Annotated in this window: 49 protein-coding genes (1 of these 49 running past the window's edge); 35 read left to right on the top strand and 14 right to left on the bottom strand. The window is 74.1% G+C overall.

The window, feature by feature from the left end; translation table 11 throughout:
- The 14 genes from ACZ4SV_RS08590 to ACZ4SV_RS08525 form a co-directional block, all read left to right on the top strand.
- Nucleotides 1-1079, top strand: partial view of a mannitol dehydrogenase family protein gene (locus ACZ4SV_RS08590; RefSeq protein WP_468002583.1) — the 3' portion only. Its footprint begins 457 nt before the window's first position; the window shows 1079 of its 1536 coding nt (coding positions 458-1536); its start codon lies off the left edge, out of view; it ends in the stop codon at nt 1077-1079.
- A complete protein-coding gene (locus ACZ4SV_RS08585; RefSeq protein ID WP_468002581.1) occupies nt 1036-1785 on the top strand; it encodes an HAD family hydrolase in 750 nt (249 codons plus the stop codon). The genes ACZ4SV_RS08590 and ACZ4SV_RS08585 overlap by 44 nt, the downstream gene beginning before the upstream one ends.
- Entirely contained in the window at nt 1782-3125 is a 1344-nt protein-coding gene (locus ACZ4SV_RS08580) for a hypothetical protein (RefSeq protein WP_468002579.1), read from the top strand. The genes ACZ4SV_RS08585 and ACZ4SV_RS08580 overlap by 4 nt, the downstream gene beginning before the upstream one ends.
- On the top strand, nt 3122-3961 hold the full coding sequence (locus tag ACZ4SV_RS08575; RefSeq protein ID WP_468002577.1) for an inositol monophosphatase family protein: 840 nt from the start codon (nt 3122-3124) through the stop codon (nt 3959-3961). Before ACZ4SV_RS08580 ends, ACZ4SV_RS08575 begins: the two co-directional genes overlap by 4 nt.
- Before the next feature lie 250 nt (nt 3962-4211).
- Entirely contained in the window at nt 4212-4403 is a 192-nt protein-coding gene (locus ACZ4SV_RS08570; protein ID WP_365876849.1) for a hypothetical protein, read from the top strand.
- A gap of 444 nt (nt 4404-4847) precedes the next feature.
- Nucleotides 4848-5705 (top strand): SDR family NAD(P)-dependent oxidoreductase, encoded by an 858-nt coding sequence (locus ACZ4SV_RS08565; protein ID WP_468002574.1) that lies wholly within the window; start codon nt 4848-4850, stop codon nt 5703-5705.
- 262 nt (nt 5706-5967) lie between these two features.
- On the top strand, nt 5968-6105 hold the full coding sequence (locus ACZ4SV_RS08560) for a hypothetical protein (RefSeq protein WP_468002572.1): 138 nt from the start codon (nt 5968-5970) through the stop codon (nt 6103-6105).
- Nucleotides 6102-7289: a methyltransferase domain-containing protein gene (locus ACZ4SV_RS08555; RefSeq protein WP_468002570.1), complete on the top strand. Its 1188-nt coding sequence runs from the start codon at nt 6102-6104 to the stop codon at nt 7287-7289. Before ACZ4SV_RS08560 ends, ACZ4SV_RS08555 begins: the two co-directional genes overlap by 4 nt.
- Nucleotides 7290-7375: 86 nt before the next feature.
- Complete coding sequence (locus ACZ4SV_RS08550; protein ID WP_468002568.1) at nt 7376-8326, top strand: MDR/zinc-dependent alcohol dehydrogenase-like family protein; 951 nt, start codon at nt 7376-7378, stop codon at nt 8324-8326.
- Nucleotides 8327-8412: 86 nt separating this feature from the next.
- A complete protein-coding gene (locus ACZ4SV_RS08545) occupies nt 8413-8841 on the top strand; it encodes a VOC family protein (RefSeq protein WP_468002566.1) in 429 nt (142 codons plus the stop codon).
- Nucleotides 8842-9063: 222 nt separating this feature from the next.
- Nucleotides 9064-9624, top strand: coding sequence for a hypothetical protein (locus ACZ4SV_RS08540; protein WP_468002564.1), 561 nt, complete (start codon nt 9064-9066; stop codon nt 9622-9624).
- 364 nt (nt 9625-9988) lie between these two features.
- Entirely contained in the window at nt 9989-17215 is a 7227-nt protein-coding gene (locus tag ACZ4SV_RS08535; RefSeq protein ID WP_468002562.1) for an amino acid adenylation domain-containing protein, read from the top strand.
- A 28-nt stretch (nt 17216-17243) separates the two neighbouring features.
- Nucleotides 17244-18443: an FAD-dependent monooxygenase gene (locus tag ACZ4SV_RS08530; RefSeq protein ID WP_468002560.1), complete on the top strand. Its 1200-nt coding sequence runs from the start codon at nt 17244-17246 to the stop codon at nt 18441-18443.
- A complete protein-coding gene (locus tag ACZ4SV_RS08525; protein ID WP_397981784.1) occupies nt 18440-19366 on the top strand; it encodes an SDR family NAD(P)-dependent oxidoreductase in 927 nt (308 codons plus the stop codon). Before ACZ4SV_RS08530 ends, ACZ4SV_RS08525 begins: the two co-directional genes overlap by 4 nt.
- Nucleotides 19367-19527: 161 nt before the next feature.
- Here the strand turns inward: ACZ4SV_RS08525 and ACZ4SV_RS08520 are convergent, their stop codons facing one another.
- The 5 genes from ACZ4SV_RS08520 to ACZ4SV_RS08500 form a co-directional block, all read right to left on the bottom strand.
- Entirely contained in the window at nt 19528-20367 is an 840-nt protein-coding gene (locus ACZ4SV_RS08520; protein ID WP_468002557.1) for an alpha/beta fold hydrolase, read from the bottom strand.
- Nucleotides 20368-20489: 122 nt separating this feature from the next.
- On the bottom strand, nt 20490-21929 hold the full coding sequence (locus tag ACZ4SV_RS08515; RefSeq protein WP_397947140.1) for an NAD(P)/FAD-dependent oxidoreductase: 1440 nt from the start codon (nt 21927-21929) through the stop codon (nt 20490-20492).
- 28 nt (nt 21930-21957) lie between these two features.
- Nucleotides 21958-24120, bottom strand: a complete 2163-nt coding sequence (locus ACZ4SV_RS08510) for a helix-turn-helix domain-containing protein (protein WP_468002555.1) — start codon at nt 24118-24120, stop codon at nt 21958-21960.
- A 290-nt stretch (nt 24121-24410) separates the two neighbouring features.
- The gene (gene paaN, locus ACZ4SV_RS08505; RefSeq protein WP_468003368.1) at nt 24411-26117 is read right to left on the bottom strand and encodes a phenylacetic acid degradation protein PaaN; all 1707 of its coding nucleotides are present in this window, start codon (nt 26115-26117) and stop codon (nt 24411-24413) included.
- 420 nt (nt 26118-26537) lie between these two features.
- Entirely contained in the window at nt 26538-27686 is a 1149-nt protein-coding gene (locus tag ACZ4SV_RS08500) for an MFS transporter (RefSeq protein WP_397941503.1), read from the bottom strand.
- A gap of 203 nt (nt 27687-27889) precedes the next feature.
- On the opposite strand from ACZ4SV_RS08500, the gene ACZ4SV_RS08495 reads away from it, so the two are divergent.
- Together ACZ4SV_RS08495 and ACZ4SV_RS08490 are read left to right on the top strand one after the other, a co-directional pair.
- Nucleotides 27890-28834 (top strand): LysR family transcriptional regulator, encoded by a 945-nt coding sequence (locus ACZ4SV_RS08495; RefSeq protein WP_397941523.1) that lies wholly within the window; start codon nt 27890-27892, stop codon nt 28832-28834.
- A 159-nt stretch (nt 28835-28993) separates the two neighbouring features.
- Nucleotides 28994-29677: a DedA family protein gene (locus ACZ4SV_RS08490; RefSeq protein ID WP_468002552.1), complete on the top strand. Its 684-nt coding sequence runs from the start codon at nt 28994-28996 to the stop codon at nt 29675-29677.
- A gap of 74 nt (nt 29678-29751) precedes the next feature.
- Here the strand turns inward: ACZ4SV_RS08490 and ACZ4SV_RS08485 are convergent, their stop codons facing one another.
- Together ACZ4SV_RS08485 and ACZ4SV_RS08480 are read right to left on the bottom strand one after the other, a co-directional pair.
- Nucleotides 29752-31395, bottom strand: coding sequence for an amidohydrolase (locus ACZ4SV_RS08485; RefSeq protein WP_468002550.1), 1644 nt, complete (start codon nt 31393-31395; stop codon nt 29752-29754).
- A gap of 209 nt (nt 31396-31604) precedes the next feature.
- Nucleotides 31605-32240, bottom strand: a complete 636-nt coding sequence (locus ACZ4SV_RS08480) for a TetR/AcrR family transcriptional regulator (RefSeq protein ID WP_468002548.1) — start codon at nt 32238-32240, stop codon at nt 31605-31607.
- 91 nt (nt 32241-32331) lie between these two features.
- Here ACZ4SV_RS08480 and ACZ4SV_RS08475 point away from each other — a divergent pair, with 91 nt between their 5' ends.
- The 3 genes from ACZ4SV_RS08475 to ACZ4SV_RS08465 all read left to right on the top strand — a co-directional run bounded on the left by ACZ4SV_RS08475 (nt 32332) and on the right by ACZ4SV_RS08465 (nt 35603).
- Entirely contained in the window at nt 32332-33783 is a 1452-nt protein-coding gene (locus ACZ4SV_RS08475) for a purine-cytosine permease family protein (RefSeq protein WP_468002546.1), read from the top strand.
- A 143-nt stretch (nt 33784-33926) separates the two neighbouring features.
- Complete coding sequence (locus tag ACZ4SV_RS08470) at nt 33927-34295, top strand: DUF779 domain-containing protein (protein WP_468002544.1); 369 nt, start codon at nt 33927-33929, stop codon at nt 34293-34295.
- Nucleotides 34296-34430: 135 nt separating this feature from the next.
- Nucleotides 34431-35603, top strand: coding sequence for a phosphodiester glycosidase family protein (locus ACZ4SV_RS08465; protein WP_468003366.1), 1173 nt, complete (start codon nt 34431-34433; stop codon nt 35601-35603).
- Nucleotides 35604-35614: 11 nt separating this feature from the next.
- Here ACZ4SV_RS08465 and ACZ4SV_RS08460 read toward each other — a convergent pair whose 3' ends face one another.
- The 5 genes from ACZ4SV_RS08460 to ACZ4SV_RS08440 all read right to left on the bottom strand — a co-directional run bounded on the left by ACZ4SV_RS08460 (nt 35615) and on the right by ACZ4SV_RS08440 (nt 40007).
- A complete protein-coding gene (locus ACZ4SV_RS08460) occupies nt 35615-35809 on the bottom strand; it encodes a hypothetical protein (protein WP_365871561.1) in 195 nt (64 codons plus the stop codon).
- Between the two features lie 185 nt (nt 35810-35994).
- Nucleotides 35995-37068 (bottom strand): acyl-CoA dehydrogenase family protein, encoded by a 1074-nt coding sequence (locus ACZ4SV_RS08455; RefSeq protein WP_397971410.1) that lies wholly within the window; start codon nt 37066-37068, stop codon nt 35995-35997.
- On the bottom strand, nt 37065-38246 hold the full coding sequence (locus ACZ4SV_RS08450) for an acyl-CoA dehydrogenase family protein (RefSeq protein WP_365871565.1): 1182 nt from the start codon (nt 38244-38246) through the stop codon (nt 37065-37067). Before ACZ4SV_RS08450 ends, ACZ4SV_RS08455 begins: the two co-directional genes overlap by 4 nt.
- Nucleotides 38243-39214: an NADPH:quinone oxidoreductase family protein gene (locus ACZ4SV_RS08445; protein WP_365871567.1), complete on the bottom strand. Its 972-nt coding sequence runs from the start codon at nt 39212-39214 to the stop codon at nt 38243-38245. The genes ACZ4SV_RS08450 and ACZ4SV_RS08445 overlap by 4 nt, the downstream gene beginning before the upstream one ends.
- Before the next feature lie 202 nt (nt 39215-39416).
- Nucleotides 39417-40007 carry a helix-turn-helix domain-containing protein gene (locus ACZ4SV_RS08440; protein ID WP_365871569.1) on the bottom strand — a complete coding sequence of 197 codons (591 nt, stop codon included), beginning with the start codon at nt 40005-40007 and terminating at the stop codon, nt 39417-39419.
- A gap of 201 nt (nt 40008-40208) precedes the next feature.
- Between ACZ4SV_RS08440 and ACZ4SV_RS08435 the strand changes: the two genes are divergently transcribed.
- The 7 genes from ACZ4SV_RS08435 (at nt 40209) to ACZ4SV_RS08405 (ending at nt 47329) form a co-directional block, all read left to right on the top strand.
- Entirely contained in the window at nt 40209-41747 is a 1539-nt protein-coding gene (locus tag ACZ4SV_RS08435; RefSeq protein WP_468002541.1) for an ATP-dependent DNA ligase, read from the top strand.
- Nucleotides 41744-42217 carry an NUDIX hydrolase gene (locus ACZ4SV_RS08430; protein WP_468002539.1) on the top strand — a complete coding sequence of 158 codons (474 nt, stop codon included), beginning with the start codon at nt 41744-41746 and terminating at the stop codon, nt 42215-42217. Before ACZ4SV_RS08435 ends, ACZ4SV_RS08430 begins: the two co-directional genes overlap by 4 nt.
- 75 nt (nt 42218-42292) lie before the next feature.
- Nucleotides 42293-43678 (top strand): NADP-dependent succinic semialdehyde dehydrogenase, encoded by a 1386-nt coding sequence (locus tag ACZ4SV_RS08425; protein ID WP_468002537.1) that lies wholly within the window; start codon nt 42293-42295, stop codon nt 43676-43678.
- A gap of 26 nt (nt 43679-43704) precedes the next feature.
- Nucleotides 43705-43938, top strand: a complete 234-nt coding sequence (locus ACZ4SV_RS08420; protein ID WP_184962473.1) for a DUF6213 family protein — start codon at nt 43705-43707, stop codon at nt 43936-43938.
- Between the two features lie 579 nt (nt 43939-44517).
- The gene (locus ACZ4SV_RS08415; protein ID WP_365871577.1) at nt 44518-45582 is read left to right on the top strand and encodes a type III polyketide synthase; all 1065 of its coding nucleotides are present in this window, start codon (nt 44518-44520) and stop codon (nt 45580-45582) included.
- Nucleotides 45579-46799: a cytochrome P450 gene (locus tag ACZ4SV_RS08410; RefSeq protein ID WP_468002534.1), complete on the top strand. Its 1221-nt coding sequence runs from the start codon at nt 45579-45581 to the stop codon at nt 46797-46799. The genes ACZ4SV_RS08415 and ACZ4SV_RS08410 overlap by 4 nt, the downstream gene beginning before the upstream one ends.
- Before the next feature lie 8 nt (nt 46800-46807).
- Entirely contained in the window at nt 46808-47329 is a 522-nt protein-coding gene (locus ACZ4SV_RS08405) for a cupin domain-containing protein (protein ID WP_365871581.1), read from the top strand.
- Between the two features lie 78 nt (nt 47330-47407).
- On the opposite strand, the gene ACZ4SV_RS08400 is transcribed toward ACZ4SV_RS08405, so the two are convergent.
- A complete protein-coding gene (locus ACZ4SV_RS08400; RefSeq protein WP_365871583.1) occupies nt 47408-48637 on the bottom strand; it encodes an acyl-CoA dehydrogenase family protein in 1230 nt (409 codons plus the stop codon).
- 170 nt (nt 48638-48807) lie between these two features.
- On the opposite strand from ACZ4SV_RS08400, the gene ACZ4SV_RS08395 reads away from it, so the two are divergent.
- Nucleotides 48808-49452, top strand: coding sequence for a TetR/AcrR family transcriptional regulator (locus ACZ4SV_RS08395; protein ID WP_397941485.1), 645 nt, complete (start codon nt 48808-48810; stop codon nt 49450-49452).
- 52 nt (nt 49453-49504) lie between these two features.
- On the opposite strand, the gene def is transcribed toward ACZ4SV_RS08395, so the two are convergent.
- Entirely contained in the window at nt 49505-50044 is a 540-nt protein-coding gene (gene def, locus ACZ4SV_RS08390; protein ID WP_365871587.1) for a peptide deformylase, read from the bottom strand.
- Between the two features lie 154 nt (nt 50045-50198).
- Between def and ACZ4SV_RS08385 the strand changes: the two genes are divergently transcribed.
- The 8 genes from ACZ4SV_RS08385 to rocD all read left to right on the top strand — a co-directional run bounded on the left by ACZ4SV_RS08385 (nt 50199) and on the right by rocD (nt 57522).
- Nucleotides 50199-51437 (top strand): MurT ligase domain-containing protein, encoded by a 1239-nt coding sequence (locus ACZ4SV_RS08385; protein ID WP_365871589.1) that lies wholly within the window; start codon nt 50199-50201, stop codon nt 51435-51437.
- Nucleotides 51438-51458: 21 nt separating this feature from the next.
- A complete protein-coding gene (locus ACZ4SV_RS08380) occupies nt 51459-52187 on the top strand; it encodes a type 1 glutamine amidotransferase (RefSeq protein WP_365871591.1) in 729 nt (242 codons plus the stop codon).
- Between the two features lie 250 nt (nt 52188-52437).
- The gene (locus tag ACZ4SV_RS08375) at nt 52438-53463 is read left to right on the top strand and encodes a 6-phosphofructokinase (protein WP_365871593.1); all 1026 of its coding nucleotides are present in this window, start codon (nt 52438-52440) and stop codon (nt 53461-53463) included.
- A 126-nt stretch (nt 53464-53589) separates the two neighbouring features.
- Nucleotides 53590-54540 (top strand): cytochrome c oxidase assembly protein, encoded by a 951-nt coding sequence (locus tag ACZ4SV_RS08370; protein ID WP_468002529.1) that lies wholly within the window; start codon nt 53590-53592, stop codon nt 54538-54540.
- A gap of 111 nt (nt 54541-54651) precedes the next feature.
- On the top strand, nt 54652-54831 hold the full coding sequence (locus ACZ4SV_RS08365; RefSeq protein WP_365875030.1) for a hypothetical protein: 180 nt from the start codon (nt 54652-54654) through the stop codon (nt 54829-54831).
- A 26-nt stretch (nt 54832-54857) separates the two neighbouring features.
- Nucleotides 54858-55343, top strand: coding sequence for an Lrp/AsnC family transcriptional regulator (locus ACZ4SV_RS08360; RefSeq protein ID WP_468002527.1), 486 nt, complete (start codon nt 54858-54860; stop codon nt 55341-55343).
- Nucleotides 55344-55495: 152 nt separating this feature from the next.
- Entirely contained in the window at nt 55496-56305 is an 810-nt protein-coding gene (gene ddaH, locus ACZ4SV_RS08355) for a dimethylargininase (RefSeq protein ID WP_365875034.1), read from the top strand.
- Nucleotides 56305-57522 carry an ornithine--oxo-acid transaminase gene (rocD, locus tag ACZ4SV_RS08350; protein ID WP_468002524.1) on the top strand — a complete coding sequence of 406 codons (1218 nt, stop codon included), beginning with the start codon at nt 56305-56307 and terminating at the stop codon, nt 57520-57522. The genes ddaH and rocD overlap by 1 nt, the downstream gene beginning before the upstream one ends.
- The last annotated feature ends 149 nt before the right edge of the window (nt 57523-57671 follow it).

The following is a 57671-nucleotide window of genomic DNA, read 5'->3' as shown; positions in this document are numbered from 1 at the left end:
CGGTGTTCGGTCTGATCGTCGATGCCCTGGACCGGCGCCGCCGCGCCCGCCACGCCCCCTTCACGGTGCTGTCGTGCGACAACCTGCCCGACAGCGCCGCCGTCACGCGCGAAGCGGTCATGACCCTGGTCGGACGGAAGGATCCCGCACTGGCCCGGTGGATAGCGGAACGGGTCTCGTTCCCCGACAGCATGGTCGACCGCATCACCCCCGTGACGAGCCCGGGAGACCGGGACGGGGTCGAGGAGGACTTCCGGGTGGGCGACCGCTGGCCGGTGATCACCGAACCGTTCACCCAGTGGGTGATCCAGGACGACTTCTGCAACGACCGGCCCCCGTTGGACCGCGTCGGAGCGCTCTTCGTGGACGATGTGGCACCGTACAAACTGATCAAGAGCCGGATCCTCAACGGCACCCACTGCGCACTGGGCTACGTCGGGTACCTGGCCGGTCACCGCAGGACCGACCAGGCCCTGGCCGACCCGGCCGTGGCCGACTTCGTCCGGCGCCTGATGCGCGAGGAGATCGCGCCGCTGCTGCCCGCCGGCGTCCCGGGCATGGATCCGTACGCCTACTGCGACACCGTGCTGGAACGCCTGCGCAACCCCGGCATCGGGGACCAGCTGGCCCGGCTGTGCCGCCGTGGCTCGACCAAGATGCCCGACTACCTGCTGCCCTCCCTGCACGCCGCGCACGCCCAGGGCCGGCCCCGCGCCCGGCTCGCCTTCGCCGTCGCCGCGTGGATGCGCTACCTGCGCGGGACGGAGCTCGACGGCGCCCCGATCGACGTACAGGACGCACACGCCGGCGAACTGCGGGCGGCGGCCCTCCAGGGCGGCGACGACCCGGCGCCCCTGCTGGTCGTCACGGACGTCTTCGGCGGCCTCGCCGGTGACACCGACGGCGTCGCCGTCATCCGCGCGGCCCTGGCCAGCGCGTTCACCGACGGCAAGAGTCTGCGCGCCGCACTCTCCTCGCCGGCCCGGCCGGTCCGGTCCGCGGTGCGTTCCGCCACCCCCCGACCGCAGGAGTCCCATGAGCATCCCCGATCTCGCCGGCGTCACGACACTGCTGCTTGACGCCGACGGCACCCTGTTCCCCTCCGAGGAGCCCGCGTTCGTCGCCTCCGCGGCGGTGACGCAGGACTTCGCGCGCCGCTTCGGCCTGACGGGGGACTTCTCCCCCGGGCACCTGCGGCGCACCACCACGGGCAGGAACTTCCGCACCACGGCCCAGGACCTCGCCGGACAGCAAGGCGTCCGCCTGACGGCCGCCGAGCTGGCGGAGTGGGTGGAGCGCGAGAAGACCGAGGTGACGGCCTACCTGAGGCGGGTCCTCAGACCCCGGCCGGATGTGGTGGCGGCCGTAGCGGCGCTGGACCGCCGTTACCGGCTCGCCGTGGTGAGCTCCAGCGCGCTGACGCGGCTCGCCGCCTGCTTCACCGCGAGCGGCCTGGACGGTCTGCTGCCGCGGGACCGCCGGTTCAGCGCGGAGGACAGCCTGCCGGTGCCCACCAGCAAGCCCGACCCGGCCGTCTACCGCTTCGCCCTGACCCGGCTCGGTGTCGCCCCCGCCCAGGCGCTCGCCCTGGAGGACTCCGCCACCGGGGTGGCGTCCGCGGTCGCGGCGGGCGTCACCACCGCCGGCCTGGTGCAGTTCGTACCGGCGGACGAACGACCCGGCCGGACCGAGGAGTTGTACGGCGCCGGGGCCGGCTGGGTGCGGTCCGGCTGGGGCGAGCTGGCCACGGACCTCACCGGCGACGCGGTACCGGTGGCCACATGACCGGCGTGGAGCGCACGGACGGCTTCACGGTGCCCGCCTCCCCCTTCCGGGCACCGCCCGGAAGGGCCCTGCCCGCACCCGCGCCCGGAGGCGGGCGCGGCCCCGGCGCCGGGCGGCCGGGCGCGTCCCGGCCCCGCTCGCTGCCCGGATACCTGCTGATGCCGCGGCCCAAGGACGCCGTCAAAGGGCTGCTCATGCCGTTCACCTTCGTCCTGGCCGTGGCCGCGGGCGCGGACGCGACGGGACGGACGGTGGTACGCGCCCTGGTCGTCTGGGGAGCCCTGGAACTGCTCGTCTATCCCGCCCGCTACCAGTGGAACGACATCCGCGGGTTCGTCGCCGACCAGCGCCACCCCGCCGAACGGGACCGCGGGCGGCTGCCGGGACCGGTCGAGCGCGTCCGGGACCGTGTCACCGCCAGCAGCGCGGTCGCGGTGGTGCGTCTCGCGGCCGTCGCGGGCCTGGCCCTGGCGCTGCCGGGGCTGCGCCTGTCCGGGATGCTCGCGGCGGTGACCGCGGCGGTGTTCGGCGTGGCCGTCGTCTACGAGGCCCTGCGCGCCAGGGGCACCGGCCGGACCGCGTCGGTCCCGCCCCCCGCCCGCCCGGCCGTCGTCGCCTTGTGGATCGTGGTGGGCGCGGGTTACGTGGTCCGCGGCATGATCGGGCTGGCCCTCGCGGTCGACCTGGGCCGCCGCCCGGCGCTCGCGGTGTCCGCGGCCGTGGCCCTGTGGGCGTTCGGGATCGCCTTCGTCACCAGCAGGTGGGTCCTGGAGAGCCTGGCGTTCGCCGCCGTCGACCACGGCAGGCTGACATGGACGGCGCGGGCCGACCAGGCCCGTGAGCACCTGCTGGCGCTGGTGCGCTGGCTGCCTTCGCATGCCGACGCCGCCCCGGCCGACTGGACGCCGCTGTGCCGGCGCACCTCGTGGGCCGCCCCGTGGAACCTGGCGCTGCTGGTCGCGGGCACGGCGTCCGCCGTGACGGGATCCCTGCTCGTCACGCCCGCCTCGCCGGGACACGCCCTCGTCGCCGCCGCCCTGGGCGCGGTCACGACCGCGGTGGTGGTCCTCCTGCCGGGGCGGCGTCTTCCGGTGGTGGCCGCGGGTGCCGTCCTGCAACTCCTGACGCTGGTCCTCACCGGGCAGCCGCGCCCGGCGGCGGCCCTGCTGCCCTGGCTCGCCGTCATGGCCGCCCACCTCGTCTTCGGCAGCCGCTCCCTCCACACGATCGGGGCGCCGTCCGCCCGTCTGCGGTCCCTGGCGGCGGTTCCCTTCGCCCCGCTCGCCCGGGCGGTGTGCGGGCAGGCCACCTGGGACGCCCTCCGGAAGGAACACCGGTGAACCTCGACGACCTGCTGAGTCTCGCCCGTGACGCCGCTCGGGCCGGTGCCCGTACCGCCGCCTCCTGGCGCGGTCGCGCCCACCGGCTGCTCGTCGAGGAGAAGGCGGGCCCCGACGACCTGGTCAGCCAGGCCGACCGGGACACCGAGCACGCGATACGCGCCGTGCTGGCCGAGCACCGGCCGTACGACACGGTCCTGGGCGAGGAAGGCGGGACCACCGAGGGCCGCAGCGGAGTGCGGTGGATCATCGACCCGATCGACGGAACCACCAACTACCTCTACGGACGGCCCGACTGGGCGGTCAGCGTGGCCGCGGCCGAGGCGGACAGCGGCCGGCCGCTCGTCGGCGTGGTCGTCGAGCCCGCCCTCGGCCTGCTGACCGAGGCCCGGACCGGCACCCGCACGAGCGCCGACGGTACGCCGGTCACTCCCCTGCGCCAGCACGACCTCTCCCGCGCGCTGGTGGAACTCAACTTCGGCCGCCCCGGACAGCGCCCCCTGGCCGGCCCCGCGGTCAGCGCCCTGTTGCCCCGGGTACGCGACCTGCGCCGCGGGGGCAGCGCGGCGGCGGCCCTCGCCCAGGTCGCCACCGGTCGCGCGGACGGCCTGTGGGCACCCGGGCTGCAACCGTGGGACTGCGCCGCGGGAGTCCTCCTGGTCCAGCAGGCCGGCGGAACGGTCGGCGACCTGACCGGCCCCACCCCCGGAGCCCTGCCCCGCACCGGTGACGTACTGGCCGCTCCGCCGACCCTGTGGAACTCCCTCCAGGCCCTTCTGGCCCCGGTCTACTCGGCGGCCGGAGCCATCCCGGAACCGTCGGCCGGACCACGATGACGCCGCGCACCGCGACCCCTCGTACAGGAGTTTGCGAATCCGCACACCGGGCTACTCGACGGCCGTTGCATCGACGGGCGGTGGCGCCAGCAGCCGCAGTATGGCCGAAGGAGTGACGCGCGCCCAGGCGTGAAGCCCGCGACTTGTGGGACGTGTGTGCGTTACCCACGCCTGTCTGGGAACCCGGCAATCGCCCGGAGCAAGCACCATCGGATCGCCCGGGCAAGCACATCAGGAGGAGGTCGGACGCATGCCCAACCCGCAGCAACCCGAGATACGGCGCAACGACAAGGGCGCGGCCACCCCCGAGGACAGCCGCCAGTTGAAGGCGGGCCAGGGGGGCGGCGGCGTCAGCGGTCACCCGCACGGTACGGACAAGGGCGACAAGGGCGGAGGAGAGGGCGGAGGCGTGCCTCCGGCACAGCAGCCCGATCACCCCTGAGCCTTCTACGACACCCGGTCGGACGGCCCCCGCGAGGGGCCGTCCGGTGTGTCCGGGGCCGGCGGCGCTCGCGTGGAAGCGGCCAGCCAGGCGGTGGTTGCTCCTACGAGGTGTCCTGTCGGGCCGGTTCCGTCAGCGATCGGCGTCGTGCCTGACGGTCTTCCGAATCCAGTCCGAGTAGGCGGGAACGCTGCTGTAGAGCCCCGGCCCGGCCGAGCAGGCGACGCCCGGCGCGCCGGGTCCCGAGGTGACCCCGACCAGCTCCGTTGCCATTCCGGGCAGCCGGATGTCACCGGGCCGGACCGCCGCCGAGTGCCGGAGACCGCCGCCAGGTGCGTAAGGCCATCGCCAGGTGCGTAAGGCCGTCGCCGGAGTTTCGCCAGGAGCACGCTGGGACACCCGGCCGTTCCCGGGCGGCGCACCAACCGAGCGAAGGGGGTCGTCATGGCGTACGACGAGAGAGCCGGACGAGCCATGGTGACCGGGGCGTCGTCGGGGATCGGTGCCGAGTACGCCGCCCGGCTGGCCGGTCGGCACTGGGACCTCGTGCTGGTCGCCCGGCGTGCCGAGCGACTCGGCGTCCTGGCGGAACGGCTGCGTGCGGAGACCGGGGCCGAGGTGGAGCCGATGGTGGCCGACCTGGCCGATTCCACGGACCTGAGGCGGGTCGCGGAGCGGGTCGCCGCCGAGGACGTGTCCTTGCTGGTGAACAACGCCGGGATCAACGGTTACGGGCCCTTCACCGAGGCCGATCCCGCCCTGCTCACCAAGGTGATCGACGTGAACGTCACGGCGCCGACGGTGCTGACCCGTGCCGTCCTCCCCGGCATGCTGGCACGCGGCCGTGGCGCGGTCGTCAACGTCGCCTCGCTGCTCGCGTTCGCCGGCGCCCTGCCGCCCGGCCCTCTCCCCCACCGCGCCGTGTACGGGGGCACCAAGGGGTATCTGGCGACGTTCACCAGGACACTCGCCGCGGAACTGGCCGGCACGCCGGTGCGGGTCCAAGTGGTGTGCCCCGGACTCACCGCGACCGAGTTCCACCTCGGCACGGGTGAGGCTCCCGTACCCGGGGAGGCGCGGGTGCACGACGAGGGCGGGATGCCCGCGGCCGACGTCGTCACCGCGTCCCTCGCCGCCCTGGAGTCCGGTGAGGTGGTGTGCGTCCCCGGCCTGCCCGACCCCACGGCGGTGGCCCGGCTGGCCGACGCGGAACTCGCCCTGCGTGACGGATCCGGTACCGGTCTGGCCCCCCGCTACCGCGCGGGAGAGCAGGGTCTCGCCGGCCGGGAGCGCCCGCGGTGAGCGGGGCGTACGCCGACCGGGAGCGCCCGCGGTGAGCGGGGCGCACGTACCGGGGAGCACTGCGGTGGAGGCGTGGAGCGCTGGTGTGCTCAGGTCGGGGCGGATGCGGTCGGACGGCACGGACCAGGAGACGCGGTGATGGGCGCCGCGCGCCCGCGGGAACACACAGCGTGACGTTGGCCGGAAAGCGGCTGGCTCCCACCCGTCGACAGCTTCCACAATCCGGAAGTTACGACTTACCGGCACCATGGGAGGAAAAGCGATGAGCCTACGCATTTCCCCGCGCACCCAGGCGGGCGACGAGGGAGACGGCAACCCCGGCACCCCGTGGACGCCGCCGGAGGAGCCTCCGAGCCCCGACGGTTCCAGCCCGGAGGGTGACGGAAAGCATCGCAAGTGACAGCCGCCGCTCCGCGTGCGGACCGCCCCGGCCGCACCGAGCTGGGGCGGGCCCTCATGGCGTCGGGTGCGCTGTCGTCGGACTGGGCGCCGTCGTTCTCGGCCGTCGACCGCGCCGCGTTCCTCCCGGAGCTGATGTGGCCCTACGACCTGTCGCGTCGCGCGAGTGTCCGCGTCGACAAGCGGACCGACCCGGACGCCTGGTACGCGGCGGCCGACAGCGACGTCCCCATCGTCACCCAGTGGGACGACGGCGCGCACCCGGGCCCCGGGCCGGGGAAGCTGGCCACCAGTTCCTCGTCCATGCCCTCGACCGTCTTCTCCCTGCTGCGGGACCTGGACGTGGAAGCCGGCATGCGGGTGCTGGACGTGGGCACGGGCACGGGTGAGACGGCGGCCCTGCTGAGTCACCGGCTCGGGGCGTCGAACGTGACGACCATCGAAGTGGACGCAGCGGTGGCCGCACTGGCGCGCGACCGTCTGCTCAAGCTGGGGTGTCACCCCGGGACGGTGGTGGGCGACGGGTTCGGCGGCCACCCCGACGCGGCCCCCTACGACCGGATCCTGGCCACCGCCGGCATCCGCCGCCTGCCCGGGGAATGGATCCGGCAGACCCGGCACGGCGGCGTGATCCTCGCCCCCTGGGGCACGGCCTACGGCAACGCCGACGCCATGGCCCGCCTGCGGGTGGAGGGCGACACGGCCACGGGGCCCTTCACCAGGCTGGTGGAGTTCATGAAGCTGCGCGCGCAACGCAGCCCCGCGCTCCGCCCCGCCGACTACCTGACCGCGGGTCCTCTTGAGCACGCCGACCAGACCACGGTGCCCCTCACCGAGGAGGAGTTCCTCACGGGCCAGTTCACGGACCTGCCGTTCGTCCTCGGTCTCCGGGTGCCTCGGTGCCGCCAGGCAGCGGCGGACAAGCGGGACGGCGCCCGGCCCGTCTGGTTCTACAGCCTCCACGACACCTCCTGGGCCTGCGTGATGTTCCGCGACGGCCGGCACCGCGCCTCCGTGTGGCAGTCCGGGTCCCGGCGCCTGTGGGACGAAGTCCGTGCCGCCTACGACTGGTGGACTGAGCGCGGATGCCCGGGAGTCACACGGTTCGGTCTCACCGTCGACGCATCCGGCCAGCGCGCCTGGCTGGACGATCCCGCGAACGAGTCCTGGCCCGTTCCCGAATAGGCGGAACAGGCCGACGCGGTCCGGTCCCCGGTGTCAGTGCCGTATGCCAACGTGGAGCGAAAGCGTGCGACATGGCGGAGGGGAACGTGTCAGCAGCGAGTGACGCCTGGGCCGGTATGGGCTGGGACTGGACGGACGCCGACGACGTGCGACGGCGCCTCGGCATAGGTGCCGATCCAGAGAAGTGGAGCGGGGGCCGGCCTCTGCACCGCGCAGCCGCGTTCGGATCCTGCGAGGTGGTCGCCGAGTTGGCCGGTCGAGTCGTGGATGTGGACGCGGTGGAGAACGGCGTGACGGCGCTTTGGGAGGCCGTCGTGTCCAGGAAGCCGGAGAACGCACGGGCCCTCGTCGCTGCCGGGGCCGACCCCTGGCGGCTGTCGCTCGGCGGCTGGTCGCCCGGGCGGCTGAGTCTGGCCGGACCGACGCCCGGCCTGTTCCCGGTGCCGGAAGGGGTGCGGCTGACCGACAGGGAGCGTGCGGCAGCGCAAGAGGCCGGTCGGCTCACCACGGCGCTGGGCACCTTCCCCTACGACGGTACGGGGCTGGCCTGCGTGGCCGGCATCGACGCGGCCGAGGCGGTGCGCCGGCTGGAGGCGGCGCCGGTGAAGGGCGAAGTCATCGAGGAACTGCTGGAAGATCCGTACGAGTTCGACATGGACGAGAGCTTGCAGATCATCGGCGTGACCTCCGTGCCGGGCGGCTGCGTCGTGACGCAGCCCTGGGGATACGCGCCGCAGATGCCGGGCGTGCTCACCCGGCTGTCCGCCGGCACGTTCTGCTACGGCCTGTACGCCAATCCCAAGAGCGGCAACCAAGGCAGCATCGCCCGCGAGGGAACCATCGAGGGCTGGGACCTGCACCCGGGCGGGGGACCGTACGAGAACGACACCTCCGAGGAAGTGCTGGCTTCGTACCTCTACCAGCACAACGCCGTGGCCTACTCCTGTGCCTTCGCAGGACTGCGCCCGACCGACAGACGTGCCGTGACCGGGCCTCCGGATGTCTGGGGGGAACTGCCCCGACGCGACTACTGGTGAGGACGGGGCGGTCGGGGGTGCGAGGGGACGGGGCCGCCTCGGAAAAGGAGCGGCAGGGTCGTGGCGGTGGGCGGTACGGTGCACCGATGTCAGCGATCAGGGAGTTCCAGGTCACCTTCGACTGCGCGGAACCCGAGCGCCTCGCCCGCTTCTGGTGCGAGGTGCTGGGGTACGTCGTACCGCCGCCGCCGGGGGGCTTCGCCACGTGGGATGACTACCGGCGTGCGCAGCCTCCCGAGCAGCGGGACGCATGGTTCGCCTGCGTCGACCCCTCGGGTGTGGGCCCGCGGCTGTACTTCCAGCGCGTCCCCGAAGGGAAGGTCGTCAAGAACCGCGTGCACCTCGACGTCCGGGTCGGCACCGGACTCGTGGGCGAAGAGCGCCTCGCCGCACTCGAGGCCGAATGCGCACGGCTGATCCCGCTCGGCGCGGTACACGTGCAGACGCTGTACGACGGCAACGACGCGTGCATCCCGATGCTGGACATCGAGGGCAACGAGTTCTGCATCGACTGAGGGCGTGACCAGCCGGAGGAACGGGCGGGCGGCGGCGGGGCAGGGGCCGCGCACGGGGTGTGGGCCCTGGCGCGCCGGTGCGCCGGAGCGGGCCAGAGTGAAGCCCGGTCCGGCCGGGCCATTGCCGCGGGGAGTGCCCGCCGCCACCCTGGGGCTCTCGGGTCACCCGCCGGTCACGGCGGGTGACCACCCCGGAGAAAGCCGGAGAAAGGGAGCACCTTCATGCGCAGTCTCCTGGGCGCGCTCGTAACGCGCCGCGCGTCAGCCGCCTCGGCGGCCGTGTTCACCCTGGTCGCGGGAGGTGTCCTGGTGGCGCCGGCCGCTCACGCCGCCGGAGTGGACATCGTCTGCGCGGTCGGTTCGGAGCACGCCTCCTACGACCCGCCCCTGACCAACACGCTGCGGTCCACGGACATCACGGTCACCGAGAACTTCGGCTGTACCTCGCTGACCACCGGGGTCAGCAGCGGCACGGCCGCCTTCTCCCGGACCCGCGACGTCAGTTGCCTCCTGGCCCTGACGCCGCCCAACACCGTCACGTCCGAGACGTACGCCTGGAACACCGGCCAGAGCAGCACCGTGACCTATGTCAGCACCACGGCGGCGCGGGCGGCCGACGGCTCGACCGTGGTCACCGCCCTGGGGTCGGTCACCTCCGGTTTCGGCCAGGGCAGCGCCGTCACCAAAGTCGTCGTGGAGCCCCAGCTGAGCCTGACCGCCTGCGCCACGACCGGCCTTCAGAGCACCAACGGAACCGCCAGCCTGGTCGTCGCCCCGGTCTAAGCGGGCCGCGCACATACAGCGGTTCGCACAGAATTCTTTCCGCGGCCGGCTCCGTGGGGTGGCGAGCCTCACGGTAATCGGCCCTCCGTCGGCACAAAGCGACCCGTCTTCACATTTCGTGGAGGCGGGTCGTTTGCGTGTGGCCGGGACTGGGGTCAGGAAAGTGCTGTTCAGGGCGGCTCACCACTCGTTGACGACTCAAGTGAGTAGGGGCGGCTACCCACGCACGCAGTAGTCGCGCCACGGTATCCACACCTATCGTGATCACGTCATTACGTTTTGGGCTACCGGTGTCCGGAATTCATTTCCCGTGGATCTTCTCATTCGCTCGGGAAAGAGACTCAGGAAAGAGAAAGGAATCGTTGTGGCTGCATGCCGCGATTTTCCGCTCACGTCGTACCAGCATGATATCTGGGCGGCAGAATCCCAGACACCGAACAGTCCTCAGTTCAATGTCGTGATCGAGGAGAGGATCACCGGGCCGGCGGACGCGGCGGCGCTGCGTACGGCGCTCGCCCGGACGCTGGCCCGGCACGACGCCTTCCGGCTGCGGTTCGGCGAGCGCGACGGTGTCCCCTACCAGTGGCCGGCGGACAGCCCGAGCCCCTCCGACGCCCCCGAGGCGCTCGTGGACTGGGTGGACCTGTCCGGGGAGGCGGAGCCGGAGCGCGCCTGGGAGTCCTGGCGGGAGCGTGCCTTCGTCCGGCCGTTCCCGCTGCGGGACGCCCCCCTGTTCCGCGCGACGGTGGTACGGGAGAGCGCCGAGGTGCTGCACCTGCACCTCGGCGCACACCACCTGGTCGTCGACGCCTGGACGCTCAGCCAGGTCAGCCGCGAGACCTGGGCCGAGTACACCCGGCTGACCTCGGACACGGCGGACGGCGCCGGTCCCGGGGACGCGCCCTCGTACCGGGACTTCGTCGCCGTCGACGCGGCCTACCGGCAGTCACCGGAGCGGGAGGCGGCACGGGCGTTCCACCGGACCGCGCTCGAGGGTGTGGCCCCGGTGCTCTTCCAGCGTGTCCCCGACCGCCCGGCCGACGGCGCGCGGCGCGGGCACCACACGTTCACGCTCGGCGGTGATCTGGTCGCCCGCATCAGGGCGGGCGGCTCGTCCCCGTTCGCGTACCTCACCGCCGTGTTCGCGGCCTATCTGTCCCGGGTGCACCGCTCGGAGGAGATCGTCCTCGGGGTGCCGTTCCTCAACCGGCTCACCGACGACGAGCGCGCTACCGCCGGGCAGTTCGCCAACAACCTGCCGCTGCGCGTGCCGGTGGGCGACAAGGTCACGCTGCGGGAGCTGGCCGGCCTGGTGCGGGAGCGGGCGAACGCGGTGCGGGAGCACGAGCGGCTGGCCCTCGGCGACGTACTGCGCGACCTGCCGGCGGACGCGGCGGGTTCCCGGCAGCTGTTCGACGTGGTGGTGTCCTACCTGCGCGGACCGCGCCCCGAGACGCCGGCGGACGTGGCGCGGGACGCGGTGATCACGGCTCCGGTCCATGAGCAGGACGCGCTCTCCGTGCTGATCCAGGCGTTCGACGACGACGCCGACCTGCGGATCGAACTCGACTACGCGACGGACGTGTTCGACGCCGACTTCCCGATCGAGGCGGTCGCCGGCCACCTGACGACCCTGGCCCTGGCCGGGCTGGACGAACCCGGGCTGCCGGCGGCGGCGCTGCCGGTGCTCACCGCGGCCGAACGGGACCGGCTGGCCGGGTTGCAGCAGGGCCCCGAGGTCGCGTACCGCTCCGACGCCACGGTGCACGGGCTGTTCGAGGAGCAGGCCGCGCGCACCCCGGACCGGGTGGCCGTGACCGCGGCCGACGGCGGCGAGCTGACCTTCGCCGAGCTGGAGGCCCGCGCCAACCGCGTCGCGCACGCGCTGCGGGCCGAGGGCGTCACCGTCGGTGACCGGGTCGCCGTACTGCTGGAGCGCGGGCCGCTCACCGTGCCGGCGCTGCTCGGCGTGCTGAAGTCGGGTGCCGCCTACGTGCCCGTCGACCCCGCCTACCCGGCCGAGCGGATCGCCTTCCTGCTCCAGGACAGCCGGGCCCGGGCGGTGCTCACCGGCCCCGGAGCGCCCGAGCCGGACGTCCCGGCCGGGGTGCCCGTGCTCGATGCGCGCCGGGCGGTCGGCGAGGGGCCGACCGGCCGGCCGGAACCGGTGGCCGGGCCGCGGGACCTGGCGTACGTCATCTACACCTCCGGCTCCACCGGGCGGCCCAAGGGCGTCATGGTCGAGCACCACTCGGTGGTCAACCGGCTGGCGTGGATGCAGGCCCGGTACCCGGTCGGCGCCGGTGACACCCTGCTGCAGAAGACGCCGGTCTCCTTCGACGTGTCGGTGTGGGAGCTGTTCTGGTGGGCGGTGGAGGGCGCGGGGCTGGCGCTGCTGCCGGTGGGCGGCGAACGCGACCCCCGGGTGCTGCTGCGCACCATCGCGGACCGCGGGGTCAGCGTGCTGCACTTCGTGCCGTCCATGCTGGGTCCCTTCCTGGACCTGCTGGAGGCGGAACCCGCGCTGGTCGCGCAGGCGGCGAGCCTGCGGCAGGTGTTCTGCAGCGGCGAGGCGCTGCCCGCCGCCCGGGTCGAGCAGTTCGCCCGGGTGCTGGGCGCCCGGCCCGGCGGCCCGGCGCTGACCAACCTGTACGGGCCCACCGAGGCCACCGTGGACGTCTCCTACCACGACTGCCCCACCGTCCCCGGACAGCCGGTGCGGCGGGTGCCGATCGGCCGCCCGGTCGCCAACACCGCGCTGCGGGTGCTCGATCCGTACGGCGCGCCGCAGCCCGTCGGGGTGCCCGGCGAACTGTGCATCGGCGGTGTCCAGGTGGCCCGCGGCTACCTGGAGCGGCCGGAGCTGACCGCCGAGAAGTTCACCGAGGACCCGTTCGCGCCGGGCGGCCGGCTGTACCGCACGGGTGACCTCGCCCGGCTGCTGGCGAACGGCGAGATCGAGTACCTGGGCCGGATCGACGGCCAGGTGAAGGTCCGGGGCAACCGGGTGGAGCTGGGCGAGGTGCAGAACGCCCTGGCGTCGCTGCCCGGCATCCGCGACGCCGTGGTGGTGGACCACCACAGTCCCGCGCTCGGCACCCGGCTGGTCGGCTACTACGTCGCGGACGAGGAGCGCGACCCGGTGGCGCTGCGGCACGAACTCGCGCACAGCCTGCCGGAGTTCATGATCCCGGCGGTGTTCGTGCGGATCGCCGCCGTACCGCTGACGCCCAACGGCAAGGCGGACCGGCGGGCCCTGCCCGCCCCCTCCGCGACGCACGACCGGCCCGCGCACACCGAGCCCCGCAACGCCGCCGAGACCGCCTTGGCCGAGGTGTGGGCCGAGGTCCTCGGGGCGGAGCGGGTCGGCGTGTACGACGACTACTTCGCGCTCGGCGGCGACTCGATCCTGATGCTGCGGGTGCGGGCCCTGGCCGAGCGCCGCGGCTACCCCTTCGACCTCAGCGACCTCGTCCGCAACCCCACCGTGGCCGCGCTGGCGCCGCTGACCACGGCCGGCGGCCCGGCCGAGCAGCCGGTCCTGGAGCCGTTCGCGCTGGTCTCCGGGGTGGACCGGGCCGGGCTGGAGGAGCACGAGGACGCCTGGCCGGCCAACCGGCTCCAGCTCGGCATGCTCTTCCACAGCCGGGTCGAGCCGGACTCGGGGATGTACCGGGACGTCTTCCGCTACAGCTTCGCCTTCGCCGCCTGGGACCCGGAGGCGTTCGCCACCGCCCACCGGCTGCTGCTGGCCCGGCACCCGGCGCTGCGCTCCTCCTTCGACCTCGGCGGCCGCGCCGAGCCGCTGCAGATCGTGGACGCCACGGTGGAGGGCGCGCTGGAGATCGCGGACCTGCGGGACGTTCCGGCCGAGGAGGCGGAGAAGGTCATCGAGGCGCACATCGAGGAGCGCCGCCGCCATCCGTACGACGTCGAGCGCGCCCCGCTGCACCATCTGCGCGTCCATGTGCTGCCGGCCAGTGCGGAGCTGGTGCTCAGCTTCCACCACGCCATCCTGGACGGCGGCAGCGTCGCCACGCTGATGCGGGAACTCCTCCAGGACTACGCCCATCTGCTGGGCGAGCCGATCAAGGCCGTCCCGGACGCCCCGGAGGCGATGGCCGCCCATCATCTGCTGGCCGAGCGGCGGGCGTTGGGCTCGGCCGAGGCCCGGGAGCACTGGGCCGGTTACCTCGCCGGGGCGCCGCAGCTCCAACTGGCCGGGTTCCGGCCGCACGAGGCGCCCGGCAGCGGGGAGCAGATCACCCGCCGGCTGGACCTGCCCGCCTCGCTCACCGAGGCCGTGCGGGAGTTCTCCCGCACCCACACCGTGCCGGTGAAGTCCGTGCTGCTGGCCGTGCACCTGCTGACGCTGCGGCTGTTCTCCGGTCAGGACGACCTGGTCACCGGTCTGGTCTCGCACGGCCGGCCGGAGCTTGCGGACGCCGAGCGGGCCACCGGGCTCTTCCTGAACACCGTGCCGGTCCGGGTGACCGGCACCCCGGACAACTGGCTCGGCGCCGTACGGGAGGCGTTCCGGCAGGAGCAGACCGGTCACCCGTACCGCCGCTATCCGCTCAGCGCGATCCAGGAGGACCTGGGACACGGCGTCCTGGACACGGCGTTCAACTACATCCACTTCCACCAGCTCGCCGAGGTGTTCGCGCTGCCCGGCATCCGCTCGCTGGACTTCCGGACCTGGGAGGAGACCAACTTCGCGCTGCTGGTCAACGCCGTCACCGAACCCGACGGCGGCGGGATCTGGCTGCGCATGGACTACCAGGGCCGGCTGTTCACCGAGAGCCAGGCCGAGCTGCACGGGCGGGCCTTCACCGGCATCCTGGAGCGGGTCGTCGGGCACGGCGAGGAGCCGGTGGACTTCGGTTTCCTCGCCGAGCCCCTGGGACCGGTCCCGGCGGCCCGGCCCGTGCCCGACGTGGTGCGCGCCTTCGAGGAGCGGGCCGCCGGCTCCCCCGACGCGATCGCGCTGGTCCACGGCGACCGGCGCTGGACCTACGCCGAGCTGGCGGACGCGGCCGACCGGGCCGCCCGGCGGCTGACCGCGCTGGGCGCGCGGCCCGGCGCCCGGGTGGCCGTCGCCATGGAGCGCTCACCGGAGACGGTCGCCGTCCTGCTCGGTGTGCTGAAGGCGGGCGCCGCCACCGTGCCGCTGGACACCGCCTATCCGCGCGAGCGGATCGCGGCCATGCTGGAGCAGGCCGACCCGGTGGCCGTGGTCACCCACGCCACCACCGAGACCGACGCCGCCCACCTCACCCAGCGGCTCGGCAGCGGCCGGGGCAAGCCGGTCGTCCGGGCCACCGCGCTGCTGGACGCGGCGGACGGCGCGGCCGCCGAGGGCCGGCCGCCGGCCGCCCTGGACCCGGCGTCCGTGGCGTACCTGCTGTTCACCTCCGGCTCCACCGGCACGCCCAAGGGCGTGGAGATGCCGCACCGGGCGCTGGCCAACCTGGTCGCCTGGCAGAACGCCGAACCCAGCGGTGTCGCGGGCGGGGTGACGGCGCAGTACGCGCCGCTGAGCTTCGACGTCTCGTTCCAGGAGGTCTTCTCCACGCTGTGCGGCGGCGGCACGCTGCTGCTGCTGTCCGAGGAGCAACGCCGTGATCTGCCCGCCCTGCTGCGGCTGCTCGACCAGGAGCGGGTGGAACGGCTCTACCTGCCCTACGTCGCCCTCCAGCAGCTCGCCGAGGCGGCGCACGCCCTGGGCACCGTGCCCGGCTCGCTCAAGGCGATCCTCTCCTCCGGTGAGCAGCTGAGGGTCACCGAGGAGATCCGCGCGCTGTGCGCCGCGCTGCCCGGGGTGATCCTGGAGAACCAGTACGGGCCCACCGAGTCCCATGTGGTGACGCGGCACACGATGACCGGGGACCCGGCGGCCTTCCCGCCGCTGCCGCCGATCGGCACGCCGGTCGACGGGGCCGAGGTGCTGGTGCTGGACGCGCGGATGCGTCCGGTGCCGCCCGGCGTCACCGGCGAGATCCATCTCGGCGGGGTCTGCCTGGCCCTCGGCTACGCGGGCCGCCCGGACCTGACCGACGAGCGGTTCGTGCCCCGGCCCGGCGCTCCGGGCGAGCGGCTGTACCGCACCGGCGACCTCGGCTACCTGCTGCCGGACGGCTCGGTGGTGTGCACCGGACGGTCCGACTCCCAGGTGAAGGTGCGCGGTTACCGGGTGGAGCCGGCCGAGGTGGAGCTGGCCATCACCCGGTTCGCCGGTGACCACCCGGGGCTGACGGAGGCGGCGGTGGTCGCCCGGCGCCGGGACGGCAACGACTCGTTCCTCGCCGCCTTCCTGGTCGGCGACCCGGACGGGACCGACCTGCCGGGCCTGGTCAAGCAGTTGCGCTCGGCGCTCCCCGACTATCTGGTGCCCTCGCACTTCCAGTGGCTGGACGCGCTGCCGCTCACCCCGAGCGGCAAGCGCGACGACAAGACCCTGCGCGAGATACCCCTGACCGCCACGGGCGGTTCCCGGGACGTCACCGCGCCCCGCGACGCGTACGAGACGGTCCTGGTCGAGATCCTGCGCGAACTGCTGGGCGTGGACCGGCTCGGCGTGCACGACGACATCTTCGCCCTCGGCGCCACCTCCCTGACCGCGATGCGGCTGGTGGTGCTGATCGAGCAGCGCTACGGAACGGCCGTGCCGCTGTCGGAGTTCGTCGCCGCGCCCACGGTCGCCGAGCTGGCGGCCCGGCTGCGGGCCGGCGGCACCGTGGCCGGGTTCGACCCGCTGGTGCCGATCCGGAAGGAGGGAGACGCACGCCCGCTGTTCTTCGTCCACCCGATGGGCGGCAACGTGCTGTGCTACATCCGGTTCGCCTCCCACCTGCCGGCCGGCCGGCCGTTCTACGCCCTCCAGGCGGCGGGCGTCGACGCGGGCACCGAACCGCTGCACGGCGTCCCGGAGATCGCCGCGAGCTATGTGGCGCGTATCCGCGAGGTCCAGCCCGAGGGGCCGTACCTGATCGGCGGCTGGTCCTTCGGCGGCTTCGTGGCCTTCGAGATGGCCCGGCAACTGCGCGCCCAGGGACAGGAGGTGGGCCGTCTGGTGCTGCTGGACACCACCGCCCTGAACCCGGGCCGGCGGCTGCGCACCAGCGACGACGCGCTGCTGAGCTGGTTCTTCTGGGAACTGCTGTGGCTGCGGCGCGGCGGTGACTCGCCGGAGGAGGTGATCCCCGCGGAACTGACCACGCTGGAGGAGAAGTTCGACTTCATCGCCCAGCTCGCCGTGGACGAGGGCGTGCTGCCGCCCGGGGCCACCGGGGCGGTCGTCCACCGGCTGTTCCAGGTGTACGAGGCGAACTGGCGGGCGGCGTTCGCCTACCGGCCCGAGGTGGTGGACCAGGACATGGTCCTCATCCACGCCAGCGAGCCGCTGCCCGAGGTGCTGGACACCATGCACACCGCGATCCAGTCCATGCACCGTGACCCCACCAACGGCTGGCGCGAACGGACCAGCGGCGAGCTGACGGTGATCGACGTGCCCGGCGACCACCTGACCATCATGGAAGAGCCGCACATCGCGCACGTCGCCCGAGTGGTCGACGAACTGATCGGGGAGTGAGATGACAGCGGAAACCGGAGGAAGCGCAATGAGCAGGCGCAAGGCCCTCGTCATCGGAGCGGGGATCGGCGGCCTGACCGCCGCCGCCGCACTGCGGAACGCCGGCTGGGAAGTCGAGGTCTACGAGCGGGCCGCGGAGCTGCGGGCGGCCGGGTCCGGGCTGTCGGTGATGAGCAACGCCATCGGAGCGCTGCGCTCCATCGGGCTCGACCTCAATCTGGAAAAGCGCGGCCAGGTCCTGGAGTCCTACCATGTGCGCACCCCGCGCGGCCGGCTGATCAGGGAGTTCCCGTTCCCGTCGATCATCCGCCGGCTGGGCGTGCCGAGCGTGCTGATCACCCGCTCCGCGCTCCAGCAGGCGCTGCTGGAGGCCACCGACGGCGTGTCCCTCAACCTGGGCGTCACCGCCCGGGAGTTCGTCACCGATCCCGTCTCCGGCGCGGTCACCGTCCGCTTCACCGACGGCCGGGAGGCCCACGGTGACGTGCTGATCGGCGCCGACGGCTTCCAGTCCGCGATCCGGCGGCAACTGGTCGGACCCGAGAAGTCCCGGGACAGCGGCTACATCGTCTGGCTGGCCCTGACACCGTTCAGCCATCCGCGCTTCACGCCGGGCTCGGTCACCCACTACTGGGGCAGCGGCCAGCGGTTCGGCCTGGTCGACATGGGCGGCGGGACCCTGTACTGGTGGGGCACGAAGAACATGCCCACCGCGCGCTCGCACAACTGGCGCGGCGGCAAGGAGGAGGTGGCGCGGGCGTTCGCCGGCTGGGCGGACGAGGTCGAGCAGGCCATCGCCGTCACCCCCGAGGCCGACATCCTGGCCGTACCCTCGCGCGACCGGGTGTTCCTGGAGCGCTGGGGCCAGGGCCCGGTCACCCTGCTCGGTGACGCGGCGCACCCCATGCTGACCAGTCTGGGCCAGGGTTCGGGCATGGCGATCGAGGACGCGGCGGTCCTCTCCCACCGGCTGCGCGACGCCACGGACATACCGGCGGCGCTGCGGGCGTACGAGGACGACCGCCGCGAGCGCACCCGGGCCATGGTGGCGGCCTCCCGCTCGGTCAGCGACTTCGAGCAGTCGGAGAACCCGGTGCGCCGGCCGGTCCGGGACGCCTACTTCCGGTTCATGCCGGACCGGAAACTGACCGCCACCCTCGAACAGGCGCTCACGTTCTCGCTGGAGCAGCCCGCGCTCACGGCCGCGGTGCCCGAAGGCAGCCGATGACCGCGGCGAGCACACCGGTCGCCCGGGGTCCGCGGACGGACCCCGGGCCCGGGCCCGCCCCGGTGGTGCCGCTCGGCCGCGCGGTCCTGGTCACCGGGGCGTCCAGCGGGCTCGGCCGGGCCACCGCGCTCCATCTGGAGCGGCTGGGCTACCGGGTGTTCGCGGGGGTACGCCGGGACACCGACGGCGACGAACTGGTGCGGGCGTCCGGGCACGGCCGGGTCGAGGCGGTGCGGATCGACGTCACCGACGCGGAGTCGGTCCGCTCGGCGGCGGGGCACGTCGCCGAGCGGCTGGGCGACGGCGGGAACCTGTGGGGCCTGGTCAACAACGCGGGCGTCTGCGTCTCGGCCCCGCTGGAGTGCGTACCGGCGGACCGGCTGCGCTGGCAGCTGGAGACCAACGTGGTGGGCCAGCTCGCCGTCACCCAGGAGTTCCTGCCGCAGCTGCGCCGCTCCCGGGGCCGGATCGTCAACGTCACCTCGGGTCTGGGCACGGTGGCGCTGCCGTACCTCGGGGCGTACGCCGCCGCCCAGTACGCCAAGGAGGCGCTGAGCGACGTGCTGCGCCGCGAGCTGAGCGGCTTCGGCGTGTCGGTGAGCGTCGTGCAGCCCGGCGCGATCAGCACGCCGATCTGGGGCAAGGTGGGCGAGGTGGCCCAGGAGGCGCTGCGCCACACCAGCCCCGAGGTGGCCGCGCTGTACCAGGACCGGTTCACGCGGTTCCTCCTCGGCAACGAGCGGGGCGCCGAGGAGAGCCGGACCACTCCGGAGGACATGGCGCGCGCGGTCGCCCGCGCGCTCGCCGCGCCCCGGCCCCGGACCCGCTACCGGGTCGGCCCGGACGTCCGCAAACTGGCGGTGCTGGCCCGGCTGCTGCCGGACCGGCTCCTGGACCGCTACCTGCGTCCGCTGACCGGCTGAGGTTCTCCTCCGCCCCTGCGGAGCTTCCCCTCGCCCCCTGTGCCGAGAGCGCCGGTGATCCCGGCGCTCTCGGTGTTTCCCGGACCCGCAGGCAGGCGGCCGGGCGCCGACCGGCCGGTGCGCGAAACCGGGGTCCGGCCGGCCAGGTGGCGGAGGACGGGTCAGGCGCGGCCGGGCCCGGGGGTCCCGGTGACCGGCGCCGTGTGGGAGTCCGGGGCGGTGGTGCGGGACAGGAAGCCGGTGATCAGCGCGGCCCACTCGGCCGGCTGCTCCGCGGCGATGGCGTGGCCGCAGTCCAGCCTGGCCAGTTCGGCGCCGGGGATGCCGTCGGCCAGCTCGCGGGAGTGCGCCGGGGTGGTGAGGACGTCCTCCACCGGCGAGACGACCAGCGTGGGCACCCGGACCGCGGGCAGGTCCGCCGACACGTCGATGGTCTCGAACAGTTCGAGCTGCCGGTCCGTCCCCGGCGGGAGGCCGGCCGCGAACGCGGCGAGCTGCTCCTCCAGTTCCTCCGGGGTGCGCTCGTCCAGCCAGCTCGCGCCGCCGACCACCAGGGACAGATAGGCCGCGAGGGTACGGCTGTCCGACGTCCGGCCGAGCGCCCGCCAGACGTCGACGACCAGGCGCAGCCGGGCGTTGGGCCGGGCGAACCCGGAGGACAGGACGAGCGCGGTCACCCGCCCGGGATGCCGTACCGCCGCCCGCACGGCGACGGTCGTGCCCATCGAGAAGCCCGCCACGGCGAACGTCTCCGCGCCCGCCCGGACTCCGGCCGCCACCACGTGGTCGGCGAGGGCGTCGAGGGACAGGGGGCCGTCCGGGAGCGGGGTGTCGCCCGAGCCGGGATAGTCCGGGCCGATGACCGTGTGCCGCCGGGCGAGCGCGTCGAGGACGGGGCCGTAGCTGTCCCGTACGTCGCTGCCGGCGCCGTGTGCCAGGACCACGGCCGGTCCCGAACCCAGGACCAGGGGGGCGGGCGCGGAGTACTGAGAGGTCGTCATCCGCGCACGGTAGCGGGGGCACCGGCGGGCCGGGCGGGCGGTTTGCCCGCTTCGGCAGGATCTTCCCGGCCGTACCACTCGAACTGGTAGTCCCGGCCCGCCCGGACGGGCCGGGGACCTCCTCAGCGCCGGAAGGCGGACGGGTCGACCGACAGCAGCCGCTTGACCGGACCCGGGACGGACGCGCCCCGGTCCTCGCGTCCCTCCAGCGCCCGCTGGGCGGCGAGGGCCAGCCGGGAGCCGGCGTACCGGACGGGCTCGCCGGGTATCGCACCGCGCGGGGTGCGGGCCAGGGCCGACCCGGACCACTCGTCGTCGGTGTCCAGCACCAGCGAGGCCAGGACCTTGGACATCAGGCGGGAGGGGCCCACCCCGTCGCCCGAGTAGCCGGTGGCGTAGTACACGCCCGGCAGGGAGCGCAGCCGGCCGGCGAACGGGACGGACGTGACCGAGTACTCGACCGGCGCCGTCCACATCATGTCCACCGGTACGTCCCGCAGGTCCGGGAAGAGCCTGAGGAACTGGCGCCGTACCTCGCCGGGCCGCAAGGGGCCGCCCCACATGGTGTCCGCGCCCGAGTTGCCGGGGGCCAGGCCCACTCCGCCCTTGCCGATGAGCAGCCGGCCGTCGGCGGTGGTGCGGTAGTAGTTCAGGCGCTTGCGGGCGTCGCACACCGAGGTGGCGTCCCGCCAGCCGATCGCGTCGAGCCGGTCCGGCACGGGCACGGTCAGGACCGTGTCACTGGCCACGGTGACCATCAGACCGGCCAGTTCCTTGAGCTGTCCGGCCCAGGCGTTGATCGCCAGCACCACCTTGTCCGCGCGGATCTCGGCGTGCCGGGTCACCGCGACCGTGCTGCCGTGTTCCTGCCGGAGCCCGGTCAGCGGGGTGTGCTCGTGGATCCGTACGCCCTGGTCGAGCGCCACACGCCGCATGCCGCGCACCAGTTTGGCCGGCTGGAGCGTGGCGCAGTGCGGGTCGATCACGGCGCCGTAGTGGGACGGGGTGCCGACCGCCCGGCGGGCCTGGTCGGGGCTCAGCTCGCGCAGCGGTTCCACCCCGGCCCGGGCCAGGTTCTCCAGGGTCGAGTTCCAGGCGCCGCGCTGCGCCTCGGACGAGGCCGCCCACATCCACGGGCCGCGCCGGTACTCGGCGTCGATGCCGTGCTCGTCGACGAAGTCCAGGATCTCGTCCACGGCCCGCTCGGACGCCTCGCCCAGCCGGCGGGCCTCGGCGTGGTCGCTGATGGCGACCAGGCTGTCGAACCGGGCCCACATGGGCATCAGGTAACCGGCGTTGGCACCGCTGGCACCGCCGCCGCAGACGTCGGCGTCGATGAGCACGATGTCGGTGCCGGGGGCGCGGCGCAGGATCTCCAGGGCGGTCCACAGGCCGGTGTAGCCGCCGCCGACCACGCACACGTCGCAGCGGACGTCACCGGCCAGCGCCGGGGACTTGCCGTCGTCGGGTCCGGCGGCGAAGGCGTCGCGCAGCCAGGCGGTCCGCCGGGCCGGGGCCGGCGCGTGGGCGGGCCAGGAAGCCGGAAGGGTCAGGGAGTTCATCAACTGTCTCCAGAGGTGGACGAACGGATCACGGGCGGGACCACCGGGCGGGAACCTCGGGACCGGACGAGCCGGCCTCCTCGACCGGACCGGCACCGGCGGCCGGACCGGTACCGGTGAACGGGTCGGTAGCGGTGGCCCTATCGGTGGCAGTGGCCGGACCGGCGGCGGTGAACGGGTCGGTAGCGGTGGTCGGGCCGGTGGGGTGGAACTGTCGGGGAGCGGCGGCCGGATCGGTGGCGATCCGCTCGGTGCGGGCGGACGAACCAGCGGAGGCGAACGGACCGGCAGAGGCAGACGAACCGGCCGAGGCGGACGTACTCGCAGAGCCAGGCGAACCGGCAGAGGCGAACGGACCGGCCGCAGCAGGAGAACCGGCAGACGCGTACGGTCCGGCGGACGCGGACGAACCGGCGGACCCGAACGGACCGGCCGACGCGTACGGACCGGCCGACGCGTACGGTCCGGCCGACCCGGTGCGGTCGTCCGCGAAGGGCGGCCGGGCGGTGCGCGGGACGGGCAGGTACGGCGCCGGCTCCGTCACGGGCCGGGTCGGGAGCGGCGCCAGCAGCATGGGCGCGAGCGGGGCGTCGGCCGGACCGGCGCCGGGCGCGGTGGCGGGACCGGCGGGTGGGCGGTGGTGTTCCGCGACCGCCCGCAGCAGGTCGATGCGGGAGTTCACGCCGTAGCTCTTGAACAGCCGCCGCAGGTGGTAGTTGACGGTGTGGGGCGAGAGCCCGAGCCGGGTCGCGGCCTGCCGGTTGGTCAAACCCTCCGACACCAGTTGCACCAGCTCCCGCTGCCGCCTGCTGAGCCACGGCCCCAGGTTCTGCACGGCGGCCTGAGCGGCGTACGGCTGCTGGGCCGCGTACCCCGCACCCGCCGGGCCCCCGGAACCGGTCGGACCCACCGGACCCGCACCGCCCACCGGACCCGCGGAACCGGTCGAAGCCACGGGCCCCGCCCAGCCCGCCGGACCCGGACCCGGGGAGCCCGGCGGTCCCGCCGGGCCTTCCCGCCCGATCCACTCCCCCGGGCTCGGCTGCCGCGCCGCCCGGTCGGTGCCGGAATGGAGCCGGCCGCCGGCGCGGTGGGCGCCGGGCCCGCGTCCGTGTGCCGCGCCGGCCCGGGCGGCGGCCCCGCCGTCGGGCTCCCGGACGCCCGCCGCGGCGGCCGGGCCGGGCCGGGCGCCGCCGGCCGCCCGCAGCAGCGCCGCCTCCTGGTACAGCACCCGCTTGAGCGCGTCCGGCATCGCGTCCTGGACGGCCTGCCGCATCAGCCCGCTCTGGAAGGCGAGCCGGACGGCCGCGTGCCGCACCATGCCGGTGGCGCACGCCTCCTCCATGACCGGCAGCAGGGCCGACAGTTGCCGGCCGAGCATGGCCGACAGTTCGGTGTACTCCACCTCCGTGCCGAGGACGGCCGCCACGCTCAGGAACTGCCGGCACTCCCGGGAGTACTGGGCGAGGGTGGTGCGCAGCCGGACCCGGACCCGGTCCGGCAGCCGTACTCCGGCCAGCTCGGCCTCGCCGGCGTCGACGCGGATGGTGCCCTCCTCCCGCATGCCGGTCAGCAGTTCGGTGAGCAGCCGGGGATGGCCGCCGGCCTGTTCCACCAGCCGGGCCACCGCCGGGCCGGGCGGCACGCCCAGCAGGTCCGCCGCCAGGCGCAGCGCGGCGGCGTCGTCGAGCGCGCCGAGGACCAGGCGCTCGTAGTGGCGGCGCGGGTCCGAGAGCAGGGCGCCGCGCCGGTCGTGGCCGGTGCCGGTACGGAGCGCGGCCAGCCAGACGACCCGGTCCTGCGGGACGCCGGGCCCGGTGAGGACCGCCCCCGCGGGGCCGGCCGCCGCGTCCAGGTCCTGGAGTTCGTCCACGACGACCAGCACCGGCGCACCGGGCACGGGCGGGGCCGGGTCGTGGCGGCCGGGGAGGGTGTCCGCCGTCCGGGTGCCGGCGGCGCCCGGGACCGGCTGGAGGGCACCGCCCGGCCCCGTCACCCTGTAGCCCAGTCGTTCGGCCAGGTCCATGGCGGCGCGCAGTAACCGGGTCTTGCCGTAGCCGGGCGGCGCCTCGACGAGGATCAGGGCCGTGCCGCCCCGGCGGGTGGCTTCCAGCACGGCGGCGATCCGGGCGAGTTCGCGGTCGCGGCCGCGCAGCGGGGGGTCGAGGAGAGGTGCGGGTGCCGAGAGCATGCGGGGTACTCCCTGGAAGGTCGGTGCGATGACGGGGGAAGCGGGACACGGTCGGGCCCGCGCCCGGCCCGGGGGCCGGTGCCGCCGGTCCGGTACGGCTCCGGCCCGGTCCGGGCGCGGGCGGGTACGGGACCGGCCTGGTACCGGGCGGTCCCGTACGGGTGACGTCTGCTCCGTGTCCTGCGTGGTGCGGGTCCGGTCCGGGAAGCGCGTCGGCCGGGTGCCCGGTGCGGTGCGGGTGCGGGCGCCGGTGTCCGGGGGCCGTCTGCCGGCGCGGCGGTGACGGGGGCTCAGCCCGTGGGGCCGTGGCGGCGGACCCCCACCGCGTGGAAGCGGCCGGCGACGAAGGCGGCGTCACAGTACACCGCGTCGGCCGCCGGGTTCAGGCCCGTGCCGTGCAGGTCGGAGTAGACGGCGGACTGGGTGATGTACCAGTTGCCCTTCAGGTTGAGCGACAGCATGACGCCGGCCTCGGCACAGGCGTCTTCGAGCGCCGCCTCGACCTCCGGGGAGACGGTCCAGGCGCCGGCGGAGAGCGAGCCGTGCTCCCGGGCGGTACGGGCCAGCAGCGCGATGCCGGCGGCGGGCGAGTCGACGGCGACCGCGAAGTACACGGGGCCCAGCCATTCGGCGGACGCGGTGGCCAGGTCGCCGGGGCGGGCCGCGTCCAGCGCGATGACGGCCGGGGTCCGGACGACGGCGTCGGGGTGGTCGGGGTGGACGACCGGGCGGGGGGCGACGGCCACCTCGCCGAGCGCGCCCGACGCGGCCTTGTCCACCCGGGCCAGCACCTCGGGCGAGATCAGGGCACCGAGGACGGAGACGGCGGCGGCCGGTTCCGCGAGCAGGTCGGCCAGCGCTCCGCCGAGGTCCGCCACCACGCGGTCGAAGGACTTGTGGCCCTCGTCGGTGGTGATGCCTTCGCGGGGGATCAGCAGGTTCTGCGGGCTGGTGCAGAGCTGTCCGCTGTAGAGGGCGAGTCCGAAGGCCAGGTTGGCCAGCATGCCCCGGTAGTCGTCGGTGGATTCGAGGAGCAGGCTGTTGACGGCCGAGGTGCTGGTGAAGACGCGTGCCTGGGTGGCGTTGCGGCGCAGCCAGTCGCCGAAGCCGGTGCTGCCCGCGTAGTCCACGATCCGTACGTCGGGGTGGACGGCGAGGCGGCGGGCGAGCCCCTCGCCGGGCCGCTCGGGGGCCAGGCACACCAGGTTGGGATCGAAACCGGTCTCGCTCAGCACCTCGCGGGCGGTCCGCACGGTCAGCGCGAGCGGCAGCACGGCCCGCGGGTGGGGTTTGACCAGGACGGGGTTGCCGGTGGCGAGCGAGGCGAAGAGGCCGGGGTAGCCGTTCCACGCCGGGAAGACGCTGTTGGCGATCAGCAGCGAGACACCGCGGGGCCGGAGGGTGAACGTCTTGTCCAGGACGAACTCCGTGCCGTCCGGCATCGGTTTGCGCCAGGCGAAGGAGCCCGGCAGCCGGGTCTGCTGCTCCACGGCCTCGGCGACGGCCTCCAGTCCCCGGTCCTGGGCGTGTACGGCGCCGGCGTGGAAGGCCATCACGGGGTTGTGGCCGCTGGTGTGCTCGGCGGCCAGAGCCAGTTCGTGCGAGGCGGCGTTGAGCCGGGCCAGGATCTCGGCGCAGACGGCGGCACGTGCCGTCACGCCCGCCTCCCGCCAGCGCGGCAGGGCGCGCCGCATCGCGTCGATAAGGACGTCGGGGTCGTGGTGCGGGTAGGCGATGGCCAGTTCGGGCCCGTACGGCGAGCGTTCGCCGCCGTCGGCGGGCGCCGGTCCGACCAGGCCGTCCCGCCCCGGCTGGCCGAGGTCGAAGACCTGCCCGCGCAGGGCCGCGAGGGCGGTCCGGGCGGCGGCCGCGGCGTCCGGGCCGTAGTGGCCGGTGTCCTCCGGGTAGGGCGACCAGTGGGCCCGGGTGCGCAGGGTCTGCCGGGCTCGGTCGAGCGTCGGCCCGTGGCGGTGTGCCAGCGTCCGCAGCAGGGCCACCGGGTGCTGCCGGTCCCCGGCCGGGGCCGGTAAGCCTCTTCCCACTCTTGCTCCTCCCGCTGTACGAGACACGGGCGGAGCTGCGCCGGGCGCGCGTCCGCCGGCCGGGCCGGTGCGGTCGTACGCGCGGGGTGCCCCTCGTCGCCGTGGTCGTGTCTCGTCCCGATGAAACGAACGGGGCTCATCCCATCACAACAAGCGGAGCATTGGGCAAGACTTCACCAAAAGTAGTAATGCAATGGCAATGTTCAAGCCATAATATGACATATGTATCCAACGGACCGGAGCCGGGACCGAACCGGTTCCGGCAGGTGGGGAGCGCACTCCCCGAGGAGGAGGTACGGCCCGGTGGCCGACGGGGGATGAACAACCACCGGACCGTGCCGGACGCGCCCCGGATGGGCCGTCCGGCAGCTCTTCTCAGTCCCCGGCCGCCGCCGGCGCGGCCGGCGCCGGGACCCGCCCGAGGGCGGTCACCGCGAGGGCGCCGAGGGCCAGCGCGCCGCCCAGCCACAGCACCGACCGGGTGCCGAGGCCGTCGACCACCTGGCCGCCCACGAACGCGCCCAGCGCGATGGCGCCGTTGAACACGCCCACGAACAGGGAGGTCACGCCCTCGCGGGCCTCGGGAGCGGCGAGCGCCAGCCAGGTCTGGGTGCTCACCGACACACCGCCGTAGGCCAGACCCCACGTCACCAGCAGGATCGCGGCGCCGGCCACGGACAGTCCGAGCAGCGGGACCAGCAGCACCGAGGCCGCCAGGACCGCGCTGATCACCAGCAGGACGCCCCGCACGGACCGCCCGACCCGGGCGCCGACCAGGAAGTTGCCCGCGATGCCGGCGATCCCGTACACCAGCAGCAGCGCGCCGATCAGCGAGTCCTGGACGCCGGAAACGTTCTCCAGGACCGGCCGGACGTAGGTGTAGGCGGCGAAGTGGCCGGTCACCAGCAGGGCGACCACGGCCAGCCCGGTGGCCACCCGGGGATTGCCGGCCAGCCGCATCACGCCGCCCAGCGCGACCGCCTGCTCGGCCGGCAGCCGGGGCAGCAGCACCGCCATGGCGACCGTCACCAGCAGCGCCAGTCCGGCGACGGCGAGGAACGCCTCGCGCCAGCCGGCCAGTTCGCCGATGTACGCGCCGGCCGGCACGCCCACCACCGAGGCGATGGCGATACCGCTGAAGATCATGGAGGTCGCCGGTCCCACGGACTTGGCCGGAACCAGCCGGACCCCGAGGCCGCCGGCGAGTGACCAGACGCCGCCCATGCCTATGCCGATCAGCACCCGGGCCGCCATCATCACCGCGAAGTTCGGCGACCAGGCGGCCAGTACGTTGGCCGCCGCCAGCAGCAGCATCAGGGAGCAGAGCACCACGCGCCGGTCGATCCGGCCGACCGCCGAGGTGACCAGGGGCGCGGACAGCGCGCCGACCACGCCGGTGACGGTGAGCGTCAGTCCGGCCGTGCCCTCGCTCACGCCGAGCGCGCCGCTCATCGGGGTCAGCAGGCCGACCGGCAGCATCTCCGACGTGACCACGGTGAACGTTCCGGCCGCCACGGCCGCCACCGCGGGCCACCCGCCTTGTGCGGATCTCCCTGGTGCGGGCGCCTGAACGGAGGGATCGTCAACTTTTGCCATGGCCCCAGCCAACTCTGGCGCGGAAGCCGGAACAAGCGCGAAGTTCTCATGCTTCTATGAGGCAGGTTAATCGAACGACGCGCGGACAGTGCCTACGACCAGCGCGGACCGTACCACTGGAGGGCATGACCATGACTGCCATCGAGCCGGAAGCCGGCGGTGCGAAGCAGGCGGCGGGCACCGTGGAGATCCGCGAGCTGGAGTGTTTCCTGATCCTGGCGGAAGAACTGCACTTCGGGCGGACGGGCGAGCGGCTGTACGTCTCGCAGGGCCGGGTCAGCCAGCTGATCCGGGCCCTGGAGCAGCGCATCGGCGGGCGCCTGGTGGACCGGACGAGCCGGCGGGTGCGGCTGACCCCGCTCGGCGAGGAGTTCCTCGGCGCCCTGCGCCCCGCCTACGCGGCCCTGCGCGCCACCGTCGACAACGCCCGGGCGGCGGCGCTCGGCGGCAGCGGCCCGCTGCGCATCGGCTTCCAGGGCGTGGCCGGGTACGGGTTCATGGACGTGGTGCGGGAGTTCGAGGACCGCTATCCCGGCTCCGAGATCCGGATCACCGAGGTGCCGCTCTCCGACCCCTTCGGGCCGTTGCACCGGGACGAGGTGGACACCGCCGTCGTGCTGCTGCCGGTCCGGGAGCCGGGGCTCGTGCTCGGGCCGGTCTTCTCCCGCCAGCAGCAGTACCTGGCCGTCTCCCGGCGGCACCCCTTCGCCGAACGGGCCGCGCTGGACGCCGAGGAACTGGCCCACTCACCGCTCGTCGGGGTGGCCGCCCCGGCGCCGGACTACTGGCGCGAGGTCCAGGCGCCCACCCGCACCCCGGCCGGCGCGACGGTGCCGCGGGGACCGGCGGTCGGCACGCTCCAGGAGGGGCTGTCCCTGGTGGCGGCGAACCGGGGCGTGATGCTGCTGTGCCACCCGACCACCGAGTACCACCACCGCCGGGACGTGGCGTACGTCCCGGTGACCGGCCTGCCCGAGTCCGCGCTCGGCCTGGTCTGGCACGGTGAGCGCGAGAACATCCGGGTCCGCGCCTTCGCCGACGCGATGGCCTGCGACCTGTCCCGGCTCGGCCTCTGAGCCGGGCGCCCGGCCTTTCCCGGTCCGCGCGGGTGGTGCTGCGGGGTTCCGGCCGCCGGTGTCGCGGGACGCGCCGGGAGGCCGCCGTGGCGTGCGGGCCGCCCCGCGGGTGATGCTGGGAGCGGGCAGCATCCCCGAGGAGGCCAGGAGGGCCGGCCGGTGACAGCCGTCAACCCGATGGACAGCGCCTCGGTGCTGGCCGCCTTCGGCGCGCTGGGCGTCCTGGCGGTGGTCTTCGCCGAGTCGGGCCTGCTGGTCGTCGGCTTCTTCCTGCCCGGTGACACCCTGCTGTTCCCGGCCGGGGTGCTGTGCGCGGGCAGCGCCCAGCAGCCGCCGCGCCTCGCGCTGTGGCAGGTGCTGGTGTGCGCGGCGGTCGGGGCGGTGGCGGGCGGCCAGACCGGGTACCTCGTCGGCCGCCACGGCGGACGGGCGCTGCTGGCGCGTACGTCGGGCAGCCGGGTGCGGGACGCCGCGGCGCGGGCCGAACGGCTGCTGGCCCGCTACGGCCACGGCAAGGCACTGGTGATCGGCCGCTTCGTACCGCTGCTGCGGACGGTCCTGCACCCGGTGGCCGGGGCCCTGGGCGTGCCGGCGCGGACCTTCACGCTGTGGCAGGCGGTGGGCGGGGTGCTGTGGACGCAGACGCTGGTGCTGGCCGGATACACGCTGGGCGCCTCCGTCCCGCGGATCGACGAGTACCTGCTGCCGCTGGTGGCCCTGGTCGTCGTCCTCTCGCTGCTGCCGCTCGTCCCGGAGGCCCGCCGCGCCCACCGCGCCCGCCGGGAGCGGCAGGAACGGCAGGAACAGCGGGAACGCCCGGAGGACCGCGACTCCGCGCGCTGAACCGGCCCGACCCGCGCCCGTGGACCCGGCCCGCACCCCACCCGCGGGTACGGTCCGGACCCCGCCCGCCCCCGTTACAGCGCCGCCGCCCGGTGCGTGACCCGGCCCGCCACCGCCGTCAGCACCACCGGCACCCCGGCCAGCTCCGTGTCGGGCACCCGCAGCGGGTCGTCGGCCAGCGCCGTGAGGTCGGCGCGGTGGCCCACGGCGAGCCGGCCGGCGTGGTCCTCCTCCCCCGCGGCCCAGGCGGCGGACACGGTGATGCCCTGGAGCGCCTGGAGCGGGGTGAGGGCCTGCTCGGGGCCGTGCGGCGGCAGGGAGAGGTCGGCGGGCCGCCGGTGCCGGGCGCCGGCCATGACCTGGAGCGGCGGGTACGGCGCGACGGGCCAGTCGGAGCCGAGGACGACCCGGGCCCCGGCCTCCCACAGGTCACGGCAGCGGAACGCGCGGCCGGCCCGCTCCTCGCCGAGCCGGCGCGACCAGTTGTCGGTGTGGTCGGCCCGCGTGAACTCGCAGCAGTGGGTGGGCTGCATGGACGCGACGACACCGAGCGGCGCGAACCGGCGGACGGTGTCGTCCGGGACGGTCTCGATGTGCTCGACCCGGTGGCGCACGGCACCCGTAGCGCCGGCGCCGTCACCGCCGCCCGCCCGGGCCTGGGCCTGCTCGACCGAGTCCAGGACATGGCGGACCGCCGCGTCGCCGATGGCGTGGGTGGCCGTCGGCACGCCGGCGCGGTGGAGGTCGGCGACGACCCGGCTGTAGCGCTGCGGATCGGGCCAGTAGGCGTGCCGGGACGCGCCGTGGCAGTCGGGGGTCTCCAGCCAGGCGGTGCCGTTGTCGATGGTGCCGTCCATGAACAGCTTCACGCCCGCCACCCGCCACAGGGCGCCGCCGGTGCCCTGGAGCGCGATCAGCCCGGCGACCGCGGCGTCGTCCGTCTCCGGCCGGCACCAGGGGGCGATCCTGAGCCGCAGGGGCAGGGCGCCGTCGGCCTCCAGGGCGGCGTAGACGGCGAGGCTGTCGCCGTTCGCGTCCATGGCGTGCCCGCCGGTGAGCCCGGACGCGGCCATGGCGGCCAGCACCTCGGCGGCGCGGGCGCGGATCTCGGCCTCGGCGGGCCGCGGGGCGACCGCCTCGACGAGTTCGCAGGCGGCGTCCTCCAGCAGCAGTCCGGTGGGCCGGCCGCCGGCGTCGCAGACGATCTCCGAGCCCTGTGCGAAGGCGCGCGGTCCGTCGACGCCGGCCAGTTCCAGCGCCCGCTCGCTGGCCAGCGCCGAGTGCGCGTCGAACAAGTCGATGAGGGCGGGCACCGCGTCGAGCACGGGACCGAGGGCGGCGTAGGACACGGGAGCCGTGCCGAAGGCGTTCGGGTCCAGTCCCCAGCCGCGCAGCCAGGCGCCGGGCCGCAGCTCGCGCACCGCCGTGGCCAGCGCGGCCCGCACGGCGTCCAGGTCGTGGCAGGCGGACAGGTCGACGCCGAGGGTGCGTTCGGCGCCGGAGACCGGGTGCAGATGCCCGTCGGTGAACCCCGCGGTGACCACGGCCCCGCGCAGGTCGATCACCGTGGTGCCGGGCCCGGCGAGGGCGCGGGCGTCCCGGTCGTCGCCGAGGAAGCTGATCCGCCCCCGCTCCGCGGCGAGCGCGGTGTGCGGGAGGAAGCCGCCCGTGCCGGGGTCGAGCAGCCGGGCGGAGAGCAGGACGAGATCGGCGGGCACGGTGGCTCCTTCGCTCACGGGGCACAGAGGGCATAGCGGGGCATAGAGGGGCACGGCAGGTACAGCGGGCACCCGGTCCGGGCAGGCGCCGAGGCCGCTGGGGGCGCGGCGGCCGGTGGCCGCGCAGGGCGGGCGCGCCCTGGCGCCGCAGGGGACACACAGCGGGCCGCGGGGACACACAGCGGGCCGCGGGGGCAGCGGGCCGCGGGTCAGCCGGCGGTGTCGTCCAGCGTGCCGGGCGACAGGCCGAGTTCCCGTTCGGCGGTGGTGACGGGCATGCGGAGCACCGCGGGCGGGCGCCGGGGCACCGCGGTGTTGGCGTGGACGCCCAGGCCGTCGAGGACGACGAGGAGCTGGACGGTGACGGCCGCCGGGTCGTCCGTGGCGAACTCGCCGGCGGCCACGCCGTCCCGGACCAGGCCCTCCAGCCGGCCGCGCCAGTCGGCCTCCTGCCGTGCGACCCGGTCGCGCAGCACGGGCCGGTAGCGGCTGAGGTGGCGGGCGTTGATCCACAGGCGGCTGATCGCGTCGTACGCCTCTCCGGAGGTGCGGGCGAGGAAGCGGGCCAGGTGCCGGGTGGGCGTTCCGATCGGACGCGCGGCCGGCAGGAGACGGTCGAGCTCCCCGGCCGCCGCGCTGCCGAACGCCTCGGCGACGAGTTCCTCGGCGGACGGGAAGTAGTGGCTGATCAGGCCGGGGCGGACGGCGAGTTCCTCGGCGATCCGGCGGAGGGTGACGCACTCGAGGCCCTCTGCCAGGGCGACGGCCGCGGCGGCGTCGACGATCTCCGCACGGCGGGCGGCCGGGTCCTTGCGGATCCGCTTGCGCTGAACGCTTGACGACATGACCACGATGCTATTGAGTGTGCGACCAATAAGCAACTGGTCACGCGCCCAACAAGCGGCCGGGCCGGTCCCACCGCTCCCGGAGGGCCCCATGGCGTCCACGCTCCCCGACCCGCACCCCGGCGCACGGCCCACGGCCGCGGAGGGCGGCACCACCGCGTCCGGGGCCCCGGGGCACACCGCCGGTGTCGAGACGCACGGCATCGACCCCGTCCCGGACTCCGAGCGCCGGGGCCGGCCGCGCGAGCTGTTCTCCGTGTGGGCCGCAGCCAACGTCAACTACCTGAGCCTGGTGGTGGGCGGCGCGCTGGTGCTGACGGGCCTGAACCTGTGGCAGGCGCTGGCGGTGATCGTCGTCGGCAATCTGTTCTGGCTGCTCACCGGTCTGCTGGCGGTCCCGGGCCCGGCGGCGGGCGCACCGAGCGAGGTGGTGACCCGGGCGCTGTACGGGGTGCGCGGGAACCGGGTGAACAACGCGGTGACCGGCTGGCTGATCTCCGTGTGCTACTTCGCGCTGAACCTGGCCGCGGCGGCGACCGCGGCCTTCTCCCTGGCGGCCCGGACCGGCCTGCCGCTGAACACCGGCGTAAAGGCGGCCGTCGTGATGGGCATCGCCGCCGTGACGCTCGCCATCAGCGTCTACGGCCATGCCGCGATCGTCCGGCTCTATCCGCCGATCACGCTCGTGCTGACGGCGGTGTTCGCGGTGCTGGGCGTGGCGGTGCTGCGGCACACCGACTTCGGCCACGTCCCGGGACAACACCCGGCCGGCGCCGCCCCGTGGGCGACCGCGCTGTCCGGTGTCGCCCTCATCGCCTCCGGTCCGCTCTCCTACACCACCAGCGCGGACTTCTCCCGCTACCTGCCGCGCGGCACGTCCGCGCGGGCGGTGGCCGGCTGGACGGCCCTCGGCGGTTTCGTGCCGGGCGTGCTGGTGTGCGGGCTCGGCGCGTGTGCCGCGACCGCCGTCGACATGGGCGACCCGCAGTCCTCCCTCCAGCGGCTGCTGCCCGGCTGGTTCCGTCCCGTCTTCCTGCTCGCGCTGGTCCTCGGCACCATCGCGCTGAACGCGCTGACCGCCTACAGCGCCGGCCTCGCCCTCCAGGCGGTCGGCCTGCGGATCCGGCGCTCGCTCAGCGTCCTGGTGGACGGCGCCGTGTCCGTGTCGCTCACCCTGTACGCGCTGCTCGTCTCCGACTTCCTCGACACCGTCGGTGACGTGCTCCAGCTGACCGTGCTGCTGCTCGGTCCCGGTACGGCCGTCTACGCCACGGACATCGTGCTGCGCCGCAACCGCTACGACGGGCCCGCCCTCGCCGACGAGACCCCGGGTGGGCCGTTCTGGTACACCGGCGGGGTCAACCGGTCCGGTGCGCTGGCCCTCGCGGCGGGTGTGACGGCCTCCGCGCTGTGCGTCGACAGCGTCTACACCGGTCCCGTGGCCGCCGCCCTGGGCGGTATCGACCTGGCCCTGCCGGCCGGCCTGGTGGTGGCCTCGGGGACCTACGCCCTGCTGGCGCGGCGGACCGTGCGCGCCGGCTGAGGCGGGCCGCACCCGTCCGCCGGCCGCAGGGCCGCGCCGTACCGCCTGTCCGCCTCCTATCCCCAATGCCCGCTACTGGACGCCTTTCTGACCGTCGGTCAGACTGGGCGGATCGTCGGCAACCCGCTGTCCGGGACGGTGACATGGCAACGGATGAGGAGACCCCGCGCGTCGCACTCACGCCGGGCGCCGCGGAGCTGGTGCGCCGGCTGCGCGCCGAGCACGGGCCGCTGATGTTCCACCAGTCCGGCGGCTGCTGCGACGGCAGCGCCCCGATGTGCTACCCCGAGGGCGAGTTCCGCACCGGCGGCTCGGACGTGCTGCTGGCGGAACTGGCGGTGGCGGGCGTGCCGGAGCCCGTCACGTTCTGGATGGCGCGCGACCAGTACCAGGCGTGGCGCCACACCCGGCTGATCGTGGACGTCGTCCCGGGACGGGGCAGCGGCTTCTCGCTGGAGGCACCCGAGGGAGTGCGTTTCCTCACCCGTTCTCGCGTAGTCGACGCCGGGTAGTCCCGCCGGCCGCCCGAGTCTGCTGCACTGCCCTTGCACTCGGGGACAGTTGACGAGACATCAGGAGGCACGGTGTCCAGACGCGGGCGTTCGGCGGCGGGCAGGACGGTTCTCACGGTGGTCACGGCGGTCGGTGTGCTGGCCGGTGCGGCCCTGGCGGGCGCGGCGCCCGCCGGGGCCGCACCGGCGGGCCGGCGGATCGCGCCGGGCGTCACCTACCGGCAGTTCGACGTCGACGCGGCGGCGGGCACGGCCCGCGTCCACCTGCTCACGGTGGACCTGGCCGACCCGCACGTCCGCGTCGGCCTGCTGTATCCGGGCACGGTGGCGGCCCGGGCGACCGTCTCCCGGCTGGCGGACTCGGCCGGCGCGGTCGCCGGGGTGAACGGCGACTTCTTCCACATCACCGAGACCCAGCACCCGGGCGTGCCGGCCACCGGCGCGGCCGTCGGACCGGCCGTGGCGGGCGGGCAGCTCCTCAAGGCGGCGGTGCCGAAGGGCCAGCGGTTCGGGCCCGCGCTGCCGCCGGGCACCGACACCCGGGACGTGTTCGGTGTGGGCACCGACGGACGGGCCCGCCTGGACCGCCTCTCCCTCGTCGGCTCGGTCGGCACACCGGACGGGAAGCTGCCGCTGAAGGGCCTCAACCAGTACGCGCTCCCGGTGAACTCCGTCGGCGCGTTCACCGCGCGCTGGGGCAGCGCCTCCCGGATGCGCGCCGTGTGCGGCACCGACAGCCAGCGGTCGGCGCCGTGCAGCGACGACACGTACGAGGTGACGGTGCGCGGCGGCCGGGTCGTCTCCGCCGCCGGCGCCCCGGGCAGCGGGGCGATCCCCGCGGACACCACCGTCCTGGTGGGCCGCGAGGAGGGCGCGCGGCGACTGCGCGAGCTGTCCCCCGGCGATCCGGTGGACGTCTCGCACACCGGGGAGGCGGCCTCGTCCGGGGTGCCGTACGCGTTCGCGATCGGCGGGTTCCCGGTCCTGCGGGGCGGCGCCCCGCTGTCCGGCCTGGACGGCGAGACCTCGGCGGTGCGCACGGCCGTGGGCATCAAGGGCGGTGGCCGGCACCTGCTGCTCCTGGCGCTGGACGGGGCCGCGGCCTACCGCGGCGGACTGACCGTCGCGGAGGAGGCGGACGTCATGCGGTCGCTGGGCGCCTCCGACGCCTTCAACCTCGACGGCGGCGGCTCCACGGAGCTGGTGACCCGCGAGGACGACGCCGCCGCCGTGACCGTGCGCAGCCATCCCAGCGGCGGGGCCGAACGGCCGGTGCCCAACGGCATCGGCGTGTTCTCCGCCGGCTGAGGCCGGCCGGGTCAGGGCCGCAGGCTGCTCACCAGGTCGGCGGTGGCGGTGAGTCCGCCATGGATGGTGGGCGCCATGCTGGTGCCGGCCAGGCAGAAGCCGAGCAGCATGCAGACCAGGGCGTGGGAGACCTTCAGCGCCCCGCAGCGCATGAAGATCACGGCCAGGATCAGCAGCAGCAGCACCACAGAGATGGAAATGGCCATCGGAACCTCCTCCGCCACGCCCGGTGTGCGGCGTTCGGCCGCAAGTGTGGCGTAGCGGAGGGTTCGTCCGGGTCGCTGACGTGTCCGCCGAACGTGTGGTCTTGGGCGTCTTGGGCGGACCGCCCGGCCCGGGCCGCCGTGACGGAGCCCGCCCCCGGTCGGGGGCGGGCCTCAGCCGGGGCGGGTCAGGGTGCCTGGAGGTCGACCAGTCCCGCCAGCGCCTCGCGATGGGCGCCCGCGGTTCCGTAGGCGATCGAATCGGCCTTGGCCCGCTTCAGATACAGGTGCGCCGGGTGTTCCCAGGTCATGCCGGTCCCGCCGTGCAGCTGCACCGCCTCCTCGGTGGCGTGTACGGCGACGGGGCCGGCGTAGGCCTGGGCGACGGCCACCGTGATGTCGGTGTCCGCGCCGGAGGCGAGCGCGTCGGCGGCCGCGCGGGCGGCGGCCCGGAGGTGGACGACCTCCAGCCACAGCCCGGCGAGCCGGTGCTTGAGCGCCTGGAAGCCGCCGACCGGCCGGTTGAACTGCTTGCGCTCCTTCAGGTACCGGACGGTCTCGGTCAGCGCCCAGTCGGCGACCCCGAGCTGCTCGGAGGCGAGCAGTCCGGCGGCGGCGCGCAGGGCCCGGCGTACGGCGGGCTCCGCGTCGCCGACGCGGCGGCCGGGCGCACCGGCCAGCCGTACGGTCGCGGGCGGCCGGGTCAGGTCGAGGGGGGTCTGCGGGACGACCGTGACGGCGTCGGCGGCCACGGCGTACAGGCCGCCGTCGTCGGCCGGGACGAGCAGCACGTCGGCGACGGCCGCGTCCGCGACGCCCGTCAGCTCGCCGTGCAGCGTGCCGTCCGCCACCCGTACGGCCGGGAACGCGGCGGCCGGGCCGGTGTGCAGGCCGACCGCCAGGACGCCGACAGTCCGCCCGGAGGCCAGCCGCGCCAGCAGGTCGTCGTCGGCGCAGGCGAGCAGCGCCTCGGTGGCCACGACCGCGCTGGTGAGGTACGGCACCGGGGCGACGGCCCGGCCCAGTTCCTCCAGTACGACGGCCGCCTCGCGGTGGGTGGCGCCCTGGCCGCCCCGCTCCTCGGGCACCAGCAGCCCGGCCAGGCCCATGTCCTCGGCGAGCGACTTCCACAGGGCGCGGTCGTGCGGGGTGTCCGTCTCGGCGCGGGCGAGGACGTCGGCCGCCGTGCAGTGGTCCGTGAGCAGGTCGCGGACGGCGGCGCGCAGCGCCTCCTCCTCCTCGGAGTACAGCAGGTCCGTCATCGGGCGAGGTCCTTCCAGGCGACGTCCTTGTCGGTGCGCGGCTCGGCGGGCAGGCCGAGGACGCGCTCGGCGACGATGTTCAGCAGCACCTCGCTGGTGCCGCCCTCGATGCTGTTGCCCTTGGAGCGCAGATAGCGGTACCCGGCGTCGCGGCCGGTGAAGTCGACGTGCTCCGGGCGGCGCATGGTCCAGTCGTCGTACAACAGGCCCTCGGCACCGCGCAGTTCGACCTCCAGGCCGCTGATCTCCTGGTTGAGGCGGGCGAACGCCAGCTTCATGCCGGCGCCCTCGGGTCCGGGCTGGCCGGCCACGAGCTGCTGGCGCAGCCGCTCGCCGGTGAACCGGGCGACCTCTGCCTCCACCCACAGCTTCAGCAGCCGCTGGTGCAGTTCGTGGGTGCGCAGTTCGGGGCGTTCGCGCCAGGTCCGCGCGACCGGGCCGATCATGCCGCCCTCGCGGGGCAGGGCCATGCCGCCGATGGCGACGCGTTCGTTGTTCAACGTGGTCTGCGCGACCCGCCAGCCCTCGCCGACCGCGCCGAGGCGGCGGTCGTCGGGGATGCGGACGCCGGTGAGGAAGACCTCGTTGAACTCGGCCTCGCCGGTGATCTGGCGCAGCGGCCGGACCTCGACGCCCGGGTCGGTCATGTCGCAGACGAAGTAGGTGATGCCCTGGTGCTTGGGCACGTCCGGGTCGGTGCGGGCGATGAGGATGGCCCAGCGGGCGAGGTGGGCGCTGGACGTCCACACCTTCTGCCCGTCGACCACCCAGGTGTCGCCCTCGCGGACGGCCCGGGTGCCGAGCGCGGCGAGGTCGGACCCGGCGCCGGGCTCGCTGAACAGCTGGCACCAGACCTCCTCCCCGGTCCACAGGGGCCGCAGATAGCGCCGCTTCTGCTCCGGTGTGCCGTACGCGAGGATCGTCGGCGCGGCCATGCCGAGGCCGATGCCGATGCGCCGGGGATCGTTGCCGGGGGCGCCCGCCGCGTCCAGCTCGGCGTCCACGACGCCCTGGAGGGAGCGCGGGGCGCCCAGTCCGCCGAGGCCCTCGGGGTAGTGCACCCAGGCCAGGCCGGCGTCGAACCGGGCCCGCAGGAAGTCGAGGCGGCCGGTGCTCGCGGGAGGATGGAGCTCGAGCAGCTCCCGGGTGCGGCGGCGCAGTTCTGCGGCGTCGGTCATGCGGCGGCTCCGTTCTCCAGGACGACGGCGATCCGGCCGGTGGTCACCCCGTCGGCGACCCGCTGCACCGCACCGGGCGCCTCGGCGAACGGCACCCGCTCGCTCACCAGCGGCCGTACGACGCCCCGGGCGGCCAGCTCGGTGAGCTGCTCGTGGCAGTGCCGGACCAGCTTCGGGTTCTTGGTGTTGTACAGGCCCCAGTGCAGGCCGAGGATCGAGTAGTTCTTCACCAGGGCGTGGCTGAGGGCGGGGCTGGGAATGGTGCCGCCGGCGAAGCCGACGACGACGATCCGGCCCTCGAAGGCGACCAGTTTGGCGGACTGGGCGTAGGCCGTGCCGCCGACCGGGTCGTAGATCACGTCGGCGCCCCGGCCGCCGGTGGCCTCCTTCACGGCGGCGACGACGTCCTCGGCGTGCCGGTCGACCACCACGTCACAGCCGAGATCCCGGGCGACGGCGGCCTTGTCCGGGCCGCCGACCACACCGATCACGGTGGCGCCGGCCGCCTTGCCGAGCTGGACGGCGGCACTGCCCACGCCGCCGGCGGCGGCGTGCACGAGCAGGGTCTCGCCCGCCTGGAGGTGAGCGCGGCGGTGCAGCCCGAACCAGCCGGTCTGGTAGCCGATGTGCAGGGCGGCGGCCTCGGCGTCGTCCAGCGAGGCGGGCGCGGGCAGCAGGGCGCGGGCGTCGGCGAGGACGTACTCGGCGAACCCGCCGTGCGGCAGCACCGGGTTGGCGATCACCCGGCGGCCGTCCTCGGTCTCGCCGCAGACCTCCACGCCGGGCGTGAAGGGCAGCGGCGGGCGCACCTGGTACTGGCCCCGGCACAGCAGCGCGTCCGGGAAGTTGACGTTGGCGGCGCGCACCCGCAGCAGCACCTGGCCGTCACCGGGTGCGGGGCGCTCCACCTCGACCAGGCGCATCACCTCGCTCGGCTCGCCGTTCTCCTGCACTTGCCATGCCTGCATGCGGGCCTCCACGGGACTGCTTCGTCTGACCGGGTCCGACGGCATACTAAGCGGTCGCTTGCTGATGAGGGAACAGCGACCGCCCGCCGATCGGGAACAGCGATGGGTCACAGGCCGGGCACACCGGCCGGGAACAGCGGTCGCCCACCGGCCGGGAACACCGGCGGCTCACCGGTCGGGAACAGCCGCCGCGCCGGCCGGTTCAGGTGCCGTCGGCCGCGTCCCCGCGGGCCGGCCGGGCCCGCACGTGCATCCGCTCCCCCTGCGGCCCGAACAGGCTCAGGAACTCCACCGGCCCCTCCCCCGCCGGCCCGAACCAGTGCGGCACGCGCGTGTCGAACTCGGCGGCCTCCCCCGGGGACAGCACCACGTCGTGCCGGCCGAGCACGAGCCGGAGCCGCCCGGACAGCACGTACAGCCATTCGTAGCCCTCGTGGGTGCGCGGGTCGGGCTCGGCGGTCCGCGGCGGCTCGACCACCTTGTACGCCTGGAGGCCGCCGGGCTGCCGGGTCAGCGGGAACAGCGTCCGCCCGTGCCGCTTGATCGGTTTGGCCCGCACCCTGGGGTCGCCGACCGGCGGGGCGCCGACCAGCTCGTCCAGCGGCACCTGGTGGGCCTGGGCGATGGGCAGCAGCAGCTCCAGGCTGGGCTTGCGCAGGCCGGACTCCAGCCGGGACAGGGTGCTCACGGAGATGCCGGTGGCCTCGGACAGCGCCGCCAGGGTCACCTGCCGGTCCTTGCGCAGGCGCCGCAGCCGCGGACCCACCTCGGCGAGGACGTCGTCGGTACTCATATCCGCATTGCAGGTTCGGCAAGCACGTTTGTCAATACGGCAGGGCGGGCGACGGCCGGGGCCCAGGCGGTCCAAGCAGGGGGGAACGCGGCCGGCCGCGGCTGCCGGGCCGGTGCCGCGCTCCCACGCGGAACGGCCGACGGCCGGTCTGGGCGCGTCCGCGGGGGTGTGGACCGGGCCGTCGCGGTGCACCATGACTGCATGCTGCTGACCCGGCTGGCCCAGGTGTCCCAGGAGGTCGCCGCGACGGCGGCCCGGTCCCGCAAGACCGCGCTGCTCGCGGAGCTGTTCCGGGACGCGGAGGCGGACGACGTGCCGATCGTCATCCCCTATCTGGCCGGACGGCTGCCGCAGGGCCGGATCGGCGTCGGCTGGAAGGTGCTGGGCCGCCCCGTGCCGCCGGCCGCCGAGCCCTCCCTGACCGTGCGGGACGTCGACGCCCGGCTCACGGAGCTGGGCCAGGTGTCCGGGCCCGGTTCCCAGGCGGAGCGGGCCCGGCTCGTCGGCGAGCTGATGGGCGCCGCCACCGAGGAGGAGCAGCGCTTCCTGCGCGGCCTGCTCACCGGCGAGGTCCGCCAGGGCGCCCTGGACGCGGTCGCGGCGGAGGGACTGGCCCAGGCGACCGGCGCGGCCCCGGCGGACGTGCGGCGGGCCGTGATGCTCGCCGGGTCGCTCCAGACGGTGGCCCGGGCGCTGCTCGGCGAGGGACCGGCGGCGCTGGAGCGGTTCCGGCTCACGGTCGGCTGCCCGGTGCTGCCGATGCTGGCGCACAGCGCGTCCTCGGTCGCCGAGGCGGTGCAGAAGCTGGGCGCCTGCGCGGTGGAGGAGAAACTCGACGGCATCCGGGTGCAGGTGCACCGGGACGGCGACACGGTACGGGTGTACACCCGCACGCTGGACGACATCACCGGCCGGCTGCCCGAAGTGACCGCCGCCGCGCTGGAGTTGCGGGGCGAGCGGTTCATCCTGGACGGCGAGGTGATCTCCTTCGACGCCGCGGGCCGGCCCCGCTCGTTCCAGGAGACGGCGGGCCGGGTCGGCTCCCGCACGGATGTGGCGCGGGCCGCCGAGGAGACCCCGGTCTCCCCCGTCTTCTTCGACGCGCTCTCGGTCGACGGCCGCGATCTGCTCGACCTGCCGTTCGCCGAGCGGCACGCGGAGCTGGCCCGGCTGGTGCCCGGGCCGATGCGGGTGCGGCGGGCGGTGGCCGCGGGGCCCGAGGACATCCCGGAGGCGGAGCGGTTCCTCGCCGCCACCCTGGCCCGCGGCCACGAGGGCGTGGTGGTCAAGGCGCTCGACGCGCCCTACAGCGCGGGCCGGCGCGGCGCGTCCTGGCTCAAGGTCAAGCCGGTGCACACCCTCGACCTGGTGGTGCTGGCCGCCGAGTGGGGCCACGGCCGCCGCACCGGCAAGCTGTCCAACCTCCACCTCGCCGCCCGCGATCCGGACGGCGGCTTCAAGATGCTCGGCAAGACCTTCAAGGGCATGACGGACGCGATGCTCGCCTGGCAGACCGAACGGCTGCTGGAGCTGGCGGTCGAGGACGACGGGTGGGTGGTGCGGGTGCGCCCCGAACTCGTCGTGGAGATCGCCTACGACGGCCTCCAGCGCTCCTCCCGCTACCCGGCCGGCGTCACCCTCCGCTTCGCCCGCGTGGTCCGCTACCGCGAGGACAAGCGCCCCGAGGAGGCCGATACCGTGGAAACCCTGCTGGCAGCCCACCCGGAGGTCAGACCGTGACGGTGCGGACGACGAAGCGCAGCGCGGGACTGCTGTTGTTCCGGCACACCGGTCGGGGCCTGGAGGTATTGCTCGGTCATATGGGCGGTCCGTTCTTCGCGAAGAAGGACGCGGGAGCGTGGACCGTGCCGAAGGGCGAGTACGACGCGGGGGAGCCGGCCTGGGAGGCGGCCCGGCGCGAGTTCCAGGAGGAGCTGGGGCTGCCGCCGCCGGACGGCGAGGCCGTGCCGCTGGGCGAGGTCGTGCAGTCCAACGGCAAGATCGTCACGGCGTGGGCGGTGGAGGCCGACCTCGACCCGGAGGCGGTCAGCCCCGGCACCTTCACCCTGGAGTGGCCGCCGCGCTCCGGCCGGACCCAGGAGTTCCCGGAGCTGGACCGGGTGGCCTGGCTCGCCCCGGACCGGGCGCGTGCGCTGATCATCCCGGCGCAGACCGCGTTTCTCGACCGGCTGGCGGAGCACTCGGGCTGACCAGGGCCTGTCGCGTTGCGCCGTACCGGAGCGCGCGCGAAGGTCGAGACAAGCCCGCTCCCAGGGAGGTCGGCCATGCCCATCGCGACGGTGAACCCGGCGACCGGTGAGACGCTCAAGACGTACGAGCCCATGGGCGAGGAGGAGCTGGAGCGCCGGCTCCAGCTCGCCGAAGCCACGTTCCGCACCTACCGGACGACCTCGTTCGCGGACCGCGCCCGGCTGCTGAACCGGGCTGCCGACCTGCTGGACGAGGACCGGCAGGAGATCGGCCGGATCATGACCACGGAGATGGGCAAGCCGGTCGCGCAGGCCCGCGCGGAGGCCGCCAAGTGCGCCAACGCCATGCGCTGGTACGCGGGGCACGCCGCGGACCTGCTCGCCGACGAGGAACCCGCCGAGGCGGACGTGCGCGACTCCGGTGCCTCCCGGGTGCGGGTGCGGTACCGGCCGCTCGGTCCGGTGCTCGCCGTGATGCCCTGGAACTTCCCGCTGTGGCAGGTGATCCGGTTCGCCGCGCCCGCGCTGATGGCCGGGAACGTGGGCCTGCTCAAGCACGCCTCCAACGTGCCCCAGACCGCCCTGTACCTGGAGGACCTGTTCCACCGCGCGGGCTTCCCGGAAGGCTGCTTCCAGACGCTGCTGATCGGTTCCGCCGCGGTGGACGACATCCTGCGCGACGAGCGGGTGAAGGCGGCCACCCTGACCGGCAGCGAGCCCGCGGGCCGGGCGGTCGCCGCCACCGCTGGCGAGATGATCAAGAAGACGGTGCTGGAGCTGGGCGGCAGCGACCCCTACGTCGTCATGCCCTCCGCCGACCTGGACCGGGCGGCCGAGGTCGCGGTGACCGCGCGCGTGCAGAACAACGGGCAGTCCTGCATCGCCGCCAAGCGGTTCATCGTGCACACCGACGTGTACGACGCCTTCGCCGAGCGGTTCGTCGCGGGCATGCGGGCCCTGAAGCTCGGCGACCCGCTCGCGGAGGACACCGAGGTCGGGCCGCTCGCCAGCGAACGGGGCCGCACCGACCTGGAGGAGCTGGTCGAGGACGCCCGGCGTGGCGGGGCCGAGGTGCTGTGCGGCGGGGAGCGGCCCGACGGGCCCGGCTGGTTCTACCCGCCGACCGTGCTCGCCGGCCTCACCCGGGAGATGCGCGTCCACCGCGAGGAGACGTTCGGACCGGTCGCCACGCTGTACCGGGCGGCCGACCTGGACGAGGCCGTGCTCATCGCCAACGACACGCCGTTCGGGCTGAGTTCCAACGTGTGGACGCGCGACGAGGCGGAGGTGGAGCGGTTCGCGCGGGACCTCCAGGCCGGTGCCGTGTACGTCAACGGGATGACCGCCTCCCATCCGGCGTTCCCGTTCGGCGGCGTGAAGCGCTCGGGGTACGGGCGTGAGCTGTCCGGGCACGGAATCCGGGAGTTCTGCAACATCACCACGGTTTGGCAGGGTGCGTGAGGGCCGCGCGGCTACCATCCCGTTCTGTGAACCGCGAAGTGACCCTGCCTCTGATCGTCGACGACCGCGGTGCCTTGCAGGTGGCCGCGGCCGACGTGAGTAAGTTGTTGCGGACCGTGGGCGCGCGGTGGCTGCACCTGGTCGAGGCGGGCGAGCAGGGGCTCGACGAGGACACCGTGGCCGCGCTGACCATCGAGCTGGCCAAGCTGGCGGACCGCATCGACGTGGCGTGCATCGCCCACAGCAGCGGGGCGCCGTAGCCCTCCGGCCGGCAAACCACCACCGGCCTGCCGCCGGGTCCCCGCGGCCACCGGGACCCGGGACGGGGCCCGGCGCCGTAGCCGGGCCCGGGACCGCCACACAGCCGCCGTAGCCGAGCCCGGGCCCGGGACCGCCGAAGCCGGGCCCGGGGCCGCACCGCCGCCGTAGCCGGGCCCGAGCCGTCACACCCGCGCTCGCCCCGCCGGAGCCGGGCCGGCCCACCGCACCCGCTTCCCGGCGCCCGCGGTCGCCACCGGCCTGCCGCGACCGCCGCCGCACCCGCACCCGCACCCGCACCCGCACCCGCACCCGCACCCGAGCCATCGGAACTGGCTCGCCGGACGCCCGTCGTCCCCTCCGGCAGCTCGGGCCTAACGGGCGCACCGGTGTTTTCCCTCGTCCGGGGGCAGGAATCGCCCTCCGGGCCGGACCCCCGCGTCCCCGGTTCGGAGTAATCCAACGCGAGATCATCGCCCTCCCGGGTGACGGTGGGTGCAGCACCCACAGGGGCGGACTCACCTTCTGACCGGTGGGCGACGGCCTTCCGGAACGCGGAACGCGGAAAGCAGGGACGGTTCATGGCGACTTTGTGCAAGCCCTCGGTGTCGGTCCCGGAGTATGTGATCACCATGGAGGAGACGCTGGAGCTGGCGCGCTCCCACCACGCGGACCACCCACAGCTGCCACTGGCCCTCCGGCTGATCGAGAACACCGGCGTCAAGACCAGACACATCGTCCAGCCCATCGAGGAGACCCTGAAGCACCCGGGCTTCGAGGAGCGCAACAAGCTCTACGAGGCCGAGGCCAAGGCCCGGGTCCCCGCGGTGATCCAGCGCGCGCTGGACGACGCGGAGCTGCTCACCCGGGACATCGACGTGATCATCTACGTGTCGTGCACGGGCTTCATGATGCCCTCGCTCACGGCGTGGCTGATCAACGAGATGGACTTCGACAGCACCACCCGTCAGCTCCCGATCGCCCAGCTGGGCTGCGCGGCCGGCGGCGCGGCGATCAACCGGGCGCACGACTTCTGCTCGGCCTACCCGCACGCCAACGCCCTGATCGTGGCCTGCGAGTTCTGCTCGCTGTGCTACCAGCCCACCGACCTCGGCATCGGCTCGCTGCTGTCCAACGGGCTGTTCGGCGACGGCATAGCCGCCGCCGTGGTGCGCGGCCGCGGCGGCACCGGCGTCAGCCTGGAGCGCAACGGCTCCTACCTGATCCCGAAGACCGAGGACTGGATCGCCTACGACGTCCGGGCCACCGGCTTCCACTTCCTGCTGGACAAGCGGGTGCCCGCGACCATGGAGCCGCTCGCCCCGGCGCTGAAGGACCTGGCCTGTACGCACGGCTGGGACGCCTCCGACCTGGACTTCTACATCATCCACGCGGGCGGCCCGCGCATCCTCGACGACCTCAGCACGTTCCTGGAGGTCGAGCCGCACGCGTTCCGGTTCAGCCGGGCCACGCTCACCGAGTACGGCAACATCGCCAGCGCCGTCGTCCTGGACGCGCTGCGCCGGCTGTTCGAGGAGGGCGGCACCGAGGACCGGGCCCGCGGACTGCTCGCCGGGTTCGGCCCCGGCATCACCGCGGAGATGTCGGTCGGCCGCTGGGTGAACGGGGACGGGGCCGGGCGATGACGACGGCGCAGCCGGCACTCGCCCGGACCCTGCCCCCGGTGCGGCACTGGCCGGCGCTCGACCTGCCCGGAACGCAGTTCGACCCGGTGCTGGCCGATCTGATGGCGGAGGGCCCGGTCACCCGGGTCCAGCTCCCGCACGGCGAGGGCTGGGCATGGCTGGTCACCCGGTACGACGATGTGCGCAAGGTGGCCAACGATCCCCGCTTCAGCCGGGAGGCCGTCGTGGACCAGCAGGTCACCCGGCTGGCTCCGCACTTCATCCCGGAGCCGGGCGCGGTCGGCTTCCTCGATCCGCCCGAGCACACCCGGCTGCGCCGCTCGGTGGCCGCCGCGTTCACCGCCAAGGGCGTGGAGCGGGTGCGGGACCGGGCGCGGGCCGTGCTGGACGAGCTGGTCGGCGAACTGCTGCTCGGCGGCCCGCCCGCGGACCTCACCAGCGCGGTGCTCGGACCGTTCCCGATCGCGGTGATCTGCGAGCTGATGGGGGTCCCGGCCGCCGACCGGCACGCCCTGCACACCTGGACGGACCTGATCCTGTCGGCCGCGCACGGCAAGGACGTCAGCGAGCGGGCCAAGCGGGAGATGGCGGCGTACTTCGGCGAACTGATCAGGCTGCGGGAGGGCAGTGCGGGCGAGGACGTCACCTCGCTGCTGGGAGCGGCGGTGGGCCGCGGCGAGATCACGCCGGCGCAGGCCGTGGGCCTCGCCGTCCTGCTGCAGATCGGCGGCGAGGCGGTCACCAGCAACAGCGGGCAGATGTTCTACCTGCTGCTGACCCGGCCCGGTCTGCTGGCGCGGCTGCGCGCGGAGCCGGAACTCCGGTCCCGGGCCATCGACGAACTGCTGCGCTACATCCCGCACCGCAACGCGGTCGGTCTGTCCCGTGTCGCCCTGGCGGACGTGGAGATCGGCGGGGTCCGCATCCGCGCGGGCGACGCGGTGTACGTCTCCTATCTGGCCGCCAACCGGGACCCGGAGGTCTTCCCGGACCCGGAGGGCATCGACTTCGCGCGCAGCCCGAACCCGCACGTGGCGTTCGGCTTCGGCCCGCACTACTGTCCCGGCGGCATACTCGCCCGGCTGGAGGAGGAACTGCTGACGGACGTCCTGCTGGACCGGGTACCGGGCCTGAGGCTCGCCGTGCCGCCGGATCAGGTGCCGTTCCGGAAGGGCGCGCTGATCCGTGGTCCCGAGGCCCTTCCGGTGACGTGGTGAGCCGCCCCATGACCGAGACCGAGGGACTGTACGTGCCGCCGGGGCACGGCCGGGTCGTCGCGACCCCGGCCCAGCGGGTGACCTTCAAGGTCACCGGCACCCACTCGCGCATGGCCTCCACCTTCGAGGTGGAGGTGCCGCCCGGGTTCGACGTGGGCGCCCATGTGCACACCCGCAGCGAGGAGTTGTTCTACGTCCTGGAAGGCGAACTGGACGTCCTCGCCTTCGAGCCGCGCGTCCGCACGCCCGACAACTGGCGGAAGTGGGAGTCGCGTTCGGGCAGCCGGGTGGTGCGCGCGACACCGGGCACGGTCATCGTCGTCCCCCCGGGCTGTCCCCACGCGTTCGCCAATCCGACGCAGACGACCGCGAGGATGTTCTTCCAGGCCTCTCCCCCGCCGGACCACGAGCGCTACTTCGAGGAACTGCTGGAGATCCTGGCCGACGGCGGCCCGCCGGACCAGGAGGCGATCGAGGCGCTGCGCGCGAAGTACGACATCGAGCAGCTCACGCCGCTGCGGCACAAGTGATCCGCGCGCCGGGGGGCGGGCGCCGCGGCCGGCCGGGGCGGGCCGGCAGGTCCGCGGCCCGCCCGCGCCCCCACGGCGCTAGCGGATGGGCATGCCCGACAGCGTCCGCGCGATGACGAGCCGCTGGATCTCGCTCGTCCCCTCGAAGATGGTGTAGATGGCCGCGTCCCGGTGCATCCGCTCCACCGGGTACTCCCGGGTGTAGCCGTTGCCGCCCAGGATCTGGATGGCCTGCGCGGTCACCTTCTTCGCGGTCTCGCTGGCGAACAGCTTGGACATCGACCCCTCGGCCGCGGTGAACGGCTTGCCGTTGACCGCCATCCACGAGGCCCGCCAGACCAGCAGCCGGGCGGCGTCGATCTGGGTGCGCATGTCCGCGAGCTGGAAGGCGATCCCCTGGTTGTCGATGATCGGCCGCCCGAACTGCTCCCGGGTCCGGGCGTAGTCGAGGGCGACTTCGTAGGCGGCCCGGGCCGTGCCCACCGCCATGGCGCCGACGGCCGGCCGGGAGGCCTCGAAGGTGGCCATCGCCGCGTTCTTCACCCGCTCGCCGCCCGCGGCCCGCGCCTTCTCCCGGGCCCGCGCGAGCCGCTCGTCCAGCTTCTCCTTGCCGCCGAGCAGGCAGGAGCCGGGCACCCGGACGCCGTCCAGGACGACCTCGGCGGTGTGCGAGGCGCGGATGCCGTGCTTCTTGAACTTCTGCCCCTGGGACAGGCCGGCCGTGCCCGGCGGGACGATGAAGGAGGCGTGGCCCTTGGAGCCCAGCTCCGGGTCGACGACGGCGACGACCACGTGGACGTTGGCGATGCCGCCGTTGGTCGCCCAGGTCTTGGTGCCGTCGAGCACCCACTCGTCCTTGGCCTCGTCGTAGACGGCGCGGGTGCGCAGGGAGGCCACGTCGGAGCCGGCGTCGGGCTCGGAGGAGCAGAAGGCGGCGACCTTGACGTCGTTCGGGTCGCCGTACATCTGCGGGATCCAGGTGCCGATCTGCTCGTCGGTCCCGTTGGCGAGGACGCCCACGGCGGCGAGGCCGGTGCCCACGATGGACAGGGCGATGCCCGCGTCGCCCCAGAACAGCTCCTCCATGGTCATCGGGATGCCGAGGCCGGTGGGGTCGAAGTACTGCTGGGCGTAGAAGTCGAGGGAGTAGATGCCGACCTTGGCGGCCTCCTGGATGACGGGCCAGGGCGTCTCCTCGCGCTCGTCCCACTCGGCCGCCGCCGGGCGGATCACGTCCGCGGCGAAGCCATGGAGCCAGTCCCGGACTTCCCTCTGTTCGTCGTTCAGCTCCATGGTGAACTCGGCCATGTCCCCTCCAGCGGCGGTGGTGCGATGTTACTAGCGGTAACGAGAGTCTGTTACCGGCGGGTAGGAAAAGTCAACCGCTGATGACGGCTCGGCATCCCGTTCGATGCCGGGGGCGCCGTCAGTGTTAGTTTGCGCAGGCGTCACCGAATCAGCACGGGTGGGGAGACCACATGGACACCACACAGCGGACCGATCAGCAGCGGTCCGCCGACCGCCGACGGCGTGAGCTGCTGGAGGCCGCCGACCGGGTGGTGCTGCGCGACGGCCCACAGGCGTCGATGAACGCGATCGCGGCGGAAGCGGGCATCACGAAACCGATCCTGTACCGGCACTTCGGCGACAAGGGCGGTCTTTACGCGGCCTTGGCCAAACGGCACACCGACGCCCTGCTGGCCTCGCTGCGGGCGGCGCTGGACGCCCCCGCCGGCCGGCGCGAGCGGGTCGAGTCCACGCTGGACACCTACCTCGCCGCGATCGAGGCCCGGCCCCAGGTGTACCGCTTCCTCATGCACCCGGCGGAGGGCAGCGCCGGCGGGGACCACGGCTTCGACGTCGGCAAGCACTCCGTGCCGCTGCTGCGCAGGATGGGCGAGGAGCTGGCCCAGGTCATCGAGGAGCGGGTGGACCTCGGCCCGGAGAGCCAGCGGCTGGCCCGGGTCTGGGGGCACGGGATCGTCGGGATGATGCACGCGGCGGGCGACTGGTGGCTGGGCGAGCGGCCCTGCTCGCGCGGCGAGCTGGTGCGGTCCCTCGCGGACCTGCTGTGGGGCCGGCTCGCGGCCGCGGGGGACCGAGCGGGAGGTCCCGGGTTCTGACGGCCGCGCTCCGGCGTGCGGCCCTTCCGCACCCCGCCCCGGACAGGTCACCTCACCGGCGCCAGGGAGCCCGGTCGAGCTGCCGGGCCAGCCTGCGCCCGCGCCAGCCCGTGAGGCGGTCGGCGTACACCCGGCCCGCCAGGTGGTCGCACTCGTGCTGGAGGCACCGGGCGAAGAAGCCCGTGCCGTGGACCGTCACCGGCTCCCCGGTCACCGTGCGGCCCTCGACCACCGCGTGGTCGTAGCGCTCGGTCCCCGCCTCCAGACCCGGCAGGGACAGGCAGCCCTCCGGACCCCGGACCACCACGCCGTCCGCCTCGGCCAGCCGGGGGTTCACCACATGGCCCAGGTGCCGCACGTCCTCGTCGTCGGGACAGTCGTAGACGAACACCCGCAAAGGCACCCCGATCTGATTGGCCGCCAGCCCGACCCCGCCCGCCGCGTACATCGTGGCGAACAAGTCCTCCACGAGCGCGGCCAGATCGGGACCGAAGCCGGTGACGTCCCGGCAGGGCTCGCGCAGCGCCGCGTCGCCGAACAGGGTGAGGGGCCGGACGCGCCCGCGGGCGCCCGGAATGGAACCGTGTCGCATGGCGGCAAGGGTACGGTTCGTTCAGCTCATGCCCGCCGCGCACGGTCCCGGGCCGGGATTCGGGTGTGTGCACGGATCTCGATAGGCTGAGGTCCACACCACGCTGCCGGATGGCCCCCAGGCGCGGCGCGTACGCAAGGAGGATCGAGAACTGATGGCAGGCAACTCGGACCCGCTCACGCCGCGGGCCAAGCTGGCCGTGACCGCGGGCAAGGCGGTCGCTGCGGCATCGCGCGCCGCGGGACGCGGCAGCGGGTCGGTGATCGGCGGCCGGGTCGCGCTGAAACTCGACCCCGACCTGCTCGCCCGGCTCGCCCAGAACCTGGACGTCGTCCTGGTCTCCGCGACCAACGGCAAGACCACGACCACCCGGCTCATCGCCGAGGCGCTGCGCGCCGCGGGCCCGGTCGTGTCGAACGCGCTCGGCGCGAACATGCCGGCCGGCATCACCTCCGCGCTCGCGGGCGGCTCGGACGCGAAGTTCGGCGTCATCGAGGTCGACGAGAAGTACCTGGCCGGGGTGGCCCGGGACACCGATCCCAAGTGCATCGCCCTGCTGAACCTCTCCCGCGACCAGCTCGACCGCGCCGCCGAGACCCGGATGCTCGCCGAGAACTGGCGCGAGGGTCTGGCCGGTTCCAAGGCGGTCGTCGTCGCCAACTGCGACGACCCGCTGGTGGTGTGGGCCGCGTCCTCCTCCCCGAACGTGATCTGGGTCGCGGCCGGGCAGATGTGGAAGGACGACGCCTGGTCCTGCCCGTCCTGCGGCGGTGTGATGCAGCGCCCCGGCGACGACTGGTTCTGCGGCGAGTGCGGCTTCCGCCGGCCCACGCCGACCTGGGCGCTCTCCGGCGACCACGTGCTCGACCCGCACGGGTCCGCGTGGCCGATCCACCTCCAGCTCCCGGGCCGCGCCAACAAGGCGAACGCGGCCTCCTCCGCGGCCGTCGCCGCCGTCTTCGGGGTGCCGCCGCAGGTCGCCCTGGAGCGCATGTACCAGGTGCAGGCGGTGGCCGGCCGGTACGACGTGGTCCAGTTCCAGAACCGTGACCTCAGGCTGCTGCTGGCCAAAAACCCGGCCGGCTGGCTGGAGACGTTCTCCCTGATCGACCCGCCGCCCGCGCCGGTGATCCTGTCCGTGAACGCGCGCGGGGCCGACGGCACCGACACCTCCTGGCTGTGGGACGTCGACTACACCCGGCTGACCGGCCACCCGATCTTCGTCGTCGGCGACCGGAAGCTGGACCTCGCCGTCCGCCTGGAGGTCGCCAACCAGCACTTCCAGGTCTGCGAGAACCTCGACCAGGCCGTGCAGATGTGCCCGCCGGGCCGGATCGAGGTCATCGCGAACTACACCGCGTTCCAGGACCTGCGCCGCCGCGTCGGCAACTGATCTTCGAAGGGCGATCACCTCATGAGCGACAACCAACTGCGGCTGGTGTGGATCTACCCGGACCTGCTGAGCACCTACGGCGACCAGGGCAACGCCCTCGTCGTGGAGCGGCGGGCCCGGCAGCGCGGCCTGGACGTGGCCCGGCTCGACGTGCGCAGCGACCAGCCGATCCCGACCTCCGGCGACATCTATCTGATCGGCGGCGGCGAGGACCGTCCGCAGCGGCTGGCGGCCGAGCGGCTGCGCCGCGACGGGCATCTGCACCGCGCGGTGGAGAACGGCGCGATCGTCTTCTCGGTGTGCGCCGGCTACCAGATCCTCGGCCACGAGTTCATCAACGACCTCGGCCAGCGCGAGCCCGGCCTCGGCCTGCTCGACGTGGTCTCGGTGCGCGGCGAGGGCGAGCGGTGCGTCGGCGACGTCCTCGGGGACATCGACCCGCAGCTCGGCCTCCCCCCGCTGACCGGCTTCGAGAACCACCAGGGCGTCACCCACCTCGGCCCGACCGCCCGCCCGCTGGCCCGGGTCAAGATCGGCCGGGGCAACGGCACCGGGGACGGCACGGAGGGCGCGTACAACGGGACCGTCTTCGGTACGTACATGCACGGGCCGGTCCTCGCCCGCAACCCGCTGATCGCCGACCTGCTGCTGAAGCTGGCGCTCGACGTCAACGCGCTGCCGCCGATCGACGACCGGTGGTACGAGGCGCTGCGCGAGGAGCGCATCACGGCGGCGCAGCAGCCCGCCTGACCGACCGGCAGACCCGTTGCGGGGACGCCATCCCACGGCAGTGCGCGGGAGCGTCCCCGCGGCCGGTTCTGCGCGTAGTCCGGCCGGCTCCCGGCGGGCCCGCCTGACGGCCTGCCCGCTCACATGTGCGGGCGCGTCCAGCAGGCGGACGCCCGCTACGGCGCGACCCCCTGCCGCCGGTAGGGTGACCCGGAATCCGCCGGACAACGTGGTCCGGTCACCCGGCCCACGTCGAGAAGGTATTCGGGCTATGCGCATTGGTGTCCTCACGTCCGGCGGCGACTGCCCCGGCCTGAACGCCGTCATCCGGTCCGTCGTGCACCGTGCCGTCGTCGACCACGGCGACGAGGTCATCGGTTTCCGGGACGGCTGGAAAGGCCTTCTGGAGTGCGACTATCTGAAGCTGGACCTCGACGCCGTGTCCGGCATCCTGGCCCGGGGCGGCACCATCCTCGGCTCCTCCCGGGTCCGTCCGGAGCATCTGCGGGACGGGGTGGAGCGGGCCCGGGGCCATGTCGCGGAGCTGGGGCTCGACGCGATCATCCCGATCGGCGGTGAGGGCACGCTGAAGGCGGCCCGGCTGCTGTCGGACAGCGGGCTGCCCATCGTGGGCGTGCCCAAGACCATCGACAACGACATCGCCGTCACCGACGTCACCTTCGGTTTCGACACGGCGGTGACCGTGGCGACCGAGGCGCTGGACCGGCTGAAGACCACCGCCGAGTCCCACCAGCGGGTGCTCATCGTGGAGGTCATGGGCCGGCACACCGGCTGGATCGCGCTGCACTCCGGCATGGCGGCCGGCGCCCACGCCGTGGTCGTGCCCGAGCGGCCCTTCGACATCGAGGAGCTGGCGAAGAAGGTCGGCGCGCGGTTCGAGGCGGGCAAGCGGTTCGCCATCGTGGTCGCCGCCGAGGGCGCCAAGCCGCGCCCGGGCAGCATGGACTTCGACGAGGGCGGCAAGGACGTCTACGGCCACGAGCGCTTCGCGGGCATCGCCCGGCAGCTCTCGATCGAGCTGGAGCAGCGGCTCGGCAAGGAGGCCCGGCCGGTGATCCTCGGGCATGTGCAGCGGGGCGGGACGCCCACGGCGTACGACCGGGTGCTGGCCACGCGGTTCGGCTGGCACGCGGTGGAGGCCGTGCACCGCGGCGAGTTCGGCATGATGACGGCGCTGCGCGGGACCGACATCGAGATGGTGTCGCTCGCGGAGGCGGTGTCGGCGCTGAAGACGGTGCCCGGGGAGCGGTACGACGAGGCGGAGTGCGTGCTGTAGGAGCCACGCCGCCCGGTGGGGCGCCGTTTCGTGGTGTGCCGACCCCGGTCACGGGGGCGTCCGGTGCCGGCCGTACCCTGAGTGCGGACAGAAACCGCACAACCCCCACGAAACAGGAGCCGGCGGATGGATCACAGCGGGCACGGCATGATGACGGATCTGCCGCCGTTCACGCTGGGGCGGGGGCTCCAGTGGTCGGCGGATCCGTTCTTCCTCGTGGCCTGCCTGGTGGGCTTGGCCCTGTACGGCTGGGGCGTGCTGCGGCTGCGGCGGCGCGGGGACGCCTGGCCGGTGAGCCGTACGGTGTCGTACGTCGTCGGTGTGCTCACCGTGGCGCTGGTGATGTGCACCAGGCTGAACGACTACGGCATGGTCATGTTCAGCGTGCACATGGTGCAGCACATGGTGATCAGCATGCTGTCGCCGATCCTCGTCCTGCTCGGCGCCCCGGTCACGCTGGCGCTGCGGGCGCTGCCCACCGCGGGCAGGGGCCGCACGGGCCCGCGCGAGCTGCTGCTGTCCCTGCTGCACAGCCGGTACATGCGGGTCATCACGCACCCGGTGTTCACGATCCCGCTGTTCATCGCGAGCCTGTACGCGCTGTACTTCACCCCGCTCTTCGACTTCCTGATGGGCTCCCGGGCCGGGCACATCGCGATGATGGTGCACTTCCTCGCGGTCGGGGTGGTGTTCTTCTGGCCGATCATCGGTGTCGACCCGGGCCCGCACCGGCCGGGGTACCTGATGCGGATGCTGGAGCTGTTCGCGGGCATGCCGTTCCACGCGTTCTTCGGCATCGCGCTGATGATGGGGTCCACGCCGATGGTGGACACGTTCCGGAATCCGCCGGCCTCGCTCGGCATCGACGCGCTGTCCGACCAGAACGCGGCCGGCGGCATCGCCTGGGCGTTCAGCGAGGTCCCGTCCGTGCTGGTGCTGATCGCGCTGCTGTTCCAGTGGTACCGCTCCGAGCAGCGGCAGGCCCGGCGCACGGACCGGGCGGCCGACCGGGACGGCGACAAGGAGCTGGCCGCGTACAACGCCTACCTGGCCTCGCTCGACGCCCGCCAGGGCTGAGCGGCCGTAGCGCGCGGGCCGGAGCCGTCGGGTTCCGGCCCGCCGCCGTATCCCGTCCGGGCGGGAATCGGGGCACCATGGTCCGAGGCGGACCATGAGGAGGGTGGCGCGATGCCCGGTTCCACGAACGGTTCCACGAACGGATCCACCAGGACGATGGGGGCGCTGACGGTCGGCGGGCTGGTCCTCGTCACCGCCTACACGGTCGCGCTCGGCGGCAACGGCTGGCTGTGGTTCGGCTGGGTCGTGCTGGGACTGCTCACCCTGGCCCTGGTCGTCCTCGGCTCCTGAGCGGCGGCGCTGGCTACAGTGCCCGCATGAACAGCAGGACGCTCCCGTTCGACGAGCTGGACCGCCGGATCGTCACCGCGCTCATGGCGAACGCCCGGACCAGCTTCGCGGAGATCGGCGCGGTGATCGGGCTGTCCGCCACGGCGGTGAAGCGGCGCGTGGACCGGCTGCGGGAGACCGGCGTGATCACCGGGTTCACGGCCACGGTCAGGCCCTCGGCGCTGGGCTGGCGCACCGAGGCGTACGTCGAGGTGTACTGCGAGGGCGCGGCCCCGCCCCGGCGGCTGGCGGAGGTCGTCCGCAACCATCCGGAGATCGCCGCGGCCATGACGGTGACCGGGGGCGCCGACGCGCTGCTGCATGTGCGAGCCCGGGACGTGGAGCACTTCGAAGAGGTGCTGGAGCGGATCCGCGCCGAGCCGTTCATCCGCAAGACGATCAGTGTGATGGTGCTGTCCCATCTGCTCCCGGAGAGCCCGGAGGCGGGCGCCGCCCACGCGGCACCCGAGTGAACGCCCGCGAACGCGCAGCACCCGTGCGCGGACCAGGGAGACAACGCAGCGAAACTGCGCTGGTGCGCAGCCTTTCGCGCTTGTCGTCCGTACGCCTCCTTTCCTACCGTGGTCTCACCCAGTGACACACAGGAGAGCGGAGGTAACCCTCTGTGCCCGAGCGTCGTGTGCCGCGTCCCCGGCGATTCCTCGTCTGCGAACCCAGACACTTCGCCGTCCAGTACGCGATCAACCCCTGGATGCACCCCGGCCGGCCCGTCGACGTGGACCTCGCCCGGGAGCAGTGGCGCACGCTGGTCCGCGCCTACCGCGCCCACGGCCACACCGTCGACAGCGTCGAGCCGGTCCCCGGCCTGCCGGACATGGTCTTCGCCGCCAACGCGGCCTTCGTGCTCGGCGGCCGGGTCTTCGGCTCCCGCTTCCACGCCCCGCAGCGCCGCCCGGAGGCGGAGCGCTACGAGACCTGGTTCAAGACGGCCGGCTACGACGTGTACCGCCCCCGGTCGGTGACCGAGGGCGAGGGCGACCTGGTGTGGACGGGCCGGTACGTGCTCGCCGGCACCGGGTTCCGCACCACCCGCGAGGCGCACCGGGAGGCGCAGGAGTTCCTCGGCCACCCGGTGATCGGCCTGACCCTGGTGGACCCGCGCTTCTACCATCTGGACACGGCGCTGTTCGTCCTCGGCGACGACACCGTCTGCTACTACCCCGAGGCGTTCTCGCCGGGCAGCCGGGAGGTGCTGCGGCGGCTGTTCCCGGACGCGGTGCTCGCCACCCGCGAGGACGCGCTGGCGTTCGGCCTGAACTCCGTCTGCGACGGCCGGCACGTCTTCATCGCGCCCAGGGCCGAGGCGCTGGCCGCCCGCCTCGCCGGCCACGGCTATGTCCCCGTCCCCGTCGACCTGTCCGAGCTGCACAAGGCCGGCGGCGGCATCAAGTGCTGCACCCAGGAGATCCGCTGATGACCGCACCCGCGCGCACCCGTACGTCCGCCGAGCTGATCCGCGCCGAGGAGCCGGTCCTCGCGCACAACTACCACCCGCTGCCCGTCGTCGTGGCCCGGGCCGAGGGCACCTGGGTGGAGGACGTCGAGGGCAACCGCTACCTGGACCTGCTCGCCGGCTACTCGGCCCTCAACTTCGGCCACCGGCACCCGGCGCTGGTCGAGGCCGCCCACCGCCAGCTCGACCGGCTCACCCTCACCTCCCGCGCCTTCCACAACGACCGGCTGGCCCTCTTCGCCGAACGGCTGGCGGAGCTGACCGGCATGGACATGGTGCTGCCGATGAACACCGGCGCGGAGGCGGTGGAGAGCGGCATCAAGGTGGCCCGCAAGTGGGCGTACGACGTGAAGGGCGTCCCGGACGGCCGGGCGACGATCGTGGTCGCGGCGGAGAACTTCCACGGCCGTACGACGACCATCGTCGGCTTCTCCACGGACGAGACGGCCCGCGCCGGCTTCGGCCCCTTCGCTCCCGGCTTCCGTGTCGTGCCGTACAACGATCTGGCCGCGCTGGAGGCCGCGGTGGACGACACGACGGCGGCGGTGCTGATCGAGCCCGTCCAGGGCGAGGCCGGCGTGATCGTCCCGGACGACGGCTATCTCACCGGGGTGCGCGACCTGACCCGCCGCGCGGGCTGCCTGTTCATCGCGGACGAGATCCAGTCGGGCCTCGGCCGCACGGGCCGCACCCTCGCCGTCGAGCACGAGGGCGTCGTCCCGGACCTGGTGCTGCTGGGCAAGGCGCTGGGCGGCGGGATCGTGCCGGTGTCGGCGGTGGTGGGCCGGCGCGAGGTGCTGGGCGTGCTGCGGCCGGGCGAGCACGGTTCGACGTTCGGCGGCAATCCGCTGGCGGCGGCGGTCGGCACGGCCGTGGTCGAACTGCTGGAGACCGGTGAGTTCCAGCGCCGGGCGGCCGAGCTGGGCGCGGTCCTGCGGGACGGGCTGACCGAGCTGGTCGGCAAGGGCGTGACCGGTTTCCGCGCGCGCGGGCTGTGGGCCGGCGTGGACGTCGACCCGGCGCTCGGCACGGGCCGCGCGATCAGCGAGCGGCTGATGGGCGAGGGCGTCCTGGTGAAGGACACCCACGGCTCCACGATCCGGCTGGCGCCGCCGCTGACCATCACGGCCGGGGAGCTGCGGTCGGCGCTGGCGGCGCTGGAGAAGGTGGTGGCCTGAAGCGGCGGGGGGGGGGGGGGGGGGGGGGGGGGGGCCCCCACCCCCCCCCCCCCCCCCCCCCCCCCCCCCCCCCTCCTGTGGGCCCGCTGCCGGGGACAGGCACCCCCCCAGGGGGGGAGAACCGTGGAAGAAAAGAACCGAAGCGGGTC

This window comes from Streptomyces sp. NPDC027672 (genome assembly GCF_055566335.1).
Note: the sequence above shows the minus strand (reverse complement) of the source record. Positions and strands in the feature narration are given on the sequence as shown.

Coding starts and splice junctions, on each gene's coding strand:
- ACZ4SV_RS08585 (WP_468002581.1), top strand. CDS start 1,036: ATGAGCATCCCCGATCTCGCCGGCGTCACGACACTGCTGCTTGACGCC.
- ACZ4SV_RS08580 (WP_468002579.1), top strand. CDS start 1,782: ATGACCGGCGTGGAGCGCACGGACGGCTTCACGGTGCCCGCCTCCCCC.
- ACZ4SV_RS08570 (WP_365876849.1), top strand. CDS start 4,212: ATGCCCAACCCGCAGCAACCCGAGATACGGCGCAACGACAAGGGCGCG.
- ACZ4SV_RS08565 (WP_468002574.1), top strand. CDS start 4,848: ATGGCGTACGACGAGAGAGCCGGACGAGCCATGGTGACCGGGGCGTCG.
- ACZ4SV_RS08560 (WP_468002572.1), top strand. CDS start 5,968: ATGAGCCTACGCATTTCCCCGCGCACCCAGGCGGGCGACGAGGGAGAC.
- ACZ4SV_RS08545 (WP_468002566.1), top strand. CDS start 8,413: ATGTCAGCGATCAGGGAGTTCCAGGTCACCTTCGACTGCGCGGAACCC.
- ACZ4SV_RS08540 (WP_468002564.1), top strand. CDS start 9,064: ATGCGCAGTCTCCTGGGCGCGCTCGTAACGCGCCGCGCGTCAGCCGCC.
- ACZ4SV_RS08530 (WP_468002560.1), top strand. CDS start 17,244: ATGAGCAGGCGCAAGGCCCTCGTCATCGGAGCGGGGATCGGCGGCCTG.
- ACZ4SV_RS08525 (WP_397981784.1), top strand. CDS start 18,440: ATGACCGCGGCGAGCACACCGGTCGCCCGGGGTCCGCGGACGGACCCC.
- ACZ4SV_RS08520 (WP_468002557.1), bottom strand. CDS start 20,367: ATGACGACCTCTCAGTACTCCGCGCCCGCCCCCCTGGTCCTGGGTTCG.
- ACZ4SV_RS08515 (WP_397947140.1), bottom strand. CDS start 21,929: ATGAACTCCCTGACCCTTCCGGCTTCCTGGCCCGCCCACGCGCCGGCC.
- ACZ4SV_RS08510 (WP_468002555.1), bottom strand. CDS start 24,120: ATGCTCTCGGCACCCGCACCTCTCCTCGACCCCCCGCTGCGCGGCCGC.
- ACZ4SV_RS08495 (WP_397941523.1), top strand. CDS start 27,890: ATGACTGCCATCGAGCCGGAAGCCGGCGGTGCGAAGCAGGCGGCGGGC.
- ACZ4SV_RS08480 (WP_468002548.1), bottom strand. CDS start 32,240: ATGTCGTCAAGCGTTCAGCGCAAGCGGATCCGCAAGGACCCGGCCGCC.
- ACZ4SV_RS08475 (WP_468002546.1), top strand. CDS start 32,332: ATGGCGTCCACGCTCCCCGACCCGCACCCCGGCGCACGGCCCACGGCC.
- ACZ4SV_RS08470 (WP_468002544.1), top strand. CDS start 33,927: ATGGCAACGGATGAGGAGACCCCGCGCGTCGCACTCACGCCGGGCGCC.
- ACZ4SV_RS08460 (WP_365871561.1), bottom strand. CDS start 35,809: ATGGCCATTTCCATCTCTGTGGTGCTGCTGCTGCTGATCCTGGCCGTG.
- ACZ4SV_RS08455 (WP_397971410.1), bottom strand. CDS start 37,068: ATGACGGACCTGCTGTACTCCGAGGAGGAGGAGGCGCTGCGCGCCGCC.
- ACZ4SV_RS08450 (WP_365871565.1), bottom strand. CDS start 38,246: ATGACCGACGCCGCAGAACTGCGCCGCCGCACCCGGGAGCTGCTCGAG.
- ACZ4SV_RS08445 (WP_365871567.1), bottom strand. CDS start 39,214: ATGCAGGCATGGCAAGTGCAGGAGAACGGCGAGCCGAGCGAGGTGATG.
- ACZ4SV_RS08440 (WP_365871569.1), bottom strand. CDS start 40,007: ATGAGTACCGACGACGTCCTCGCCGAGGTGGGTCCGCGGCTGCGGCGC.
- ACZ4SV_RS08435 (WP_468002541.1), top strand. CDS start 40,209: ATGCTGCTGACCCGGCTGGCCCAGGTGTCCCAGGAGGTCGCCGCGACG.
- ACZ4SV_RS08425 (WP_468002537.1), top strand. CDS start 42,293: ATGCCCATCGCGACGGTGAACCCGGCGACCGGTGAGACGCTCAAGACG.
- ACZ4SV_RS08415 (WP_365871577.1), top strand. CDS start 44,518: ATGGCGACTTTGTGCAAGCCCTCGGTGTCGGTCCCGGAGTATGTGATC.
- ACZ4SV_RS08410 (WP_468002534.1), top strand. CDS start 45,579: ATGACGACGGCGCAGCCGGCACTCGCCCGGACCCTGCCCCCGGTGCGG.
- ACZ4SV_RS08405 (WP_365871581.1), top strand. CDS start 46,808: ATGACCGAGACCGAGGGACTGTACGTGCCGCCGGGGCACGGCCGGGTC.
- ACZ4SV_RS08400 (WP_365871583.1), bottom strand. CDS start 48,637: ATGGCCGAGTTCACCATGGAGCTGAACGACGAACAGAGGGAAGTCCGG.
- ACZ4SV_RS08395 (WP_397941485.1), top strand. CDS start 48,808: ATGGACACCACACAGCGGACCGATCAGCAGCGGTCCGCCGACCGCCGA.
- def (WP_365871587.1), bottom strand. CDS start 50,044: ATGCGACACGGTTCCATTCCGGGCGCCCGCGGGCGCGTCCGGCCCCTC.
- ACZ4SV_RS08385 (WP_365871589.1), top strand. CDS start 50,199: ATGGCAGGCAACTCGGACCCGCTCACGCCGCGGGCCAAGCTGGCCGTG.
- ACZ4SV_RS08380 (WP_365871591.1), top strand. CDS start 51,459: ATGAGCGACAACCAACTGCGGCTGGTGTGGATCTACCCGGACCTGCTG.
- ACZ4SV_RS08375 (WP_365871593.1), top strand. CDS start 52,438: ATGCGCATTGGTGTCCTCACGTCCGGCGGCGACTGCCCCGGCCTGAAC.
- ACZ4SV_RS08370 (WP_468002529.1), top strand. CDS start 53,590: ATGGATCACAGCGGGCACGGCATGATGACGGATCTGCCGCCGTTCACG.
- ACZ4SV_RS08365 (WP_365875030.1), top strand. CDS start 54,652: ATGCCCGGTTCCACGAACGGTTCCACGAACGGATCCACCAGGACGATG.
- ACZ4SV_RS08360 (WP_468002527.1), top strand. CDS start 54,858: ATGAACAGCAGGACGCTCCCGTTCGACGAGCTGGACCGCCGGATCGTC.
- rocD (WP_468002524.1), top strand. CDS start 56,305: ATGACCGCACCCGCGCGCACCCGTACGTCCGCCGAGCTGATCCGCGCC.